Genomic DNA, 54,644 nt, shown 5'->3' with positions numbered 1-54,644 from the left:
CCGTTAAGCCCTCTAGCGCCGATGGTACTTGGACCGAAGGGTCCTGGGAGAGTAGGACGTTGCCAAGCAACTTTAAAAACCGTCTCGATATGAGACGGTTTTTTTAGAAGTGTTATTATCTATTTCTTCTTCTACGAAGGATTCTAATTAAAATCCTGATTGCTCTCACCAATCTTCTTCTTCTGATAGCCATGAAACATCACCTCCATATTTTATTAAATGCAGATGGGCAAGCTATTGCTTGTGTATAAGACGTGGTTCAAGCATGCATTTTCAAATGCCAAGATAATGATGTTAAATGCAGAAGGAGTTTCAGTTCAAAGAAATGATAGAAGCATGTTTTTATCATATAAAACATGAAAAAGCCGTCTTAAACAGACGGCTTTTTAAATATCTATATTGTTTTTCATTATCTATTTCTTCTTCTACGAATGAGTCTAGCCAAAAGTCTAGCTGCTCTCACCAATCTTCTTCTTCTAATAGCCATGAACGTCACCTCCATGCCTTATTAAATGCAGGTTTTTAAAATATTGCTTGTGTATAAGACATAGTGCAAGCATGTATTTTGAGAGGTAAATATGAAATAATAAAAACAAAATACACCGTTTAATCGTTTATATAATATTTATTAGGGTATATTAAAGCTAAAAAGAAGGTGGTATGGTGATGAATCATTACTGCATCATATGTGATCAATTTAAAGAAGAAGCAGTTTCTGTTTATTTATCTTTTATTTGTTTAGACTGCGAGCAAGCTATTGTAAATACAGAAACCACAGATGAAAAATATGAATTTTTCATTCAACAATTAAGAGCACTTCGATATAAAAAGAATGCCTAAATAAATAATCTTCATTACAACTTCCTGCTGTTTCATTCATACATGCACATGTAATGTATCTTTTCAGTAATTGCTTGTCTTAGTGAATGGCTGTACAATAAGAAATATATTAGAATGAAGCAGGAAATGGTGAATTACTATATGAATCAGCAGCAAAAGATGCAGCAGAAAAAAACGCCGTTATATGATGAATTAAAAAATCATTACACCAAACGTCCCGTAAGTTTTCATGTGCCAGGCCATAAATATGGTCAGGCTTACGAACATGATTTTGCAACATATCTTCCATTACTTCATATAGATGCTACGGAAATAACAGGATTAGATAACTTACAAGATCCGCAAGAGGTCATCATGGAGGCGGAGCAGTTAGCAGCGCAATGTTTTGGGTCTGATCAAACATTCTTTCTTGTTGGCGGGTCCACTGTAGGTATTTTAGGTATGTTGATGGCAGTTTGCGCTCCAAATGACGTGCTTATTGTAGATCGTAATATACATCAGTCTGTTATACATGGTCTTATGCTTGCTAAGGCAAAGGCTGTTTTTTTGCCTGTTACTATAGATGAACAATACGGTTTACCTTGTGGAATAGATCCACATCATTTGAAGCAAGCTCTACAACAATATCCAGAAGCGAAAGGCATTTTAACTACGAATCCAAACTATTATGGCATTTCCTCCTCATTAGAAGAAATCGCGTCTATCGCTCATCATCATCATAAATTATTATTAGTAGATGAGGCTCATGGTGCACACTTTGGCTTTCATCCTAATATTCCATCTTCTGCACTAGAACAAGGTGCAGATATTGTAGTACAATCCACTCATAAGATGTTAACCTCTATGACAATGGGAGCCATGTTGCATACACAAGGTGAACATGCAAACGCACTACCTATTCGGAAAGCATTAAATATGGTGCAAAGTTCAAGCCCCTCATACCCTATATTAGCTTCATTAGACATAGCTAGAAAACAAATAGTAGTGGATGGGAAGCATCTTATAGATAAAAGCTTACAACATATTACTCAGCTTCTTAAGGATATAGATTCATTACCAGCCATTCAATATATAAAACAACAACACAATACTGATAAAAAGCTAGATCCATTTAAACTTATGCTTTATGATGCTACTGGGATTTTAAGTGGAAAAGAACTACAGAAACAATTAGAGCATAGAGGGTGCTTCGTTGAATTAGCAACTTCACGCTACGTGCTTATCGTTTTTAGCATAGCTACCACCCAACAAGACCTAAAACGTCTTAGTGATGCATTAAAAGACATTGTTCATCAATATAAGCTTCGTAGTGAAAAAAGGGAAACAGCAACGTATTCAGTGCATTTTGATCAGGAAATAACAGAAGTGTTGTCTTTTACTTCTCCGCTTCATCAAAATCAACCGATACATCAAAAACATATACTGAAATCGATTGGATACTATGCTAAAAATATGATTGTTCCCTATCCACCTGGTGTGCCATTACTTTATGCAGGACAACAAATAACGGAAAAAATAGCACATCAACTCATGCACATACTACAGGAAGGGAGCAGTGTAATTGGCTTGTCTGGGAATGAAATATTGGATGTATACGAACGTGAATAACAAAGCAGATTTGAGGGTTTAAAATGACAAAAAACACACAAGGTATATTTATCACAATAGAAGGTGGAGAAGGTGCAGGGAAAACAACGATCCTGCAATTACTGGAAAAGGAACTGGCAAACAAAGGCATCCCGTATACATTTACGAGAGAGCCTGGAGGTATACGAATAGCGGAAAAAATAAGAGATATCATTTTAAATAAAGAGCACACGGAAATGGACGGCAAGACGGAAGCTTTACTCTATGCCGCGGCAAGAAGGCAACATCTTGTAGAACGCATTTTACCGGAAATACAGAAAGGGACTCTCATTTTATGTGATCGGTTTATTGATAGTAGTCTTGCTTATCAAGGCATAGCAAGAGGAATTGGATTAGAGGCTATACTAGACATCAATATATTCGCGATTGAAGACTGTTTTCCGCATCTAACATTATATTTAGATATTGAGCCAGAAGAAGGATTGAAAAGAATAGGTAGCAATAAAAATAGAGAAATAAACCGATTAGACATAGAACATATTACATTCCACCATAAAGTAAGAGAAGGTTACTTACAACTATTAGAGCGATACCCTAATAGAATAAAAAAAATAGACGCAAGTAGTACACCAGAGCATGTCATGCAACAATGCCTTCAATATATTATGGAAACAGTAAATGAGTAAAAAACCTCGGAAAAAGTAATTCATTTTTCCTCTTTGCACAATTTTCCTTACTTTGTTGTATAATGGTGTAAACATAACATAAAAACTCATAAATGATGTAATTCAAACACAAGCTCACGATGTTAGCTTCACCATACAGGGAGGGAATGAAATCATGAAAATGGTCATCGCTATCGTCCAAGATAAAGATAGCCAACGCTTATCGAATGCACTTGTCAAACAAAAGTTTCGTGCGACTAAACTAGCTAGTACTGGAGGCTTTTTACGAGCAGGTAACACAACATTTATGATCGGTGTGGAGGATCACTTAATAGATAATGTGTTAGAGGTAATCAAAGCAAATTGCAAAACTAGAGACCAAGTCGTTAACCCTGTTACTCCACTTGGTGAAACGACAGATTCATACATCCCATTTCCCGTAGAAGTGCAAGTTGGAGGCGCAGCTGTTTTTGTTGTTCCTGTCGAAAAGTTTATAAACTTTTGAATATGAAAATAAGGATGATATATGATGAAAATTAATCCTGGCTTTCGTTCTACTAGTAAAGAAATATCACGGACAGATCACCAAGCGTCGGATAGATTGAGAATGAAAAATTTCCCTGACATGATGCAAAAGCAGCAACAGCAATCCTCTCAAGAACAGCTGGCCAAACAAATTGAACAGATACATGTACAAGGAAATCGCTTGATGAAATCGATGACCATTCGTGAATTGCACATATACAAAAATATGTTAAGGCACTTTTTAGAAAATGCAGCAAAAAAAAGTGTGGGTATGAAAGATATTAGAGGCATCGATAGAAGAGGAAGAGGAAAGCGATATAAATTATTAAAGGAAATAGATCAACAGTTAATGCTTTTGTCAGATGAATTACTACAAAAAGAGCAGGGTAGAGTAGAATTATTAGATAAGGTAGGGGAAATAAAAGGACTGCTTATCAATTATTTATATTAGCTTTACCTGCTGTACCAATATATATATTCTGTATACTATGTGAAAAATACATCTATAACATACATAACCTATGGTTTGGAGAGTTACATTATGCCGTTTGACCAATTTATTGGCCAGGGAAACGCTATTACGATGCTTAGACGTAGTTTACAACAGGACATGCTCTCACATGCTTATTTGTTTTCTGGAGTTCCTGGCACTCCAAAGGACGACATGGCCATTGTTTTTGCCCAAGCGATGTTTTGTCTGCTCCATGATGATGATGCTTGTGGAGAATGTATGGAATGCAAAAAAATAGAGCATGGAAACCATGCTAATATAAACATCTTAAAAAGTGATACATCATCTATAAAAATTGATGAAATTCGAGATATAAAGCAGAAACTCGAATTGAAGTTGTCAGAAAGTGAAAAAAAAGTTTTTATTATTACAGATGCAGACAAAATGACGACCCCTGCTGCCAATAGCATGTTGAAATTTTTAGAAGAACCTGCCAGTGGTATCATATTTATTTTAACGACATCCAATATGAAAAGTATTTTGCCTACTATACGCTCTAGAAGCCAATGGGTTCCTTTAGCTGTTATGTCTAACATTACAGTAAGAGATACGCTTGTGAAAGAGGGTTTCTCCGTTGTTTTGGTGAATACCGCACTTAAAATGACAGCAGGAATAGATAGCGCAAGAAATTTACTCCAAACAAATTGGTTTGCAGAATTAAGAACGGTAATGATACAATTGGTGAAGGAATGTTTTAAAAATCCTATTGCTGCATCCATTTATGCACAGCAAAAAATAATCAAATCTACTCTGAGCGAGTATATAGATAGCATGTTTGATTTATTTGCTTTATTTTTCAAAGATTTTATATATTTGGGGGGAGGAAAAGAAACACACATTTTATTTGAAGATGAAAAGCAGTGGATGTTAGAGCACGTTCACAAACATACAATGGAGCGCTGGATGGAGCTTATGCATTTAGCGTTAGAATCAAAAAAGAGACTCCGATATAATGTCAGTCCGCAACTGGCGCTGGAGAAATTTCTATTCAACATGAAGGGGGGATAAAATGTATTCGGTTATCGGAGTGCGCTTTAAAAAAGCTGGAAAAATTTATTATTTTGACCCGTTAGGGCATGATATAGTAAGAGATTGTGAAGTCATTGTGGAAACGGCAAGAGGTATTGAATTCGGTAAAGTCGTTACGGAGCAAAAAGAGGTTGCTGAAGACGATGTTGTATTGCCATTACGTAAGGTCATTAGAGTAGCCAATAAAAATGACCTTAAAACAGTTCAAAGCAATGACAGTGCTGCCAAAGATGCATTTGAAATATGTTTCAAAAAAATAGGTGATCATCAACTGGATATGAAGTTAGTTGATGCTGAATATACATTTGACAGAAATAAAGTCATTTTTTACTTTACCGCTGATGGAAGAGTGGACTTTCGAGAACTAGTAAAAGATTTAGCAAGTATTTTTCGCACAAGAATTGAACTTAGGCAAATTGGTGTGCGGGATGAGGCGAAAATACTCGGAGGGCTTGGTCCATGTGGTCGTCCATTATGTTGTTCGACTTGGTTAGGGGATTTTGAACCCGTTTCTATCAAGATGGCAAAAGACCAGAACTTATCTTTAAATCCTACTAAAATTTCTGGATTATGCGGAAGATTAATGTGTTGTCTGAAATATGAGCATGATAATTATGAAAGCATGAACGGAACAGAAGTACCTTCAGTAGGAAAGAAAGTAGTAACATCAGAAGGGGAAGGAAAAGTAATTTCTATAAATGCGAAAGATAGATTAGCGCAAATTCTTTTATTTGAAAATAATAAAACGGTTAAATTACCTTTTGAAGATGTGGCTGAACAAGAAGATTGATCGTTCACTGAGGTGAAATTGTGGATAATAAACACATGTATGATGAAATCGTAGATGTTGAAAGTAAATTAAAGTCTGCACTAAGTGAGTTTGTTGAGATGAAAGAAAAAATTACTTCGTTAATTGAAGAAAATAAACGAATGAGCTTAGAAAATCAGCGATTACGTAAAATGTTGGCTGAGCATCGTCAAGTTGAAGACAATCAGCAAACAGATGAAACAAATGAAGAAGACCATGAGTCATCTATTGGAGAAGGATATGATAATTTAGCTCGCCTGTATGCAGAGGGTTTTCATATTTGTAATCTTCATTATGGACAGTTAAGAACAGAAGGCGATTGTCTTTTCTGTTTATCATTTTTAAATAAATAAGTGTAAAATAAAACCGTAGACATTGTCTACGGTTTTTACATCATATACAATGATGAACAGTAAATAAATATATTGTGGTGATAAGGTGAAAGAAGTTAACTTAAACAAGCATGAAAGGCTAGATGATCTTCTCTGCAACGATATGCAAATTATTCAAAGTGCAGAAGTTTTCAGTTTCTCTATGGACGCAGTATTGCTTTCTCATTTTTGTTCCGTTCCAACGAAAGGAAATATTATCGATTTATGCACTGGAAATGGTGTCATACCATTATTACTTACAGCAAGAACAAAAGGGAATATTACTGGGGTAGAGATTCAAGAGAGATTGGCCGATATGGCCCATAGAAGTGTGGAGTTAAACCAATTGCAACATCAAATACGAATTGATCAAGGGGACATTCGTCATTATCATGAAACATGTGGATACGGCCAGTTTGATCTCGTTACCGTTAACCCTCCTTATATGCGGGATAGTACAGGCAGGCAAAACATCAACGAGTATGTTGCCATTGCCAGACATGAAATACGCTGCACATTAGAAGACGTCATTGCTGCATCTAGTAAGTGTGTGAAAAGCGGTGGAAAAGTCGCTATGGTTCATCGTCCGTCTCGCATTGCTGAAATCTTAATGATCATGCAGCAGTATCGATTAGCACCGAAAAGAATTCGCTTTGTTCATCCTCATGTGCATAAAGAAGCCAATATGGTGCTTGTAGAAGCGATAAGCGATGGTAAACCAGACGTGCGCTTACTACCTCCTCTTATTGTATATGAAGCAGATCATCAGTACAGCGAAGAAATAAAACGTATTTACAATGAAAATAACATGAAAGTAGAGAGTTGTAATGAACATGAACAACAATAATGATCAGCAACATGTAAGGGAAGATAAAAAAGGGGTACTGTATATGGTACCTACGCCTATTGGGAATTTAGAAGATATGACCTATCGTGCTGTTCGTATTTTGAGTGAAGTGCAATACATCGCTGCTGAAGATACGAGGCATAGCATAAAGCTACTTAACCACTTTAACATTCAGACCCCGCTTGTTAGCTACCATGAACATAATAAATATAAAAAAGGCGAGGTAATCATTCAGCATATATTAGATGGACATACCGTAGCATTAGTGAGTGATGCCGGTATGCCAGGAATATCAGATCCGGGACTGGAGCTCGTGCAAAAGGCGATTGAACAAAACATTCAAATAATCCCTCTCCCAGGAGCCAATGCTGCACTAACAGGATTAATTGCTTCAGGATTATCTACTACCTCCTTTACGTTTATTGGCTTTTTGCCTAGGGATAAAAAAAGCAGAGAAGGTATACTTGAAACTTACCAATATGAATCTGCAACCATCATGTTATATGAATCTCCATATCGAGTACAACAAACGTTGTCGCTTTTGCTTACGATGTGGGGAAATAGAAACGTCGTCATTGCAAGAGAACTCACCAAAAAATACGAAGAATTCATAAGAGGAAGCCTTTCTACCTGTATAGAGCAATTAGAAGGTAAAGAAGTGAAAGGGGAGTGCTGTATTTTTGTAGAAGGTGCATCAGAAGCAGAGAAAGAACAAGGACAATGGTGGGCAGCATTAACCATTCCACAGCACGTCATACATTATATAGATCAAGGACATACAAAAAAAGAAGCAATCAAACAAGTTGCTGTAGATCGTGATACACCTAAAAGAGAAATTTATGCCATTGTGATGAACATGACGATATAATATAGTGCTAACTTAGGATGAAAAGTTTAAAAGTTATCAAGTGAACAAAAAAAGAACCCTCAAACCCAATGGGTTGAGGGATTAAAGGAGATATGAAAAGGTTAGAATTAACGAAATATAAAAATACCTTTTTATTATAACCTATTCTTTCTCATTTGTCATTGATTTATAAAGATCCATTAGTTCAGGAATACAATTTTTGCTGATCATTTTGCCTTTAAAGTAAATAAGATCGTCTGCATTCCCAGTAAAGATACATGCAGGCTCATATTTCTTTAACATGATGCGCTCACCATCAACATAAATTTCTAGCGCATCTTTTTCACCAATACCAAGTGTTCTGCGTAGTTCAATCGGAATAACGACGCGCCCTAGCTCGTCTACTTTTCTTACAATACCTGTGGATTTCATGAAAAAAACCTCCATTGGAATAATGTTGTATTTTATCGTCACAATTCGACATATTCTTTATTTATATATCATACCAACCATTCCCATAATAGTCAATCAATTTTCACGTACGTAAATTTTCCAATGGTTGCATATGATTTGACCGAGACATTGCACGTTTTGATTTCCATGTAAAATGATGAGAGATGACCAAGTATTTCATAGTTACTTAATAAAAACCTAACGTTGTCACCATTTCATAGTATAATTTGTCGAATAAGAAAGAAATATTGCAAATTTGAGGGAGTGAAGAGAATGTTAAAAGAAGAAAAAGTGTTTAAGGATGCTGTTCACCAATATATTTACGTGAAACACCCACTGATATGGGATCTTATTAACACAAAAGAGATGCAGCGGCTACGTCGTATTCGTCAGTTAGGCACGTCTTTCTATACGTTTCATGGTGCAGAACATAGTCGGTTCTCTCACTCTTTAGGTGTCTATGAGGTCACCCGAAAAATTATATCTTCTTTCCAACGAAACGGATACGTAGCATGGTCTGAAGAAGAGATTTTACTTGCACTAAGTGCAGCGTTATTACATGACATTGGTCATGGTCCATTCTCCCACTCCTTTGAAACCGTGTTTCACTTTCATCATGAAGACTGGACATGTCGTATGCTATGTGAAGATACGGAAGTTTCCAAAGCACTTCGAACATATCAAAGTGACTTGCCAGAAAAAATAAAGCAAGTCGTACAAAAAACATATGAAAATGGCAGTATTGTTAGCTTGATTTCCAGTCAATTAGATGCCGATAGAATGGACTATCTTTTGCGAGATGCCCATTTTACAGGTGTGAACTATGGTACTTTTGATTTTGATCGTATTGTTCGTATGCTGAGGCCTTATGATGGAAAAATTGTAGTAAAAGAAAATGGTGTGCATGCGATAGAAGCATATTTGATGGCTAGATATCAGATGTACTGGCAAGTATATTTTCATCCTGTCACGCGGAGTTCTGAGATTATCTTGAGAAAAATATTTCAGCGGGTGAAAGACCTGTACTTGATGGATTACACTTTTCATATTTTTATTGATCCACTTCCTAAGTTAATGGAAGGTAACATGGATATTCATGACTATTTTATATTAGATGAATCTTTCATTCAGATGCTATTGATGCAATGGATTAATGAAAAAGACCCGATTCTTTCTGACTTATGTTCACGCTTTTTACATCGTCACCTATTTAAATACAAGATTGTACATGAAAAAGAGGGTATATTAGAATATGCACAAGAAACATTGAGCAAGAGAGGGTTTGATCCGAAGTACTATTTAGAAATGGAATACCCTTTGGATATGCCTTATGATATATATCAGTCGGAAAAAGACCACAAAAAACAGCCTATTCTTATCATGACAAAAGAAGATAAGCTGATAGAAATCTCCAAAAGATCTGAGGTCATTAAATCCATTAGTGGAGAAAAACGAGGCGTGCATCATTTATATTTTCCAGAAGAAATGGTACAACATCTCACTATACCTAAATAATCATAGGATAAAAAATTGAAATAGAGGAGCTTACTTATGTTGATTGATACACATGCCCATTTAAATGCGGAACAATTTGACGAAGATCGTGATGAAGTTATTCAACGAGCACGGCAAGCGGGAGTAGAAAAAATAATTAATGTTGGTTTTAACCGAGAGACAATTGAACAAACGATGCAGCTAACAAACGACTACGATTTTATTTATGCTGCTGTCGGTTGGCATCCCGTTGATGCCATAGACATGAAACATGAAGATTTACTGTGGATAGAGCAATTATGTAAGCATGAAAAAGTAGTAGCCATTGGTGAGATGGGATTGGACTATCACTGGGATACTTCCCCAAAAGAAGTACAGGAAGATGTGTTCAGACAGCAGGTGAGATTGGCTAGAAAGTGTAATATGCCCATTATTATTCATGATCGAGAAGCACATATGGATATCGTCCGTATTTTGAAGGAAGAAAAGGCACATGAAGTCGGCGGAGTGATGCACTGCTTTTCGGGAAGTTGGGAAATGGCAAAAGAATGCTTAAATATGAATTTTTATATTTCTTTCGGTGGACCTGTCACGTTTAAAAATGCAAAAAAACCAAAAGAAGTGTTGCGACAAGTGCCACTTGAACGACTATTAGTAGAAACAGATAGTCCTTATTTGACACCGCATCCATTTAGAGGAAAAAGAAATGAAAGTGCCTATGTTACCTACGTAGCAGAAGCAGCAGCGGAAATAAAACAGATAAAATTACAGGAAATGTTAAAAATAACTACAAATAATGCCAATACATTATTTTCACTTCCGAAATAGAGAGAAAGCATAAGGAAAATGGAGAATCGTTGTGAAAAATTATCATTATCATAACATCTACCTCTTGTCAAGCTAATATTACTAGTTAAAATATAAAAAATCGAATTTTTTCCTCCTTTACAGTTTCGTAAAAAGTACGTAAACTCATCATAGACAAAACTGTTCCACATTTTACTACTTTCATACACATCAAGAGTCGACATCAAAGCCTGATACAAAGAGTTTATCTTTGACAGGCTTTTTAGCTATGTATGTTTCAAGGAATAGTCTTCCCTTGGCTGTTTTTTGGCTGCATAAATATGTTGGCTAACTTGAATTATAATGTTTTAGCTTTTGCGTGAGGAGGAAATAATATGAATCTAAATATATTAGATGTAACTAAAATGGGTAAGAAAATGTATTGGGTTGCAGCAAGTATGCTAATGCTTGCTATACTATTCGTTGCCACCTATACTTATTTATCCAAATCGATAACGATTATTATCGATGATGAAATGAGAACAGCACATACTTTTAAATTTAAAGTATCTAGCTTACTAGAAGATGAGCAGATCGTAATAGATGAACACGATCGTATTTCTCATGAGGGGAATGATTGGTTGCAAGACGGGGATATTATTGTCATAAACAAGCCATTTCCCGTTAGCATCACCGTCACAGGGAAAACAGAAACGAGATACACCACAACGATGACAGTGGAAGAAATGCTCTTATATCAAGGTATTGAACTAGGACCATTAGACAAAGTAGAACCGAGTAGATTAAATGTGGTAAAAGAAAACGACCAAATTACCATTACACAAGTAGACCGAGAGTTTGAACAAACGCAAGTTAGTATACCGTATGAAACGGTAGAAAAAAATGATGAAACACTACTTGAAGGACAGCAAAGAGTTGAACAAGCGGGTAAAGCAGGTCAAATGGAAGTCACAGTAGAAAAAGTGTATGAAGACGGAGAGTTGGTAGTAGAGAAAGAAATTAAACAGGATGTCATTGAACCTATGGTTAGCGAAATTGTTGTCATAGGAACGTTAAAACCGAGCATATTGTTATCCGCATCTTCCCCTGATATTATGGAAATCGATAAAGATGGGATCAAGTTTGGCGTGAAAAAGGTGCTTGAAAATGTTACACTAACCGCATACGATGCTGGTGCGGCTTCCACAGGTAAATCAGAAGGTGATGCTGGATACGGAATCACGTATACGGGAGCGACGGTGCAGGCGGGTCATACTATAGCTGTAGACCCTAACGTCATACCTCTCGGATGGTGGGTTTATATTGAAGGATATGGCTTCCGTAAAGCAGAGGATATTGGGAGCGCGATTAAAGGCAATAAAATTGACCTTTACATGGATTCGTATGATCAAGCGAAACAATTTGGTAAGCAAACAGGATTTATAGTATATGTGATCGGTGAAAATAAGCCGCTCTAATATAAATACAAACTAAAAGTAAAAGACAGGGGATTAGATTGAACATATGATCCAAGAAGTGATAGTCGTTGAAGGAAAAGATGATACAACAGCGATTAAAAGAGCAGTAGACGCAGATACGATTGAAACTGGAGGATCAGCAATCAATAAACAAATCATCGCCTCTATTCGCTTAGCACAAAAGCGAAGGGGCGTTATTATTTTCACAGATCCTGATTTTGCAGGAGAAAAAATAAGAAAAACGATTGCATCCCAAGTTTCAGGCTGTAAGCATGCATTTATAACCCAAGACGAAGCGAAGCGTAAAAAAAATATCGGAGTTGAAAATGCTAGTCCAGCAACGATAAAAAAAGCATTGGAAGAAGTGAAAAGTGAGAGTACAGCGTGGAATCCGCAGGTTACTATGCAAGATCTAATAGTATCCCAATTGGTTTCTCATCCCCATGCCGCCAGTCGAAGGTTAGAAATGGGCAATTTACTTCGTATCGGATGCTGTAATGGCAAGCAATTTTTAAAGCGGTTATCTGTATTTCAGATTACAAAGGAAGAATTTGAGCGCGCTTTACAACAGCTCGATGGACAGAGGGGCGAATCATCATGAGTAATAGTAATGACAATGCTAATATTATTGCAATTCCATCGAATACGAAAGAAGTGTTGAAACAATACGGTTTTACGTTTAAAAAAAGTTTAGGACAAAACTTTTTAATTGATACGAATGTACTTTCAAATATTGTGGATGCAGCTTCTATTGGTGAAGAAGACGGTGTGGTGGAAGTAGGTCCTGGAATTGGTTCATTAACACAATTTTTAGGTCAACAAGCCAGAAAAGTAGTAGCACTCGAGATAGATCAGCGATTGATTCCTATTTTGGAAAAAACAACATCATCAGAAAAGAATAATATACAAGTACTGCATCAGGATGTGTTGAGTGCAGATCTACAGCAGCTTTACCACCATCACTTTGAAGATGTGGAAAACGTTCATGTGATAGCCAACCTTCCATATTATGTTACAACACCAATTATCTTTAAATTTCTAGAAGATGCTTTTCCATTTCATCATATGGTCATCATGATTCAAAAAGAAGTGGCGATGAGAATATGTTCTGCTCCAGGTAGTAAGCAATATGGAAGTTTAAGTATTGCTGTGCAATATTATTGCGAAACAGATATCGTAACGGACGTGCCAAAAACGGTATTTATTCCTCAGCCTAATGTGGACTCTACCGTGATTCGATTGCAAAGAAGGAAACGTCCAAAAGTGGAAGTGAAAGACGAACAGCACTTTTTCAATGTCGTAAAAAGCGCTTTTGCTAGTCGAAGAAAAACCATTCTAAATAACCTAAGTCGTGTATATTTTACAGGCGACAAGCCCAAGCTCCTAGCTGTACTGGAACGATGTAAAATCGAACCTTCTCGAAGAGGAGAGACGCTCAGTATTGAGGAGTTTGCTTTATTAAGCAACGAAATACAAGCATAGTCCGACAACAATAACAAAATATCTTTTACAGTCATCCCTCCTTTTTTTCACCATAATGGGCTAACAGCCATATGATGATGGAAGGAGGGATGTATCGTGAAGCGAGGGGATTATGTCACTAGAAAATCGTACGGCGGAGATATTTTGTTTACCATCGTTGAAATATATGGGGATATGGCATTCATTAGAGGTACAGAATTTCGCTTGTTAGCAGATGCACCGATCAACGACTTGCAATTATGGGACCATTCTATGCGGAAAGAAAAAGACGTTGTCACCGACGAGCAAGTAAAGCAAATAGAAGTAAATATATTGGAAAGCAGAGGGCAATATCATAAAAAATTAAATGAGCAATATAGAGAAGTAACCAATAGTGAATTACAAAATACGTACTTTGATGTTCCTGGTAAAGTATTGCATTTAGACGGAGACGAAAAATATTTAAATAAAAGCTTGGAGCTATATCACAAATTAAAAGTTCCTGTAAAAGGCTATTTCATTCAAGAGCGTAACATGGCCAGCGCACTTGAAGAACTACTTCCTAAAATACATCCTGATATTGTCGTCATTACAGGACATGATGGCATGATTAAAGGGAAAAAAAATAAAATGGAGCTCAGTAACTATAAAAATTCAACGAGCTTTGTAAGAGCGACGCAAGTAGCCCGTTCCTTCGAAAGAAATCGTGATGTATTGACGATCATTGCTGGTGCATGCCAATCTCACTTTGAGGCATTATTGAAAGCGGGAGCAAATTTTGCTAGTTCACCCGGAAGAATTTTAATTCATGCACTTGATCCTGTTCAAATTGCGTGTAAAACTTCTTATACATCGATACAAGAAAGTGTAAACATGGTCGATGTCATCAGTTATACGATAAGTGGTCTAAAAGGGATAGGCGGAATAGAAACAAGAGGAAATTATAGGATAGGACTTCCCAATTTAAATGACACTTCACAATAAAAGCGCATATTCATCGAATAAATTGATCAAATTCCATTGACAAATCATTTAATAGATTGATATAATATTTTGTTTGATTTGACAAACCCCCTTTTTTTTTGGTATAACTATATACAGAAAGAGGTGGTGCTTTACAATGTCAAAAAATTCATTGGTTGACATTAAACGTATTTTAGAACCTCATGTCGGAGCAAAAGTGCTATTGAAAGCGAATGGTGGTCGCAGAAAGACTATTGAGCGCACGGGAGTACTGGAAGAAACTTACCCATCCGTATTTATCGTTAAATTGGATGAGGAACAGAATGCTTTTAAACGAGTATCCTATAGCTATGCGGATATTTTAACAGAAGCTGTGGAATTAACCGTATGTAGAGAAGAAGGACAAGTTCGAATTTCTTACATTCAACAATAGATATATACATTCATGTGAAGTATGGAAATGAGTCGATGATTGTGTAATCGGCTCTTTCTAATATCTACGTCCTTTTTTTACTTTATTTGTTTTGTTATAGTATAAAGTAAAACGTCATGACAGAGTTGGTAAGGGGAAACGTAGAAGGATGAAAGTATTTGAAAAAGCAGCAGCTAAAATAAATTTAACTTTAGATGTATTACATAAACGAGAAGACGGTTACCATGAAGTGGAGATGGTAATGACCAGTATAGATTTAGCTGATCGATTAGTGATTAGCGAATATGAAAAAGATGAAATCATATTATCCAGTTCTTCTGGATCTATTCCTCTCGATGCACGAAATTTAGTGTATCAAGCCGCAGCGTTAATAAAAGAGGAGTATAATATTTCTTCTGGTGTAAAGATCGATATACAGAAAAACATTCCTGTTGCAGCAGGTTTGGCTGGAGGAAGCAGTGATGCAGCGGCTACACTGAGAGGTCTGAATAGATTATGGAATTTGCAGCTATCCACAGATGAGATAGAAAAGCTTGGAGAGCGGCTGGGTTCAGATGTTCCCTTTTGCGTCACTGGTACTACAGCAGTAGCTAGAGGAAGGGGAGAGCTCCTACAGCATGTTCACCATATTCCACAATGTTGGGTTGTACTTGCAAAGCCAATCATTAATGCATCTACAGCTGAAATATATCAGCAGCTAAATGTAAATGCTATCTCCCAGAGACCTTCAGCGGAAAAAATGGTAGAAGCGATACAGCAGCAAGATTATGGTCAAATTTGTGCTGGGCTAGGAAATGTACTAGAACAAGTGACGATTTCACTATATCCAGAAGTAAATAAAATCAAACAATCGATGGAGAAGCTAGGAGCAGATGGTGTGTTAATGTCCGGTAGCGGACCAACGGTATTTGCACTCGTATCCAATGAGCGAAAAGCGCGTAGAGTGTATAACGGTTTGAGGGGATTTTGTAAAAAAGTATACGTAGTACGAAGTTTATAATAAGCAATTTGAATTGTTCACGAAGCTAATCACGAGCAATTTGAAAAGCTAAAGTGGAAAATGCATTAGTTTTTGTTTATCTCCTTGAAAAAAAGCGGATAATAATGTTATATTCTCATTATAATATTCGTGATTGGATTGAAGGAGGGGATGAAATGAAAAAATTAAAACGTAGTTATCGACTTGTGGATATGACACAATTTTTGTTGGCTAGTCCCCACACATTAATCCCGTTGACCACATTTTCCGAACGATATCAATCTGCTAAATCTTCTATTAGTGAAGATCTTGCCATCATAAAAGAAGTTTTATCCATGGAAGGGTTAGGGGATCTACAAACATTGGCTGGTGCTACTGGAGGCGTCATCTACATACCTCAACGCTCAAAACAAGAGTCTAAGGTAATCGTAGATGAAATTTGTTTAGAATTAAGTCAGCCAGAACGAATTTTACCTGGTGGGTATTTATACATGTCGGACATTTTAGGAAACCCGCATGTGTTAAGAGAATTAGGCAAAACATTTGCAACCGCTTTTTCTCATTTGTCTAACATAGACTACATTCTTACGGTGGAAACAAAGGGTATTCCACTCGCTTATGCTACATCATCTTACTTAAATGTTCCCGTTATCGTCGCTCGTAGAGATCACAACGTTACGGAAGGATCAGCAGTGAGTATTAATTACGTAGCTGGTTCTAGTAAACGCATTCAAACGATGTCTCTTGCGAGAAGAGCGTTGCAAGAACAATCGAAAGTCATCATTATCGATGATTTTATGAAAGCCGGTGGAACGGTTCGTGGAATGATCGATTTAATGAATGAATTTAAAGCACAAGTAGTAGGAGTAGGGGTATTTGTAGAAGCTAGAGAAGAAGATGGCAAATATCCATTAGTAGAAGAATATACTTCATTAGCAAGACTAGTAGAAGTGAATACGCAAGAAAGAAGAGTGAAAGTATACTCAGGTAACTATTTTGAAGAAGGTGAGGAATAACAAATGAAAATTGTTTCAACTTCCAATGCACCGGCTGCAATTGGACCATATTCTCAAGCTGTTCTAGTAGGAGAGATGTTGTTTACTTCCGGACAAATACCACTAACACCAGAGGGTGAGATGGTTACAGGTGGGATAGAGGAACAAACGCATCAAGTGTTTAAAAATTTACAAGCTGTATTAGAAGAAGCAGGATGCACATTGTCTAATGTCATTAAAGCTACTGTTTTCATACAAAATATGGATCAGTTTGTTCAAATTAATGAAATTTATGGTCATTACTTTGGTGACCATAAGCCAGCTAGATCTACAGTAGAAGTTGCAAAACTACCTAAAAATGCACTAATTGAGATAGAATGTATCGCTAAAAAGTAAATAAAATTCAGGTTTCACCCCTTTTTTTCATATAAACATAGATTTTTTTAATAAAATTAAAAAAATTCAAAAAAAATAGAAGGAATTTGGTTTAAAATGTGGAATTATAAACCAATGCAACGTATTGAAAAAAAGGTGGTGAACTAGACTTGCAAATTACAGATGTTAGACTCCGCCGAGTTAATTCTGAAGGCCGCATGAAGGCAATTGCTTCTATTACAATTGATAATGAGTTTGTAGTTCATGATATTCGAGTTATCGATGGTAATAATGGCATGTTTGTCGCGATGCCAAGCAAAAGAACCCCTGATGGTGAGTTCAGAGATATCGCTCATCCTATCACTTCAGAGACTCGAGAAAAGATTCAGAGTGCGGTACTTGAAGAATATGAAAATGCTGCCTCTACAGAAGAAGATGTTATTGAGGAAGGCGCATAATCTAGAAATTTGTAAGAGAGTCCTAGGACTCTCTTTTTCATTTGCTCAAACTTCATAATTAAGATATATTCATAAAAGGAATTAAATCATCTTACTGAGATTACGATGGTACATTCTTTATATGATCATGTATATTTAGGACGAAGAAATAATGATATATAAGTTTACGCCTCAGAAGCCAGGCGTAAAGGTTGATATAGAAATTTCTTCATCTTATGGATAGAGGTAATAAGTTGCCTGAACAAATTCATTCAACTTATTTAATAAATATTTTACCTAGGAGGTTATTTTTAAAATGGAAATTATGGCGATTATTCTTGCTGCTGGTAAAGGCACAAGAATGAAATCCACTACACATAAAGTATTGCATCCTGTATGCGGTAAACCGATGATTGGTCATATCTTGGATCAATTAGAAGAAGTTAATGTCCAACGTTTAGTTACTGTTGTCGGGCACGAGGCGGATAAAGTCAAGGAATACGTAGGAGAACGATCTGAGTTTGTTGTACAGGAGCAACTGCTTGGAACGGGGCATGCGGTAAAACAAGTGGAACCACTGCTTGGTCAACAAACAGGACTAACCATTGTCGTCAATAGCGATATGCCTTTGTTAACGGCTGCGTCCATACAGAGCATGCTTCATCATCATGTGTGTTGTCATGCAGCTGCAACAGTGTTGACAGCTATCGTAGATGATCCTACAGGGTATGGTAGAATCGTTCGAGACCATAATGGGAATGTAGAAAAAATTGTAGAGCAAAAAGATTGTACCCCTTCCGAAACAGAAATAAAAGAAATCAATACTGGTATTTTTTGCTTTGATAATGAAAAATTATTTGCTGCATTGAAAGAGTTGAAAAATAATAACAAGCAAAACGAATATTATTTAACCGATGTGATGGAAATCATGCGCAACAGAGGCGAATCTATTCAAGCGTTTACTTTGCAGAACAAAAACGAAGCACAAGGAGTAAATGATCGCGTTCAATTAGCTGAAGTAGAGCGTTTAATGCGAAAAGGCATTATAACGAAGCATATGGTTAACGGTGTTACCATCATTGATCCTTCGTCCGTTTATATTGATCAGGATGTAGTCATAGGACAAGACACACTCTTATATCCTAATACATATCTATATGGTGCATCTGTTATAGGAGAAGGGTGTACGATTGGCCCAAACACAGAGATCAAAGACAGTGTTATCGGCAAGCATGTTGAAATCAAGCAATCTACAATAGCAGGGGCTAACATTGGTAATGATACTGTCGTGGGACCATTTGCTTATATTAGACCAGGAACAGAACTTGCAAGTAAAGCACAAGTAGGACGTTTTGTTGAAGTGAAAAACACTTACATTGGAGAAGGAAGTAAGTTGCCACATCTTAGTTATGTAGGAGATGCACAAATCGGAAAAGGCGTTAACATCGGTTGTGGTGTCATTACTGCTAATTACGATGGTGTCAACAAACATCGTACTACAATTGAGGATGAGGCTTTCATAGGAAGTAATTCTAATCTCATCGCACCAATACATATTGGAAAAGGGGCATATGTTGTCGCTGGTTCTACTTGTACAAAAGACGTTAAAGAAGAAGAGATGGCAATTGCTAGAGCAAGACAAACAAACAAAGAAGGCTATGCTAAAAAATATAAAAAACGTGCATCCGTAAAAAAGGAAAAATGATTTAAACTCACTACTTTTGGAAAAAGTATAACTATACGATGTTCAAAAGTAGGAGGACGAAAAATGACAAATTTCTTGCATTCTGAATTCAGAGAAGGGAAACAGAAATCTGAAATTACGGAAATGCGGAGGGCTGGTAGATGCCCCGCAGTCGTTTATGGAAAGTCTTATGAAAGTAAGAATATTATGATTGATACGAAACAATTTAGACAAATGATGAAGAGCAATAACGGTATGTTAGAAATGGAAGTAGGAGAAGAGATTGTTCCTGTACTCGTGCAAGATATACAGAGTGATCCTATTGCAGGCAATATTCTTCATGTAGACTTCCATCAAGTGGAAGGCAATCAAGATGTCAAAGTAGAAGTGCCACTAGATTACATTGGTGTTTCACCAGGGACGACACAAGAAGGCGGCGTACTACAAATACAAAAGCATGCGGTGACCACCAAATGTAAACCACATGACATTCCTTCTGAAATTGCTGTGAATATTAGTGATCTACACCTAGGGGATATGCTGAAAGTGAGAGATATTCAATTGCCAAGCGAGAAATCAATACAAATTGATTCTGATCCCAATGAAGTGTTGGTAAAAGTACTGAAACAGCACAAGTTAGAAGAGCAGGAAGTTGAAGCCATGAAAAACAGTGAAGATGCAGCGGAAGCGTAGAAGATCAATAAGTGTGTCATTGTTATAAAATCAGTGACACATGTATTTTAAGTCCGATATAATAGATGAAAAGTAAACAATAACATTACGGTCATCAACGTTCTTATGGAGAATGAAGCAAGGGTTACAGCTACTGTAACCCTTATCATACTATTCTGTAGTATTTGTTACCATCCATGAAGTTTGGTTCATCATCCTCATACAATGGATATGATGTTGAGGTTGTACCTTTAGTATCCTGGTCTAGAGATGAAAGTAAAGCATTCTCTATTATAATTGTTATTATTGACAGTAATAAAGTTATTGTTAAAATTATCAATAAAGCCAATATCTTCGTGTTCGTCTTTACTATAGATTTGTATAGGTATCTCACTTTCTAAATGATCATTGAAATGTGTGTCATCAAATATGGCTTGTCCGTTATAATACAAATCCATCACCGCCCAAATCAATTTTTTTAGTTTGTTATTAATAAGACAATTTAAGCTGTCATTTCGTTGCATTTTTTTTGGAGGATTTTTTTAATATGAAATTAATTGTAGGATTAGGTAATCCGGGTAAGAAGTACGACAAATCAAAACATAATACTGGTTTTGCTGTAATGGATCATGTTGCAAACAACTGGGGCATAAAACTAAGCAAGAGCAAATTTCATGCGGAACTAGGCATGGGTGAATGGAATGGAGTGAAAGTAGCCATCATGAAGCCGATGCTATATTATAATTGCTCCGGTGAAAGTGTTCGCGCTTTCATGGATTTTTATAAGCTGGAGCCCCATGATATGATCGTAGTATACGATGATTTAGACACTGACATCGGAAAAATTAGAATGAGATTCAAAGGAAGTGCCGGTGGAAATAATGGAATGAAGTCCATCATTCAACATCTCGGTACAGATCATATCAAAAGAATTAGAGTAGGCATATCCAGGCCGGCACATAAAGAACAAGTCACAGATTATGTATTATCTCCATTTGCTAAAACTGATAGATTAGTGTTTGAAGACACAATGGATAAAGTGAATCAAGCTTTGGAGAGTTTTCTCATAGAGCCATTTGAAACTGTCATGGGCAAATTTAATGGCTGATGTAGGTGACTAATCATATTATTGCATGGGCATACTTAACTATGTGAGTACGAATATAACAACAGTAGAAGAAAGAGATGAGAGGAGGGCTCATGATGCAAAATTTGCTTCAGCCATTTTTAAATGATTCTGATTTTAATTCCATCGTTGCTGGTGTGAAATCAGGAATGAAAGAACAGATGGTATCTGGGTTAGCCGGTTCATCTAAACAAGTTATGATTACAGCGCTGTATCAACAAATCGAAAAACCCCTGTTAATCGTTACACATAACTTATTTTCAGCTCAAAAAATAATAGAAGATTTGCATGAATTTTTTCCGAAAGAGCAATGTTTGCTTTTTCCTGCCAACGAAATTTCTATGGTAGAAACAGCTATCTCTAGCCCTGAAACAGAAGGCCAACGTATCGAAGTGCTCTCCAAATTGTCGGAAGGCTTTAGAGGCATTATCGTCACTCCTTATGCAGGAATTCGAAGAATTTTACCTACATTCGAAGCATTTTCATCCACTCAATTTCTTATTCAACAAGGTCAATCTATAGAAATCGAAAGCTTCATTTCCAGTTTAATCAAACTAGGATATGAGCGAGTTGAGAGAGTCGAAACAAGGGGAGAAATGAGTGTTAGAGGTGGAATTGTTGACTTTTATCCTATGCAATCCGCACCTTACCGAGTAGAATGGTTCGGAGATGATATTGATTCTATTCGCTCATTTGATATAGAAAGTCAGCGTTCTAATCATACCTTAGAGCAGCTGCTTATTATGCCATGCAAAGAAACATTTGCAGATGGTGACCGATATGCTGCTGCTGTAGACTCGTTGTCTACTTTGTTAGAACAACAATATGACAAGATGGCAAGCTCTCATGAAAAAGAACAGTTAAAACAACATATTTTACATGATATGGAACAGCTGAAACATAAACAGCACTTTGACGGAATCTATAAATATATTTCTTTGTTATATCCTGAAATGCATACGATACTTAATTATGTCTCATCCGACACGATACTATTAATGGATGAGCCTGTTCGATTATTAGAAACGGCAAAGCAAATGGAAAAAGACGATCAAGAATCAATAAGTATGATGTTAGAGAGCGGGAAAATACTTCCACAGCTAAAAATGACGAAACACTATAGTGATTTAATGGCAGAGTCTCATCTGCAGCAAATATACTTAACCTTATTTTTAAGACAGTTGCCACAGGTGCAACCACAAAATATCGTTAATTTTATGTGCAGAACGATGCAGGAATTTCATGGTCAAATGAATGTACTGAAGTCGGAGATGGAGCGTTGGCACAAATTAAACTATACTGTCACCATTCTAGCAAGTGGTAAAGAGAGAACAGAGCGGTTGCTTCGCATACTTGAAGATTATCACATTGAGCAGCCTAACATTATTAACGGGAATCTTCATGCTGGTTTCGAATTTACTGGTGCTAATGTCGTGGTCATTACAGAGGGAGAAATATTTTCACAAAAGCAAAAGAAAAGAAAAACACAGCAGACACAAAAGATTGAAAATGCGAAGCGAATCAAAAGTTATCTGGAATTAAAAGAAGGGGACTTTGTCGTTCATGTTAATCATGGTATCGGTAAATTCGTTGGCATTGGAACACTAGAAGTTGGCGGTACGCAGAAAGATTACATGCATATTGTGTATGCAGGTAACGATAAACTTTCCGTTCCGATCGATCAAATAGATTTAGTGCAAAAATATGTTGCTTCTGAGGATAAGGAACCGAAGCTGTACAAACTCGGTGGAACAGAATGGACAAAAGTAAAGTCTAAAGCTAGGAAGAAAGTTAAAGATATTGCCGAAGACCTGATACAACTGTATGCGCAAAGGCAGGAATCTGAAGGATATACGTTCTCCGCAGATACAGAATATCAAAAAGAATTTGAAGCGATGTTTCCATATGAAGAAACGCCAGATCAATTACGTTCTATCACGGAAATTAAAAAAGATATGCAACAACCTGTCCCTATGGACCGTCTATTATGTGGTGATGTAGGATATGGTAAAACAGAAGTCGCTATTCGCTGCGCTTTTAAATCTGCCATTGAGGGCAAGCAAGTTGCTGTTTTAGTTCCTACGACTATCCTTGCACAACAGCATTACGAGACTTTTAGAGAACGATTTTCTGGGTATCCTTTTAAAATTGAAGTGCTAAGTCGATTCCGTTCGAGGAAAGAGCAGAATGCGACATTAAAAGGGGTTAAAGACGGAACAGTCGATATCGTCATCGGTACACACCGATTGTTGTCTAAAGACGTTGTTTTTAATCAACTTGGATTGTTAATTGTGGATGAAGAACAGCGCTTTGGCGTTTCACATAAAGAGAAACTGAAAAAATTAAAAGCTAATGTAGATGTTCTTACGCTAACGGCAACGCCTATTCCGAGAACATTACACATGTCGATGCTTGGAGTTAGAGACTTATCTGTTATTGAGACACCACCTGAAAATCGCTTTCCTGTACAGACCTATGTTGTCGAACATAGTCAAGGCTTGGTAAGGGAAGTTATCGAGCGTGAAATGGCTCGTGGCGGGCAAGTCTACTATTTGTATAATCGGATACAGGGAATATACAATATTGCTGATCAAATCACATCGCTTATTCCTGACGCGAAAGTAGCAGTAGGCCATGGACAGATGAAAGAACAGGAATTGGAAAAGACCATTTTAGACTTTTTAGATGGTGAATACGATGTATTAGTAAGTACAAGTATCATCGAAACAGGTGTGGATATTCCTAATGTCAATACGCTCATTGTGCATGACGCGGATAAAATGGGCTTATCCCAACTGTACCAGTTACGCGGTCGGGTAGGTAGATCCAATCGAATCGCATACGCTTATTTCACCTATCAAAGGGATAAAGTGTTAACGGAAGTTGCAGAAAAACGACTACACGCGATTAAAGAGTTTACAGAGCTTGGATCAGGCTTTAAAATTGCCATGAGGGATTTGGCCATTCGTGGAGCAGGAAATTTATTAGGAGCTGAGCAGCATGGATTCATTGCATCTGTAGGTTTTGACTTGTATTCACAAATGCTCTCTGAAGAAATTGAGAAGAGAAAAATGTTAATGAAAGGGAATAACGAACAACAAGTAGAAACCATTTCAACACAAATTGATATGGATCTAGATGCTTACATTCCTAGTGAATACATTGCAGACAGTATGCACAAAATCGAAATTTATAAAAAAATCGCTTCTATTGAACAAGTGGAAGAAGCTACAGACATTATGGATGAGTTGATTGATCGTTTCGGTGAACCGCCATCTGCTGTTGTTAACTTAGTAGAAGTTGCGAAACTGAGAGCATTTGGACAGTTGTACGGAATAGAATCCATTATAGACAAAAACAATGAAATAGTGTTAACATTACACCCTACTCAAAATGAAAAAATACATGCACAAAAATTGTTAATGTTATGTAGTACGTTCGAAGGAAAAATGAAAGTCATTCCTGGCTCTGAAATTAAAATTGCAATTTCCAGCAAATCGTTATCTTCGGATGATAAGTTAACTGTGCTCATGAAATTTTTCCATCAATATGATGATATCTTGGTGAAAGAAGAGTCTACATTACAACATGCTGTAAAATAAAACGTTCAAAATGTGGCATTTCATAATGACATGATGTATAACATTTTGGGAGTAGATGAATACTATGGACATGTTAATGGTTAGACATATTTAGGTTCAAAAGTCGCTAACAATAATGTCATGACACAATACATTACACATAAGAAAGTGAGGCAGCATTGACATATGAAAGCAACAGGTATCGTACGTCGCATTGATGACTTAGGACGAGTTGTAATACCAAAAGAAATTCGTCGCACGTTACGAATTCGTGAAGGAGACCCGCTGGAAATATTCGTGGATCGTGATGGAGAAGTTATATTGAAAAAATACTCACCGATTGGTGAGCTTGGTGATTTTGCAAAGGATTATGCAGATGCACTATTTGAGAATACGAATCATTCCGTACTCATTTCTGATCGTGATCATATTATTGCAGTCAGTGGGGATGGTAAAAAAGAATATATGGATAAACAAATCGGAAGTGCTGTAGAAAGCAGTATGGAGCAGCGACGGACCATGTTGGAAAATAATCCTGGTATGCAAGACATTTGCAAAGATTACCCGGAAAACTACATGTCAGTCGTGATTGCACCGATTATATCTGGTGGAGATCCTATTGGATCTGTCATCTTCCTAAGCAAAGCTAGCGGTGTGAAAATGAGTGAAACCGAAACCAAGGTAGCAGAGACCGCAGCCGCATTTTTAGGAAAACATATGGAACAGTAATGTAAAACATAAACTACCACAATGATCGTTCTCATATGGTTATTGTGGAGTTTTTTTGTTTAATGGTAATAAGTTGCGTGATCAAGTTCATTCAACTTATATAGTAGAAATGTAGGGGATGGTTAAGGATGAGATTAACGATTGTTGGGCTCGGTTCGGGTAATCCGGAGCAAATTACGTTGGAAGCATGGCACATGTTAACACAGACAGAGCATGTTTATCTTCGCACAGGCACACATCCTATCGCGAAAAAATTAAAAGAACAAGGTATAACATATCACACTTTTGATGATATATATGAAAAACACGATTCATTTTCAAATGTATATCAAAATATACATGACGTCATCATTTCCGAAATACAGCAAAAAAATAAAGAAATTGTGTATGCTGTCCCTGGACACCCAATGATTGCCGAAGAAACTGTAAAACGTTTAAAACTCACCTGTGAACAAGAACACATATCGTTGCGTATTTTAGGGGGAGAGAGTTTTTTAGATCAGCTTTTTATCGCTTTTAATTTCGATCCGATCGAAGGATTTCAATTGCTAGATGCCACCGCAATAGAAGGGGTACATATCGATGCAAAGCAGCATCTTATTATTTGCCAAATATACAATCAGTTCACTGCATCCGATGTGAAATTAACCTTAATGGAGCAATTTCCAGAAGATTACGAAGTTACCGTTGGCCATGCTTTAGGTATCGAAGGAGAAGAATCGCTAGTAAACATTCCTTTATATGCATTAGACCGTATTGATGGATACGGTAATACATCTGTCGTATGGGTACCTCGTAGTGAAGATACAAGCCTAGCTAATCGAAGTTTCGAACAACTACACCGTATAGTGAATATTTTAAGAAGCCCTGAGGGATGTCCATGGGACCGCAAACAAACCCATCAATCTATTAGAAAAAACTTAATAGAAGAAACATTTGAAGTTATTGAAGCGATTGATGAGGACGATGTGGACGGCATGCAGGAAGAATTGGGGGACTTATTACTACAAGTTATGATGCACGCTCAAATGGAAGAAGAGGAAGGCGTGTTTAACGTCTGGGATGTCATAGAAGGAATTAACGAAAAGTTAATACGACGTCATCCCCACGTGTTTGGTCATGATGAAGCGTTAGATGCAGAAGAAGCGTTGCAAAATTGGGAGCAAGTGAAGAAGACAGAGAAAGAGATGAAGGGGAAAGATATAGCGACGTCTATTCTTGATAGTGTACCTAGTGGTATGCCAGCCTACTTCAAAGCGATGGCGTATCAGAAAAAAGCTGCTAAGGTTGGTTTTGATTGGAGTCATATCGATGATGTCATTGCCAAACTACAAGAAGAAATAGTAGAGTTAAAAGAGGCTATTCTGCAACAAAATAAAGAGGAACAACGTTTAGAATTTGGAGATGTGCTATTTTCAGTATTAAATATAGCAAGATGCTTAGACATTGATCCAGATGAAGCATTGTCAGCCATTAACCAGAAATTTTATTACCGATTCCATTATATAGAAGACAAACTAAAAATGAATCATAAAACGTTTCAAGACACTTCTTTAGAAGAAATGGAAACATGGTGGCAAGAAGCCAAGGATCAAACAAAAAAATAAAAAAATTTGTGAATTAGAAGGATTTTAGTACAACAAAGAAGAATATATGTTTTGGTAATGTTTCATACTGATTACTAAACTTAGACACGACGTTTAAAATTAGGAGGAAAAATAATGAATAAAACAGATTTAATCAATAGTATTGCAGGGAAAAGTGGTTTAACTAAAAAAGACGTGGAAGCGGTCCTGAATAATTTTATGGGTGAAGTTACAGATGCTCTATCTAAAGGGGATAAAGTACAATTGATCGGTTTCGGTACATTTGAAACTCGTAAGCGTAACAGCCGTTTAGGTCGCAACCCGCAAACAGGGAAAGAAATTGAAATTCCTGAAACGACTGTACCTGCATTCAAAGCTGGAAATAAATTAAAAGAAGCGGTAAAGTAATGAGATTAGACAAGTTCTTAAAAGTTTCAAGACTTGTGAAAAGACGTACCGTAGCAAAAGAGTTTGCTGATGCTGGGCGTGTGTTGTTGAATGGTGTAGAGTCAAAGGCAAGTAGCAGCGTGAAAGTAGGCGATCAACTATCCATTCAATACGGTCAGAAGACACTCATTATTGAAGTTAATCATCTGGCAGAGTCCATTCATAAGGCAGCAGCTGCGGATATGTATAGCATAATAGAAGAAAAAGCACATACCGATCATTCATTATTTTAATAGAGGATTTAGGTTCATTTCGTAATGAACTGAAAATCCTCTTTTTTTTACACAAAATATGGTTCTAAAAATCGACCGTACTCCATAACAATGAAGTAAAAGGGAGGGGTACGGGCATATGGAACAGGGAACAAAAAAGCAAGAAATCAAACTATTAAACAGAAAATTAATGGAAATATCTGGTGTGCTAAATGTAGAAAGCTTTGATAGTGAAGAGTTTTTGCTTGAAACAGAATGCGGGTTTCTATCTATACATGGACAAAATCTACACATTAAAAATTTGAACTTGGAACATGGACTGGTGGCGATTGAAGGCCTGATCACGCGAATGGGTTACTTAGATAACAATGCACAAAAAAGTAAAGGGATATGGAGTAAACTGTTCAAGTGACATTAGCGAATCAATTTGTAACGCTATTCTCTATGTTTCTTTGCGGACATGCCCTTGGCTTCGCCTTTGACGGTTATCGTGTGTTGTATCATCATTTGCATCTTCATCGTCGCTATATTCCATTGTTCGATTTGCTGTACTGTTTTTTGAGTATGGTATTTGTGTTTTGGGTGCTGTATAGTAGTGCAAGCGGAGAAGTCAGAGTGATATTTTTCTTATTTATTGCAGCTAGTGGAGTGCTATATTTTCAGTTGTGGAGCAAGTTCACCATACAATTTTTTACTTTATTAATTAAAATAATAACTTTTGTTTGTTATTGGTTTGCCTTTATTATCACTAGACCTTTTATTTGGATGTATAAAATTTTTACAGTTTTTTTTGCTCTTGTAACGGCTATGACTATTTTCTTATATAAGATTGTGTTACAATTATTATATCCTTTGTGGTCTTTAATACGTTATATATTTTTAATATGTTATAGATGGCTCAGTCGAACCTATATTAGTCATTGGATAAACAAGTTGGTTACTAGGCTGAAGAAGCTATGGACATGGGTAAAGCGTCTGTTTTAGGAGGAAACGTAGTGAATTCACAACGCTCAAATGTTGCAAGTGAAAAAAAATATGATGGAGCTAAGAGGAGACTACGCCTTTTATTCGTTGCTCTGCTTTTATTTATGAGCTGGGCAGGTTTTACACTGTGGGATCAGTATAACGGCATTAAAGAAAAAAAAGCACAACTATCTGCATTGCAGTCTGAATTGTCAACTGCATTGGAAGAAAATCAATATTATTTAGCGGAAAAAGAAAAACTTCAAGATGATGAATATATGGAGCAAATTTTACACCGAGATTATCATATGATTTATCCTGGTCAACAATTACTCCCAAACTAATCAATCCATTCATAACAAAACAATTAAAAAATATATAAACATTGTAGTAAATGAATTACGTACATGATTATGATATACGCCATTCATTTCATTATATTTGCCTACCATTGAAGACCAATGGGGGACAAAAGAAAGTATTCTTAAGGAGGAGCAATTTAATTTATGTCAATCGAAGTGGGCAGCAAACTTGATGGGAAAGTAACAGGTATTACAAAATTTGGAGCTTTTGTAGAGCTACCAGGCGGAGAAACTGGACTTGTTCATATCTCTGAAATTGCTGATAGTTATGTAAAAGATATTAATGAACATTTGAAAGTGAATGATAAAGTAGTAGTCAAAGTCATTCAAGTGGATAATGGCAAAATTGGTTTGTCTATCCGCAAAGCAGTAGATAAACCCAAAATGGAAAATACTTCTCCTAGACCTCAACGATCTGAGAGACCACCACGCGACAGAGATAGATCATTTTCTCGCAATAATAACAGACGCGGTGGAGGAGACAAATTCCAAACGTTTGAAGATAAGATGTCAAGATTTCTTAAAGACAGTGAAGAAAGAATCTCATCTCTGAAAAAGCATACCGAATCGAAACGTGGTGGAAAAGGAGCAAAGAGATTTTAATAGATAGATAAGCTTGCATTTGTAAATACGAATATAACAATGAATATGACAAATAGCCATCCTAGGAAGGATGGTTTTTATATTGTCCACATTTTATTTTTTTGTCGAAGTTATGGTTTATACTTGCTTCATATTCATAATTCGATGAAAAGGCAGGTTGGTTATACAAGATGTGTATAAACCTGGTACAATCAACACTTTAGCTGCATAACTATCTGTTTTCAGTCATTTGCATGCAATATTTGCTAAATAAATTAGCATGAAAAGCAGATCTTCACCCCTTGTATAACTAAAAAACACAAGGAGAGCAAGAGAAGTGGGCTTGTCGGAAAGTTTTTTTTTCGTTCCAAGTAATTATGACAAACTTATTAATAGCTGCGCCATATAATAGAAACACCAAATAACTAGGTGGTGTTGCTGCAATGAATAAAAAACAGTCAGTTCATTTTTCAATGAGAACGGAATGGAAAGAAACATCTGTACAATATATCAGTTTACTTCGCAATAAACTTTTACACTTTAAACCGATACAGTTTTTTTTGGCCAAAAAGTCTAGTTTGTTTCTTTTATTTATTGCTTTTTTGTTAGGACGAGCCATGATATTAGAACAACTTGCCCCCTTCTCCATCGCTTTTTTTGCTGTTATTTATTTTACAAAGAGGGATATCATACTTCCCGTTTTCCTTTCCCTTTGTTTAGGCACCTTTTTTAGTTATCATGAGCAGACATTTCTGACGATTAGCAGCATCCTTCTGTTTTGGATTGCACAAACGGTGCTGCACAAAAAAGGAAAGTCAAACCTGACTCATGCCCCTATTGTTGTCTTCTTTAGTATGTTAGTTGTTAAATTGATTGCGGTGACACTTTTGAATGTTGGTGGGCTGTATGCTTATTTTTTATGTGTTGTCGAAGCAGGACTGAGCTTAATCCTAACCTTAATTTTCATGCAAGCCTTGCCTGTATTAATGATGGCAAAGAAAAATTATCAGTTAAAGCATGAGGAGATTATTTGTTTAATTATTTTACTTGCATCTGTCATGACAGGAACTGTAGGTTGGCTTATACAAGGTTATTCCATAGATAATATTCTTTCTAGATATCTAATATTGTTGTTCGCCTTTGTAGGTGGTGCACCATTAGGAGCATCCGTTGGTGTCGTCACTGGTTTGATTTTAAGTCTTGCCAATGTGGAAGCGATTACGCAAATGAGTTTACTGGCTTTCTCTGGTATGTTAGCAGGACTTTTACGGGAGGGAAATAGATTAGCTGTTGCGCTCGGTATGATTTTGGGTACTTCTATTTTTTCATTTTATTTAGGTGGACAAGCAGCTATTTTATATTCCACGATGGAATCCATTGCCGCTGTAGCGTTGTTTCTGCTTACGCCGAAAAGTGTGATAGATAAAATAGCAAAATATATACCAGGAACGAGTGAACATTCAAAATCGCATTATGATTATGCTAAAAAGGTGCGGGAAATGACATCGCAGCGTATTAAACAGTTCTCTAGCATTTTTTCTAAATTATCAGAAAGTTTTAACTATGAAAAATGGGATAATGCCAAGGAGCAACATATGCACGGTAAAAAGGAGGGGTTTATTGAATATATTAAACCAAAGACATGCAATACATGTTGGAAAAATAAGCAATGTTGGGGGGAAGAATGTGATCAAACCATAGGAATGATGAAAGAAATGGTAGAAACGATAGAGGGTCATCATCAATTTAATAAATCGAAATGGAAGTCTGCATGTGTGAAACCAGAGCAGGTCATGGACGTGATGAGTAAAGAATACTTGATTTATTCTAACAATATAAAGTGGAAAAAGCAGTTAGTAGACAATAAACAACTGGTTGCTGATCAGCTGGAAGGTGTTTCGCAAGTCATGCATGATTTGGCAACTGAAATAGAGCGGGAAGGACAAGCGATGTTCATGCAGGAGGAGCAGATCAAGCTTGCTTTTCAAGAGTTGGGATTGCCGATTGAGTATATTGATATTATTAGTTTGGACGAAGGAGCTGTTGAAATCGAAATCGTTCATCAATATAAGACAGGGTATGATGAATGCAGAAAAATTATTGCCCCTATGTTATCGGAAATACTATCTGAAAATATCGTCGTTAAACGAGAGGATAATGTATTAAACCAGCAGGGTTACCAGACCGTTTTATTTGGATCAGCGAAAAAGTATGAAGTGGAGACCGGAATAGCTTCTGCGGCCAAAAACGGTGATTTGTTGTCAGGAGATAGCTTTACAACCATTCAATTACATAATGGCAAGTTTGCAGTAGCATTGAGTGACGGTATGGGTAACGGTGAGCGAGCAAGTGAAGAGAGTAAGTCTGCTTTAGCCATTTTACAGCAATTGCTGCAGTCCGGCATGGATGAAAAATTAGCAATTAAGTCAGTCAATTCTATTTTATTACTGCGATCCACGGATGAAATGTTTGCTACGATAGATGTTGCTATCATTGATCAATACAGTGCGCAAACGACTTTTTTGAAAATTGGTTCTTCGCCAAGCTTTATCAAGCGCGGAGATGAGGTGATCTTAATTGAAGCCAATAATTTACCTATTGGCATCCTGCAAGATATCGACATTGATGTAGTAGGGCATACATTGCAACCGGGAGATATTCTCATTATGATGACAGATGGGATGTACGATGCTCCAGGTCATGCGATTAATAAAGAATTATGGATGAAACGAGTTATTTCAGAAATTGATGTGGAAGAACCACAAATATTTGCGGACTGCTTAATTGAGAAAGTCATAAGGGCCCAGCAAGGAACGATTAAAGATGATATGACGCTTGTGGTAGCTAAGATGGAAGATTTCAAACCGGAATGGGCTACTTTTCGTTGGCCTGGTATGTCACGAATCGAACGTCCCAAAACCGTAAGTTAGTATGTAGTGGTGTGAATGCACAAGTTATCATACTCTTACTATAGTAGTTCATTTGTTTTCTGATGGAGCAAATGAACTATTTATTATGTTAATATAAGTGTAAGAACGCATGATATGGAAGGCCTCATTTTTTAACAGGAGTTGCTATTGCCAAATGAAACAAACCATTTATGATGAATTGAAAAGCGTTTTTGGGTACGATACGTTTAAACCAGGACAGGAAGACATTGTGAGTGAACTTCTACATCACAACGATACACTTGCTATTATGCCTACTGGTGCGGGAAAATCACTATGCTATCAATTACCCGCAATGATGATGGATGGCGTGACTATCGTCATCTCACCTCTTATTTCTTTAATGAAAGATCAGGTAGATACATTAAATAACATGGGTATCCCGACGACGTATATTAATAGTTCACTTACTTCAAGACAAATGGACAAAAGACTGAGTGAACTATCGATGATGAAATATAAAATGGTGTACATCGCACCAGAGCGGTTAGAGTCGGAAATGTTCGTTAATAGACTGATGCAACTGGATATCCCTCTGATAGCAGTGGATGAGGCGCATTGTATATCGCAATGGGGCCATGATTTTAGACCAAGTTATACGAAAATATACGATGTCATACAACAATTACCTCAGACTCCTGTAGTAGCGGCTTTCACGGCTACAGCAACACAAAAAGTAGAACAAGATATTATGAAACTTCTGCATCTAAAATCACCAAAAATCATTAAAACAGGGTATGAACGATCTAACTTATCCTTCTCTGTTATGAAAGGTGCGGTAAAAAAAGACTTTGTTGAACAATATTTAAGAGAGAGACAGCGTGAAGTTGGCATTATCTACGCTTCAACAAGAAAAGAAGTAGATCAACTCACTACATTCTTACAGCAAAAAGGGTTTAAGGCTGGCAAATATCATGCAGGAATGACGGAAAAAGAGAGAGCACACAGTCAGGAACAGTTTTTGTTTGACCACTATCAAGTGATTGTAGCTACCAATGCGTTCGGTATGGGAATTGATAAGTCGAACGTTAGATTTGTTATTCATCTCAATATACCGAAAGATATTGAATCTTATTATCAAGAGGCGGGCAGGGCCGGCAGAGATGGACAACCTGGTGAATGCATTTTGTTATACGCTCCTCAGGATATTATGATGCAGAAATTTTTAATAGAGCAGTCGGAGAAAGAGGAGAATAGAGTTCATATCGAACATAGTAATTTGCAAAAAATGATTGATTATGCGCATACATCAGAATGTTTACAGCGCTATATTGTACACTACTTTGGAGACCACGCTTACGATCATTGCGGTATGTGTTCTAACTGTAAAGATGATCGAGATGTGGTAGATATCACCGTTGAGGCGATGAAAATCATTTCATGTGTAAAGCGTATGGGTGAACGTTTTGGAGCGACCATGACGGCAAAAGTATTAAAAGGTTCGCAAGATAGTAAAATAAAACAATTTCATTTTCAGCATCTCACTACGTATGGCATTATGAGCACACATAAAGAAAAAGAAATTTTGCAAATGATTCAATTACTTATCGCGGATGGTTATTTAACCTTAACGGAAAGTCGATATCCTACGTTGCAGTTGAACACAAAATCACTGCAAGTATTGAAAGGGGAAGACAAAGTCACGCAACGTATCAACCGCGTGGTTAAAAAAGAAACAACGTACGATGAATATTTGTTTGATGCATTGCGATTGTTACGAAAAGAGTTTGCTGAAAAAGAAAACCTACCACCATATACTATTTTTCACGATGCAACATTGGTCGAAATGTGCTCACAAAAACCAAGTACGAAAGTGGAGTTTTTATCCATCAAAGGAGCGGGTATAGCGAAATACAATAAGTATGGAGAATCATTTATGCAGTGTATCTCACAGTACATGGCAGACAAACAATAACGATAACATACAAACATCCTTTTTCTTTTCTATGTAATCTTGTATATTTCTCTCTTCACTTAGTATGGAGCAACTAGTAAGTTGGCAATAATAAAAATGAGAGATTATAAGAATGATGATGGGAGGAAATACAGTGATAAAACAAATCTTACTTATCACAGACGGATGTTCTAATGTAGGTATTGATCCAGTCGTAGCTGCGGCTCAGGCAAAAGAAGAACAGATTATTGTCAATGTTGTTGGCGTGCTGGATCAAGGTGACATAGGAGAAATGGGTGCCCAGGAAATCAAACAAATTGCACATGCTGGTGGGGGAATGAGCAGCATAGTGTCCACTCATCAATTGGCACAGACAGTACAAATGATGACGAGGAAGACGGTGATGGGAACCATTCAACACGTCGTACATAAAGAGTTGAAAAAGTCATTTGGAACAGAACACTTGCAACAACTACCTATCGATAAACGTGCTAAAGCAGTAGAGGTCATGGAAAATATGACGGAAAGTATTCCGATACAAGTGGCGCTACTTATTGATAGTAGTGCTAGTATGAAATCAAAACTACCGTCAGTAAAAGAAGCAATAGCAGATCTTTGTATTAGCTTACAGTCCAGAATGGGTGAAGGGAAGTTGTGTGTTTTCCATTACCCAGGGTTGAACAGAGTGGATGATGTCAAGTTATCGCTAGATTGGACAGACCAAGTGCAGCATGTATATCCATTGTTTAATAAATTAAGTATGCGCGGTACAACACCTACGGGTCCTGCAATTTTGCACGTCATAGATTATATGATCTCCAGTAATCATATCACCGCTCCTGCTCTAAAGGGAGGACAGATTCAGATAGAAGATAGCATATCATAGTAGGTCATGATACTTTGCTACAAACCTACCATGCTAAGTGTGATATGTAGCTAATAACATTCTCTATTCATTTAATAAAGAAGGTATGTGAAGTGAACACACAAAGTAACCAAAAAATGGACATCACCATTGGTGCGACTGTTCAAGGACAATGGAATAAAAATAAATACGTGTTGATGGAAAAACTCGGTGAAGGTGCTAACGGACAAGTTTACTTAGTAAAGTCAAAGCAACGCAAACTAGCGATGAAGATTGCTTATGACCCTGTGGATTTACAATCCGAGGTCAACACATTAGCGGCACTGCAAAAACATCAAGATCCATCTTATATTTTTGATGTGGACGATTTCTCTTTTCAGCATAAGCTGTACTCCTTCTATGTCATGCCATATTTCAAAGGTATCAGTATAACGGAATACGTAAATCAAAATGGATCATCTTGGCTGTACGTGATTGGTGCGCATATATTAAAGCAATTAGTGAGCATACACAACAAAGGATATGTGTTCGGAGATTTGAAAATGTCGAATGTTATCGTGGATCAACACGGTAAATGTCAAGTCATTGATTATGGGGGAGCAACGGAAAAGGGAAAAGCAGTGAAACAGTTTACAGATATATACGACCGTGCTTACTGGGGAGAAGGGAGCAGGGTCGCTGACGAACATTTTGATGTTTTTGCAATGTCTATGCTCATGATCCAAACGATGAACCCAAACGGATTAGAAAAAGCTGCTAAAATGCTGCCTCAACATCGAAATATAGACATGCTTCGCAAAATAGTTTTACAAGCACAGTCCTATGATCACTTAAAGCCTTGGGTTATAAAAGGGATAACACAATCTTTTACCTCTTCTTTAGAAGCAAAACAGTATTGGCATCAGCTGATGAAGCGTACATCCAGCAAAGCGCCTATCTCATCCTTGCATGGATGGTGGTTGTATCCTGCCTTCATTAGTGCTATATTAATGTTTTTAACATCTGTTTACTACTTGTTATGGTAGCATTTCAGACTTGCTTTTAAAATAGGAGGGCATATGAACGTAGTACAAACGGTAAAGCAAACGATACAACAACATCATATGCTGGATCAAGGCGATTGTGTTGTGGTGGCCGTTTCTGGTGGTCCTGATTCTGTAGCACTTCTCCATCTATTGTTGAACATATCAAAGCATACGCATTGGCGCATTGTTGTAGCTCATGTGAATCATCAGTTTAGAGGAGAAGAGGCAGATAAAGAAGCAGCATTCGTAAAGCATTTAGCACAAGATTGGGGATTGGTATCTGAAATCGCTGCAATTGATGTGCCTGCATATATAGAAAAGACCAAAAAAAATACACAAGAAGCAGCTAGAGAATGCAGATATCAATTTTTAGTTGAAACTGCAATAAAGCACGGTGCAACTGCTATCGCACTGGCCCATCATGCTGACGATCAAGCGGAAACCGTCCTGATGAGATTCATCAGAGGAAGCGGGACGCAAGGGATGTCAGGAATGCCTTTTATACGTCCTCATCAAGATAAAGTACACATTATTAGGCCACTGTTGAACCTATCCAAACAGACACTTATGGCCTATCTACATGACCATACCCTTTCGTATTGTCAAGACAGCAGTAATTTATCATCCAAATATTTGCGAAATAAAATTAGAAATGAACTCATGCCTATCCTAGAAACATATAATCCGCAAATGAGTACGACGATGAATCGACTTGCTAATGTAGTTGCCGCAGATGAAGACTATATGATGCAGGAAGCCAAGAGAACAATGAAGGATATGGTATCACTTCAGGAGGATGTCATTGTTTTCGCAAGAAATAGCTTTAAAGCTCATCATATTGCTTTACAAAGAAGGATGATTAAATTAATATTAAATTGTCTTGATCACAGCAATGTAGAACATGATTTCATTAAAATGGAGCAAATGCGAAACATGATTGTGCAAGACTCTCCATCGAATGCAATCTACCAATGGAGCAAGCAACACCGGTTGGTAAGGGAATACGATAACATACGTATGGGGAACATACATACACATGCCGTTTCAGGTAGTACATTTACCATTGAGAAAATGGAACATATAGAAATCTCATGGATAAATAGGGATATACAGTTTAATATTTTACATAAGTGGGATCAAATACAGTTGCCGCAAAGTAAAGCTATTTTTGATCTTGATGCGTTAAAATTTCCACTCATTTTAAGATCTAGGCAACGTGGGGATCGCATGCAAGTGTTTGGTATAAAAGGATCGAAGAAGGTGAAAGATATGCTCATCGACCACAAGATCCCCCCAACTGCAAGAGAAGCGGTTCCCATATTAACAGATTCCACAGGATTAATCTTGTGGGTTGTTGGTGTCAAGCGATCATCACATGCTATCGTTACGAAGGACACCCAGCAATTTTTACATATCAACACAGGAATGGACATACAATACACTTAGGGGGTTTACACGTTGGAAATTCATCCAGACATTGAAAAAGTTTTATTTACAGAAGAGGAAATACAGCAAAAAATAGCACAATTAGGTGTTCAGCTATCTGAGGAATACAAAGATCGCAGTCCTCTAGTGATTTGCGTTTTAAAAGGTGCATTCATTTTTATGGGAGATTTAGTAAAGAGAATGAACGTACCGCTTGAGGTTGATTTTATGGCTGTATCTAGCTATGGAAACTTGACGCAAACGTCTGGCGAAGTAAAAATCATTAAAGATTTGGATATATCTGTTGAAGGCAGAGATATTTTAATTGTGGAAGACATTATTGATAGTGGATTGACATTAACGTATTTAGTGGACTTATTAAAGCGCAGAAGTGCTAATTCTGTTAAAATCGTTACGTTGTTTGATAAACCAGATCGCAGAAGAGTAAGTTTACAGCCGGATTACAAAGGTTTTGTTGTGCCGGACTATTTTGTTGTAGGTTACGGGCTAGATTACGGAGAAAAGTACAGAAATCTACCTTTTATAGGTATATTAAAAGAAGAAATATACACAGATTAAGTCATATGGAAGCAAGTTGAGATCAAGATGCGTGCTATGGTACAATATTAAAAGTTGTCATGTCTAACAACATTTGTTCTTACATGACAAGTTATAAATCCGTTATGCATTCGAGAGGAGGTAGGGAATGAATCGTTTTTTCCAGAGATCTGGATTTTATATCATCGTCATTCTCATTATTTTTGGAATAATTTATTATATTAGTGGTCAGGAAGAACAAATTAACGAACTTTCGTATGATCAATTTGCAGAGCAACTTGCGAACGATAATGTTGGAACGCTCAACATGAAGTTTGATAATTATTCCATTGCAATACAAGGTGAATTAAAAGAACTTATCGAAGGTTCAGAAATTAAAACCTTTATATCAAGAGCTCCATATCCATCAACAGATAGTTTCAATGAATTGCTAGAAAATAGTACTGCAGTACAAACCGTTGAACCGATGGATACGGATGGGTTCTGGGTTACGCTATTAACTTCTTTATTGCCGTTTGTTATTTTCTTCATTTTATTCATTATCCTTTTCCAACAGTCACAAGGTGGCGGCGGAAGAGTGATGAACTTTGGTAAAAGTAAAGCTAGACTTTATAGTGAAGAGAAGAAAAAAGTAACGTTTAAAGACGTTGCTGGTGCAGACGAAGAAAAGCAAGAGCTAGTGGAAGTCGTTGAATTCCTTAAAGATCCTCGTAAATTTGCTTCATTAGGAGCAAGAGTTCCTAAAGGGGTACTACTTAATGGACCTCCAGGAACAGGTAAAACCTTATTAGCTCGTGCGGTAGCTGGAGAAGCAGGCGTACCATTCTTTAGCATAAGTGGTTCCGACTTCGTTGAAATGTTTGTCGGTGTTGGTGCTTCTCGTGTACGTGATCTATTTGAAAATGCGAAGAAGAACTCGCCATGTATTATCTTTATTGATGAGATCGATGCCGTAGGTAGACAGCGTGGGGCTGGCTTAGGCGGCGGACATGATGAGCGAGAGCAAACGTTAAATCAGTTGCTTGTAGAAATGGATGGTTTTGGAGAAAACGAAAACATCATCATCATTGCAGCAACAAATAGACAAGACATTTTAGATCCGGCGTTGTTAAGACCTGGCCGATTTGACCGTCAAATTACGGTAGATCGTCCTGATGTCAAAGGAAGAGAAGCTGTCCTGAAAGTACATGCGAAAAATAAACCGCTTAGAGACGACGTGACAATGGAATCTCTTGCTAGATATACAACGGGCTTCACAGGTGCAGATCTAGAGAACTTATTAAATGAAGCTGCCTTGATTGCAGCTAGAAGAGATAAGAAGCAAATTGATATGGATGATTTAGATGAAGCTTTTGATCGTATCGTCGTAGGTACGCAAAAGAAAAATAGAATCATTAGTCCTCGTGAGAAGAAGACGGTTGCTTTGCATGAGGCAGGACATACGATTATTGGATATCATTTACAGCACGCTGATATTGTGCATAAAGTTACCATTGTGCCACGCGGTAAAGCTGGCGGTTATGCGATGATGATGCCAAAAGAGGGAGAAGATCGCCTCTTACAAACAAAAAATGAATTACTCGATCGCGTTACAGGCTTACTAGGAGGTCGTGTAGCCGAGGAATTATTCATTGGTGAAGTAGGAACAGGTGCCTATGATGATTTCCGAAAAGCAACGGCGATTGTACGTTCGATGGTCATGCAGTTTGGAATGAGTGAAAAACTTGGACCAATACAGTTTGGTAATCCGAATGAACAAGTATTCTTAGGTCGCGATGTAGGTCAAGATCCTAACTACAGTGATGCTATCGCTTATGAAATCGATAAAGAGCTACAGAAATTAATGAATAGCTGTTATGATCGTGCGAAACAAATACTACAAGATAATGCGGATCAAGTTCATCTTATTGCCAACAAATTGATTGAACTAGAAACATTAGACAAAGACAAGATCTATGAATTGCTTCAAAGTGGTGAAGTGACGGAACCAATTGATGTATACAAAGACGAGCCAAAAGATGAATCAAATCAAAATGATGTAAAAGTAAATATCCAATCACAAAAAGAAGAAGAAACTAACGACGATAAAACAGAATAGTATTTGTGATGAAATAACACATTTAGGTGCAATCTAAGATTGGGTTGCACCCCTTTTTTATGAATGAAAGTTTTTTCTCCTTTACCATTGTTCATGCATTGACAGCAGTCGTCGCGTACTGTACATTAAATTTAAAATATATTCATTTTACATGAAGTGATAGATAGTCATTATGTATGATGCAACTTGTTTGACATTATGCATGGTGGTAAAGTTGGTTGAACAAGTCCATCAACTTATCTAACATTCATGAATATCATATACCTCAGCCGTAAGGAGGATTTATATGCAAACGACAGCATTAGAAAGAAAGCAAGAACGTAATGAGCAGTTGAAAGAAAGGCTATTACAATTAAAAGAAGAAAGAAATGCCATCATATTAGCTCATTATTATCAGCGTGATGAAATACAAGAAGTGGCAGATTTTAGAGGAGACTCCTTCTTGTTAGCGCAAAAAGCAGCACAAACAGATGCAGATACGATTGTTTTCTGTGGTGTTCATTTTATGGGAGAGAGCGCGAAAATATTAGCGCCGGATAAAACCGTCATTATTCCAGACGAGCGTGCTGGTTGTCCAATGGCAGACATGGTCAATGTGGATGGATTACGAGAATTGAAGAAACAACATCCCAATGCTGCTGTTGTTACTTATATTAACTCTTCCGCCGACGTGAAAGCAGAAACAGACATTTGCTGTACATCTGCTAATGCGGTAAAAGTCATTCAGTCTGTGGATGCAGACGAAATTATCTGGGTTCCAGATAAAAATCTGGGTGACTATGTGTCAAAATTCACAGATAAGAAAATGATTATCTGGGAAGGGTACTGCAATACGCACGACATGTTAACGGTGAAAGATGTGGAGCAAATGAAAATCAAACATCCACAAGCGCAATTTGTCGTTCATCCTGAGTGCAGACCTGAAGTATTGGAACTAGCTGACTTTGTAGGTAGTACGACAGCGATAATAAAATATTGCAGAGAGTCAGACCACCAAGAATTTATCGTTGGCACAGAAGATGGTACAGGTTATCAGCTTCGTAATGACAGTCCTGAAAAAACGTTCCATTTTGCAACAAAATATTTAGTTTGCCCGAATATGAAAGTCAACAATCTCAAAAAGCTGGTGAAATGTTTAGAGACGATGGGACCTGAAATTTACGTCCCTAAACCAGTTGCGGATAAAGCAAGGCTCTCTTTAGAAAGAATGTTGCAAGTGACAGCATAAGCATCAACATAGATGGGCATAAAATATAAAAGCTAACATAAGAGGGCTGGGTGAAATGGTATATTCATTGACCTCAGCTTTCTTTTTTTGTATAAAATGTTTAGAGGTGAACAGTGTGATTCCACGTTACATAACCAATTTTTCAACGACAAATTTGCCTGTGCTAAACACCGACGTACTCGTTATTGGTGGCGGAATAGCAGGTTTATTTACTGCCATAAAAATCAGTGAACACAGTAAAGTTCTACTCATTACGAAAAAGACAATTATGGATAGCAATACACAGTATGCACAAGGTGGTATTGCTGCTGTGTTCTCTGATGACGATTCTCCTTCGTTACATCGACAGGACACATTAATCGCAGGAGCTGGATTGTGTGAAAATGAGGCGGTAACCATTCTTACTAACGAAGGTCCAGATGCAGTGAAAGAACTCATTGCGCTTGGAACTGAATTTGATGTAGAAGATGGCGCTTTTGCATTAACAAAAGAAGGAGCTCACAGTAAGCGGAGAATACTACATGCAAATGGAGACGCAACGGGTTCAGAAATTGTACGAGCACTGTATAAGCAAGCAAAAAACAATGAAAATATTACGATTTACGATGAGCATTTTGTTATTGATTTACTGACAGAGAACGGCATATGTGCTGGGGCACTCATTGAAAACCATGAAGGAAAAAGGGAAGCCGTTCGTAGCAAAGCAGTAGTGCTATGCGCAGGGGGAGCTGGTCAATTATATCGCTACACAACCAACCCTGAGATTGCTACTGGTGATGGAATTGCTATGGCGTATCGTGCTGGTACCAACATACAAGATATTGAATTCATACAATTTCATCCTACCGCATTATGTTACCCTGGTGCACCTAGATTTTTAATTACGGAAGCAGTGCGAGGAGAAGGTGCGGTCCTTCGCAACAATAAAGGGGAAAGGTTTATGAGTACTTACCATCCCCAGATGGAGCTAGCCCCAAGAGACGTTGTTGCAAGAGCCATTATCGATGAAATGACCAGCAACAAATCGACTTACGTATACTTAGACATTACACACGAATCGGAATCCTTTATCAAAAAGAGATTCCCAACGATATATCGATATTGTCTGCAATTCGGATTGGATATTACGACGGATTGGATTCCAGTTGCGCCCGCTGCCCATTATATGATGGGAGGCGTAAAGACGGACTTACACGGAGAAAGCAGCATCAAAAATTTATTTGCCTGTGGTGAAGTATCTTCTACGGGCGTGCATGGTGCAAATCGTTTAGCCAGTAACTCATTGTCTGAAGCTATTGTGTTTGGCAGTCGCATTGCGGATAAAATTTCCGAGATAAAACAACGTGAAAGTAGTGACATCGCACATGAAGAACAATGGACAGAACACATCCACTATCCCATTATCGAAAAAAGATTGAAGTTGCAAAAACTCATGCTGCGTTATGTCGGTCTGAAAAGATCCCGCAAAGGATTGGAAAAAGGATTGGCTGAACTTAAAAAGCAACTACCAATGTTCCAAATTAATTTACAGAAAAGAGAAGAGTATGAGTTTGCTAACTTACTAACATGTGCACTACTCGTTGGTCAAGCTGCAATAAAGCGGGAAGAAAGTAGAGGGGGACACTACAGAGAAGATTTCCCTGAAACCGATGACTTGTTGTGGAAACAACATATTATACTGCAGCGTGAACAGGGTAAACAGCAAACGGAAAATGGAGGGGATGTCTTTGTTTAATTTACACAGCGACACACTAACATCACATATTAAATCTTGGCTGCAAGAAGATATAGGAACCGGAGATGTATCGGCACTAGTCACCATTCCTGAAACGCATCAATCCAAAGGCATTATTCATGCGAAACAAGATGGAGTGATAGCGGGTTTACCACTCATCGCTATGATATTCAACATCATTGATCCGCAAATGCAAATTCAGTTACTCATTCCAGAAGGGGAACACGTATCTAAAGGGACAACCATTGCAGAAATAAACGGCAACACAAGAAATATATTAAGCGGAGAACGACTCGTGCTCAATTTATTGCAGCGGTTGTCTGGCATCGCATCTAAAACAAAGCAATTTGCTACCATCATCGAAGATTTAGATAGTAACATTGCAGATACAAGAAAAACAACGCCGGGGCTCCGTGTATTAGAGAAATATGCAGTACGCATTGGTGGAGGCGTTAATCATCGAGTAGGCTTATATGATGCTGTCATGATTAAAGACAATCATATTAAAGCCGCAGGAGGCATTACCGCAGCAGTATCCAATGCTAGAAAGTCTATCCCGCATACGATGAAAATTGAAGTCGAAGTGGAGAGCTTACAAGAAGTGACAGAGGCATTGAGTGCTGGTGCAGATATTATTATGTTAGACAATATGCATGCTGAACACATGGTACAAGCCGTGCATCAAATAAGGGAAGTCAATCATAACATCACGATAGAAGCATCGGGAGGCATCAATCTCCAAAGCATTCGTTCTGTAGCAGAAACGGGAGTAGATATCATTTCGATTGGTGGACTAACGAATGGTGTGCAGACGATCGATATCAGTTTAGATCTGTATCAGAAGAAGGGGGAAGAGGTATGATTTTTGTCATCGATGTTGGAAATACAAACATCGTACTTGGAGTATATAAAGGCGAAGAACTCATTTATCATTGGAGATTAAGCACGAATAGGAAAGCTACTGTCGATGAATATGGCATCAGTTTTCGACAGTTGATTGATTATGCCAAAATAAAAATTAGTCAAATCGAAGGCATCATTATCTCCTCCGTCGTACCACCGTTGAATCCGATTTTAGAAGGTGTCAGCAATAAATATTTTCAACGTACACCGATGATGATTGGTCCTGGCATCAAAACAGGGTTAAATATACGATATGAGAACCCTCGTGAAGTGGGTGCGGATCGCATCGTAAATGCAGTAGCTGCTATACATATGCACCATGAACAAAAACCTCTTATTGTGGTCGACTTCGGAACGGCGACAACATTTGATTACATCAATGAAAAAAATGAGTACGTCGGTGGTGCCATCGCTCCTGGTATTGGTATTTCAACAGAGGCTTTATATCAAAAGGCTGCAAAATTACCGCGTATAGAACTGGTGAAACCTAGTAGCGTTATTGGCAAAAACCCTGTTACATCGATGCAAGCAGGAATTATATTTGGTTATGCATCACAAGTGGATGGTATCGTAAATCGAATAAAGGAAGAATATAAGTTAGACACGACAGTCGTGGCTACAGGCGGGCTAAGTGAACTTATCGCTTCCGAAGCAAAGTCTATACAAATTGTGAACCCGTTGCTCACATTACAAGGCTTACGGTTAATATATGAGCGTAATAAATCTGCTTAACTAATGGTGACAAGACGATAACATTCTGATCATGAAGGAGAAAAAGAAATGGAAAATTACATCGTAAGAGGTACAGCATTCGACGGAAAAGTACGTGTATTTGCTGCCGAATCGACTTCATTTGTAGAAGAGATTCGTGAGAGACAACAAACATTACCTACGGCAACCGCTGCAGTAGGTAGAGCGTCAACGATCGGTGCAATGATGGGAACGATGCTTAAAGGAGAGCAGCATCTGACCATTCAAATAAAAGGAAATGGCCCTATTGGCCAAATTGTTGTAGATGCGAATGCAAAGGGACAAGCTAAAGCATTTTTGCATAATCCACAAGTGGACTTACCTTTAAATGAGATCGGTAAATTGGATGTTCGTGGTGCTGTTGGTACACAGGGAAACTTATACGTAACCAAAGATTTAGGGATGAAAGAGCCGTATCGAGGTGCAAGTCCTATTGTTTCAGGTGAAATTGGTCAAGACTTTACGTATTACTTTGCAAAATCGGAGCAGATTCCTTCTGCTGTTGCAGCAGGTGTATTAGTGGATAGAGATCAATCTGTAAAAGCTGCGGGAGGTTTCATTATTCAAATTCTTCCTGGCATGAAGGATGAAGATATTGCTGCAATTGAAACAGAAATCAATCAGTTGCAGACCGTGACCGCTTATTTAGATGATGGAATGAAAATAGAGGAGCTCGTGAAAAAGGTGCTTCCATCTTTTAACATTATGGATCAAATTCCTCTTTCCTTCCACTGTGGTTGCAGTAAAGAACGAATGGAGAAAGCACTAATTAGCCTCGGGGAAAAGGAAATTAACGGATTAATAGAACAAGGACATGCAGAAGTAGTGTGTCATTTTTGTAATGATAACTATACCTTTTCCAAAGATGAGCTAAGTGAATTGTTAAAACAAGCAACGTCATAATGAAAGTGCACCTTGTTGGTAAGCTGTAAGCTTTAGCAAGGTGCACCTTTTCATGTACATATTTAAGAACAAGAAATGATGAAATACAAGTCTACGTCTCATGAACAAATGCATTTAAATTATCTAAATGATTCATTATATACCACGGTAAAATAAAAAAACAAAAACACTTTTATAAAAAAAGTTCAGTAAGACGTGTATGAACACCGTTGACATAATAAAGGGACACTGTTAAAATTATATTAAACCTACCTTTTAACTCGGAATAATACCAGAGGTGAAAAGGGTACACAGATTGTAATGTTGGAATTACATTAGTATAGATTGTACTGTGATGAGTATGAATTTAAAGTTATGAATATGGAAGTAATGAATTTAATTATATATACGGAAACAAAAACAAAATGAAACATGTAAGAACGCAAATGAAGTACACAAATGGAGAAACAACTTGAATGACTACTATTTCAACCAAGATAGATTAAGGAGGAGAAGAAAAATGTCAAAATTAGTGCAAAATATTACAGAAGTAATTGGTGGTACACCATTAGTAAAACTCAACAGAGTGGTGCCGGAAGATGCAGCAGAAGTATATGTAAAGCTCGAATTCCAAAATCCAGGGGCAAGTGTTAAAGATAGAATTGCTATCAGCATGATTGAAGATGCGGAGCAAACTGGAGCATTAAAACCAGGTGACACCATTATCGAACCGACGAGTGGAAATACAGGGATTGGTCTTGCAATGGTAGCTGCTGCAAAAGGATATAAAGCCATACTCGTTATGCCAGAAACGATGAGTTTAGAGCGAAGAAATTTATTGCGTGCTTATGGTGCAGAATTGGTATTAACGCCAGGAGCAGAAGGCATGAAAGGCGCAATCAAGAAAGCAGAGGACATACATGCAGATCATCCCGATTATTTTATGCCTCAACAATTCAACAATAAAGCGAATGTGAAAGTACACCGTGAAACAACAGGGCCTGAAATTGTAAAAGCGATACAAGATCATGATGGTAACTTAGATGCATTTGTTGCAGGTATTGGAACAGGGGGTACTATTTCTGGTACAGGGGAAATTTTGAAGGAACATTTCCCTGGAATTCAAATTGTAGCTGTGGAGCCAGCAGCATCACCTATTCTTTCTGGAGGTAAGCCTGGACCTCATAAAATTCAGGGGATAGGAGCTGGATTCGTACCAAGCATTCTAAACACACAAGTTTATGATGAAATTATTACGATAGAAAATGAGCATGCATTTGAAATGGCACGTAAGATAGCGAAAGAGGAAGGTATACTATGCGGTATCTCTTCAGGTGCTAACGTTCATGCAGCGATACAAGTTGCTAAAAAGTTAGGTAAAGGGAAAAGAGTCATCGCAGTGATACCAAGTAACGGTGAGAGATATTTAAGTACACCGTTGTTCCAATTTGAATAAATTGGTTTGTTATTATTAAAATATAAAATATAATCATGTATTATCTCATAAGGATCTGAATATCTGGCATAAGTCGGATATTCAGTTTTTTTACGTTTTTCTTTTGATTTTTATTTTTTCGTGTTATTGTATATGAAAATAAATCGAATGGTATTCATATAACCGAAAGGGTTGGTACAACATGATACTTGTTATAGATAACTATGATTCGTTTACTTACAACCTCGTTCAATATATTGGTGAAATAGGTGAACAAATCAACGTAGTTCGCAATGATGAAGTCACACTGAAGCAAATAGAAGAAATGAATCCAGATAAAATCATTATTTCTCCCGGCCCTAAAACTCCTGATGAAGCGGGAATTAGTCTAGATGTGATAGATCATTTTAAGAAGAACAAGCCTATACTAGGTGTATGTCTTGGCCATCAAGCTATTGCACAAGCTTTCGGAGCAAATGTGGTTAGAGCAGAACAAATCGTACATGGAAAAATGGCAGAAGTGCTTCATGACGGTAAAACGATCTTTTCTAACTTAGAAAACCCACTCAAGGCGACTCGCTATCATTCGTTAATTGTGGAAAAAGAAACGTTACCTGAAACGTTGGAAATCAGTGCACAAACAGAAGCTGGGGAGATTATGGCTATTCGCCATCGTGACTATCCACTTGAAGGTGTTCAATTTCACCCAGAGTCCATTTTAACGGAGCAAGGAAAGCAACTATTGAAAAATTTTATCCAATAAGTTGATGAACTTGTTCACTCAACTTATTACCGCTAAACATAAAATGAAGAAATTACATATTACAACCTTTACGCCTGGCAACTGAGGCGTAAACTGTATGTTATTATTTCTTCATTTTATATAGTAAACTTTAAAAAGGAATGGACCGTAAACAGATGAAGGATACGAACAACAAATTATATGCTATGCTCCACGCTCGTCATACAACACTTGTCATGGGTATTCTTAATGTAACACCAGATTCATTTTCCGATGGAGGGACGTATCATACAGTAGAACAAGCATATCAACGTGCCTTAACCATGGTAGAGCAAGGTGCCGATATTATTGATATTGGTGGTGAATCCACTCGTCCTGGCGCAAAACGTATTTCAGCGGAAGAAGAATTACAACGTGTCATTCCGGTAGTTGAAAAAATTGCTTCTCATATTCATGTTCCTATCTCCATTGATACGTATAAATCATCCGTTGCAAAAGCAGCGTTAGATGCCGGCGCAACCATAGTAAACGATATTTGGGGATGTCAATATGATGAGCAAATGGCTCAGCTTGCTGCTCATAAAGGATGTCCTATCATACTCATGCACAATAGAAAAACAGCGGAATATGAAGATGTTGTCACCGATGTCATACATGACTTACAAGAAAGTATCTCCTTAGCTATGAAAGCAGGAGTGAAAGAAGAACAGATCATACTGGATCCAGGGATCGGGTTTGCCAAAACACTAGAGCATAACTTAACGATCATGAACCATCTCCATCAGCTAACTGCTTTAGGCTATCCCGTATTGCTTGGAACTTCCCGTAAATCTATGATTCAAAAAACGCTTTCCTTACCTGCTCATGATGTAGTAGAAGGATCGTTGGCTACCGCAGTGATGGGTATAACACAAGGTTGTAAAATCATACGTGTTCATGATGTGAAGCAAACAGTAAGAGCGGCACGTATGACAGAAGCCATAATAAAGAGTAAATAAGGTTGTTTACCTTCATATAATCTGCATAGACATGTAACGTATCAAAGTGAAAGAGGCAGAATAAACTACGGCATTAAACATGTTTCCAATACATTATATAAGTAAGGTGTGAGAAACGCTGTGCTTGATAAAATAAAATTAAAACAAATGCAATTTTTTGGCTATCATGGTGTATTTCCTGAGGAAAACAAACTAGGACAACGCTTCTACGTACAAGTTGAATTAGGGTTAGATTTGAAATTGGCTTGCCAGCACGACAAATTGAAGTATACTGTTAATTATGGAGAAGCGTATGAAATCATTGAGCATATCATGACGAAGAAAACATTCAACCTTTTAGAAGCTTTAGCACAACATATATGTGAAGAATTGTTTACCACGTATGAACAGCTCAAAGAAATTAAAATAGAAATTACAAAGCCTGATCCACCTTTTGCTGCTTCATTTGAAGGTGTCTCAGTAGAAATATGTCGGAAGCGGGTCGAAAATTAACCTATGAAACATATTGTTTATATCGGTGCTGGGTCCAATATAGGAGACCGTAAACACCATCTTGTAAGTGCAATGAAAAGGTTGCATGAACACCCTAGCATTATAATGAATAAGGGTTCATCATTATATGAGTCTGCACCTGTTGGGTACACGGATCAGCCGGCATTTCTCAACATGGTCGCTGAAATCAAAACGAACCTGACACCAGAACAATTACTGCAAGAAGTAGCTGCAATTGAACATCTTCTTGGCAGAGTAAGAGATATTAAATGGGGCCCAAGGACATTGGACTTGGATATTTTACTGTTTGATCACGTTCAAATGCACAGTGACACATTGACGATCCCGCATCCTAGAATGAGGGAAAGATCGTTTGTCATGATACCTTTAAAAGAAATTTTACCTGTTCCATCCCCTCATCTCGAATGGGTTGGAGAAACTTTGGGAAAACTGAACAAAATGGAAGATGTAACGTTATACGAAAAAATGAACTGGATGCACGAATTCAGTCTTTTATAACATGATATATGAAGAAAATGGGGAGGATGTAAATGTTAAAAATAGGTAATATTGAAATGAAAAATCAAGTTGTGCTTGCGCCGATGGCTGGAGTTTGTAATCCTGCTTTTCGTCTGATTGCGAAAGAATTTGGATGTGGACTAGTTTGTGCGGAAATGGTAAGTGATAAAGCCATCCTCCATGGAAACAAACGAACATTAGATATGCTATTTGTAGATGAGCGAGAAAAGCCGCTTAGCTTACAAATTTTTGGGGGAGACAAAGCTTCACTCGTAGAAGCAGCAAAAGTTGTCGATGAAAAAACGAATGCCGATATTATAGATATCAACATGGGATGTCCAGCTCCCAAAATTACAAAAGTAGACGCAGGGGCAAAGTGGTTGCTTGATCCAAGCAAAATAGAGGAAATGGTATCCGCCGTCGTTAAAGAAGTTAAAAAACCAGTTACTGTGAAGATGCGTATCGGTTGGGATGAAGATCATATTTACGCGATTGAAAATGCCAAAGCCGTTGAACGTGGTGGTGGTCAGGCTGTTAGCATACATGGCCGTACAAGAAAGCAAATGTATACCGGTAAAGCAGATTGGGATATTATTAAAGAAGTGAAAAGCACCGTTAATATTCCTGTAATAGGAAATGGGGATGTATTTGCTCCAGAAGATGCAAAGCGTTTGTTAGATCATACAGGTTGTGATGGGGTCATGATAGGACGTGCGGCATTAGGAAACCCTTGGATACTATTTAGAACGGTACAATATTTAACGAATGGACAATTACTTGGAGAACCAACTGCCCAAGAAAAAATCGACATCTGCATGTTGCATATGGATAGACTCGTTGACCTAAAGGGTGAGTCTGTTGCAGTGAGAGAAATGAGAAAGCATGTAGCATGGTATCTGAAAGGATTGCGTGGTTCTGCAAGAATAAAAGACAGTGTCATGAGTCAAACGACGAGAGACGGAATGAAAAATGTATTAGAGGATTTCGTTGCCGGTTTTGAAAAAGATGTGGCTGTAGCAAGCAGTTAACATCCAGTTTCATCAGATTAAATGGCTATGATTGACATTTTTTCATGCATGAAATATAATCAACCAGTAATAATGTTGTCATGATGCAGAGCATCTTTTATATATTAATATTACGTTAACTAATATCTCTTCAATCATATCGAGGAAGAGTAAAAAAATTATGACAGGAGTTTTGTTATATGTCTGAAAAAGAAGTAATCCTTACACAAGATGGATTAAAAAAACTTGAGGAGGAATTAGATCACCTGAAGTCTGTCAAACGCAGAGAAGTTGCAGAAAGAATAAAGATAGCAATTGGCTATGGTGATATTAGCGAAAACTCCGAATATGAAGATGCTAAAAATGAGCAAGCTTTCATTGAAGGTAAAATTATTACAATAGAAAAAATGTTAAGTAATGCAAGCATTATTAATGATGATGAAGTGGATACAGACACGGTAAGTGTGGGTTCCATTGTAACACTACATGATATTGAATCTGGTGACGAAGTGCGATATTCCATCGTTGGAAGTGCGGAGTCGGATCCATTAGAAAATAAAATTTCGAATGAAAGTCCAGTAGGTAAAGCCATTATTGGTAAAAAGAAAGACGCACTTGTAGATGTCAACGCCCCAGCAGGTGTAATTCAGTATAAAATTATTGATATTAACAGATAATAAACCTAAAGGAATTTGTACTTTCAGCCATGATTTTTATATTTAGAACTTTACTTGAATCGAGATTTATTTAATCATCGTAAAAAAGCTTCCTTTGGAAGCTTTTTTAGTTTAAGATACATAGTAATGATAAGAATGATAGTCACTTAAGGAGTGTGTAAATTGTCCGAACAACATTTAGAATTAAATGAGATGTTGCTCATTCGCAGAAACAAATTAGATCAGTTGAAAGCATTGGGCGTAGACCCTTTTGGTCAGAAGTTTGAAAAAACACATGAAGCTTCTGAAATACATGAAGCGTATGGCGAAAAGGAAAAACAAGAATTAGAAGAAATGAAAGCATCTGTTGTATTAGCTGGACGTATGATGCAAAAGCGTTCTATGGGTAAAGCTACCTTTGCACATATTCAAGATATGACAGGGAAAATTCAAATCTATGTTCGCAAAGATACCATTGGGGAAACATTATTTGAAGCATTCGATATGTTGGACATTGGGGATATTGTTGGAGTATCGGGTCATGTTTTTAAAACAAAAACGGGTGAGACCTCTGTAAAAGTGACAGAGCTCACGATCCTTACCAAATCATTATATCCTTTACCTGAGAAATATCATGGATTGAAAGATGTGGAATTGCGTTATAGACAACGATACGTCGATTTAATTATGAATCCAGACGTTAAACATAGTTTTGTGCTTCGCTCTAAAATTATTCAATCTATGCGTAGATATTTGGATAATCAAGGGTTTTTGGAAGTGGAAACGCCAACACTTCATGCGATAGCAGGAGGCGCTACTGCAAGACCATTTATTACACATCACAATGCCTTAGATATGGAATTATACATGCGTATCGCTATAGAGCTACATTTAAAGCGCTTGATTGTCGGTGGTATGGAGAAAGTGTATGAGATAGGCAGAGTGTATCGAAATGAAGGTATCTCTACAAGACACAATCCTGAATTTACGATGATCGAATTATATGAAGCATATGCAGATTATGAGTCTATCATGGAACTTACAGAAAATCTTGTGCGTCATATTGCACAGGAAGTATTAGGGACAACTGAAATTCAATATCAGGACAAGCTAGTAGACTTAGGTTCTCCTTGGAAACGAATTTCGATGGTGGATGCGATTAAAGAAACAGTTGGTGTAGATTTTAGTGTTCATATGACGGATGAAGAAGCTCACGCACTTGCGAAAGAACATCATATTGAAGTGAAAGATAATATGACATATGGACACATTGTAAATGAGTTTTTTGAGCAACGAGTGGAGGAAACATTAATTCAACCAACATTTATTACCGGACATCCTGTAGCTATCTCGCCTTTAGCGAAGAAAAATGCAGATGATCCAAGGTTTACAGATCGATTTGAACTATTTGTTGTTGCTCGTGAACATGCAAATGCATTTACAGAGTTGAATGATCCTATTGACCAAAGACAAAGGTTCGAATCTCAATTAGAAGAAAGAGAACAAGGTAACGATGAAGCTCATATGATGGATGAGGATTTCATTCGTGCTTTAGAAATCGGTATGCCGCCAACAGGTGGGCTAGGTATTGGTATTGATCGCTTAGTCATGTTGTTGACAGATGCTCCTTCTATACGTGATGTGCTATTATTCCCTCTTATGAAAGAAAGAGCATCGGAATAAATCGGAAGAGGGTGCTTTACAGTGGGAGAGCACGTAAAATTTCTGGTGGGTGATTTAGTATACTTACGCCCACCAGAACAAAGTGATGTAGATTTGTTTTATAACGGTTTGTACCGTTCTGAAGAGACAAGAATATTAACAGGAAGTCAGAAAATTTTCTTTAAATCAGAAATTCATAAATACTTTGATACCAAAGCTGGAGATGACAGCAGTATTTTTTTGCTTATTGTCAATAAAGAGAACGATGAAGTTATTGGGGATATTGGTATCAATGGTATCGATCGTATCAACAGAAATGGTTGGATACGTATAGCGATTAATGATGAGGCTGATTTTGGTAAAGGTTATGGCACAGAGGCAATGCAGTTACTTTTAGATTATGCCTTTGGTGTCGTTCAATTGCATCGTATAGAATTACATGTATACACGTTCAATGAACGTGCAATTAAATCTTATGAAAAGTTAGGCTTCAAGCGTGAAGGTGTACTTAGAGAAGTTTTGTTTTATAATCATGAGTATCATGATGCTATTAGCATGAGTATACTTGAGCAAGAGTATAGAGCTTTACATGGTATAGTTAATGGAGACTGATTTTTTTTAGTTCAAGTTCAATCGCTTAAGACTTAAAAGATGGAAAGACATGATGCACTATGTTCTCTTTGTAAATAGGACCATGGATATCAATAAGCATGGTAGTACAGAGTTAATAGGTGATGTTTACTTTAACTCATACCTAAAAAGTCCATCATTCGCTCTGATAATATAATAGATTGAAAGCAGTTAAAGCTGAATCATAAAACCAATGATTCAGCTTTTTTATAAGACATGAAACTTTTTTGAAATTAACTGTTGCATCATTCATCATTTGTATGGTATATTAGATCTCGCCGCTTCACCAGAGCCTTTTACGAAAGACTCACGAAGCGGGAGAGAACATCATCGCAAATCTACTTCATATCGATATAGAGTGAAA

General features: G+C 37.3%; 56 protein-coding genes. 54 read left to right on the top strand and 2 right to left on the bottom strand.

Translation table 11 applies throughout. The annotated features are described in order from the left end of the window. Positions 1-666 precede the first annotated feature (666 nt). From D1Z92_RS15660 to rsmI, 10 genes are all read left to right on the top strand, one after another. Positions 667-840 carry a sigma factor G inhibitor Gin gene (locus D1Z92_RS15660; RefSeq protein ID WP_240666776.1) on the top strand — a complete coding sequence of 58 codons (174 nt, stop codon included), beginning with the start codon at positions 667-669 and terminating at the stop codon, positions 838-840. Positions 841-981: 141 nt separating this feature from the next. Next, positions 982-2,448: an aminotransferase class I/II-fold pyridoxal phosphate-dependent enzyme gene (locus D1Z92_RS15655; protein WP_164931656.1), complete on the top strand. Its 1,467-nt coding sequence runs from the start codon at positions 982-984 to the stop codon at positions 2,446-2,448. A 23-nt stretch (positions 2,449-2,471) separates the two neighbouring features. After that, a complete protein-coding gene (gene tmk, locus D1Z92_RS15650; protein WP_128896615.1) occupies positions 2,472-3,113 on the top strand; it encodes a dTMP kinase in 642 nt (213 codons plus the stop codon). 154 nt (positions 3,114-3,267) lie between these two features. Next, complete coding sequence (gene darA / locus D1Z92_RS15645) at positions 3,268-3,597, top strand: cyclic di-AMP receptor DarA (RefSeq protein WP_128896614.1); 330 nt, start codon at positions 3,268-3,270, stop codon at positions 3,595-3,597. A gap of 21 nt (positions 3,598-3,618) precedes the next feature. Beyond that, entirely contained in the window at positions 3,619-4,068 is a 450-nt protein-coding gene (locus tag D1Z92_RS15640) for a YaaR family protein (RefSeq protein ID WP_306438823.1), read from the top strand. 90 nt (positions 4,069-4,158) lie between these two features. Then, positions 4,159-5,136, top strand: coding sequence for a DNA polymerase III delta subunit-related protein (locus tag D1Z92_RS15635; protein WP_128896613.1), 978 nt, complete (start codon positions 4,159-4,161; stop codon positions 5,134-5,136). A gap of 1 nt (position 5,137) precedes the next feature. Further along, complete coding sequence (locus tag D1Z92_RS15630) at positions 5,138-5,947, top strand: PSP1 domain-containing protein (RefSeq protein ID WP_128896612.1); 810 nt, start codon at positions 5,138-5,140, stop codon at positions 5,945-5,947. A 20-nt stretch (positions 5,948-5,967) separates the two neighbouring features. Further along, a complete protein-coding gene (yabA, locus tag D1Z92_RS15625; RefSeq protein WP_128896611.1) occupies positions 5,968-6,318 on the top strand; it encodes a DNA replication initiation control protein YabA in 351 nt (116 codons plus the stop codon). A gap of 85 nt (positions 6,319-6,403) precedes the next feature. Next, on the top strand, positions 6,404-7,183 hold the full coding sequence (locus D1Z92_RS15620; RefSeq protein ID WP_370741310.1) for a tRNA1(Val) (adenine(37)-N6)-methyltransferase: 780 nt from the start codon (positions 6,404-6,406) through the stop codon (positions 7,181-7,183). Continuing rightward, positions 7,170-8,051, top strand: a complete 882-nt coding sequence (gene rsmI, locus D1Z92_RS15615; RefSeq protein ID WP_128896610.1) for a 16S rRNA (cytidine(1402)-2'-O)-methyltransferase — start codon at positions 7,170-7,172, stop codon at positions 8,049-8,051. Before D1Z92_RS15620 ends, rsmI begins: the two co-directional genes overlap by 14 nt. A 141-nt stretch (positions 8,052-8,192) precedes the next feature. On the opposite strand, the gene D1Z92_RS15610 is transcribed toward rsmI, so the two are convergent. Then, positions 8,193-8,462, bottom strand: coding sequence for an AbrB/MazE/SpoVT family DNA-binding domain-containing protein (locus tag D1Z92_RS15610; RefSeq protein ID WP_128896609.1), 270 nt, complete (start codon positions 8,460-8,462; stop codon positions 8,193-8,195). A 285-nt stretch (positions 8,463-8,747) separates the two neighbouring features. Between D1Z92_RS15610 and D1Z92_RS15605 the strand changes: the two genes are divergently transcribed. The 13 genes from D1Z92_RS15605 to D1Z92_RS15545 all read left to right on the top strand — a co-directional run bounded on the left by D1Z92_RS15605 (position 8,748) and on the right by D1Z92_RS15545 (position 20,261). Then, entirely contained in the window at positions 8,748-9,998 is a 1,251-nt protein-coding gene (locus tag D1Z92_RS15605; RefSeq protein ID WP_128896608.1) for an HD domain-containing protein, read from the top strand. 36 nt (positions 9,999-10,034) lie between these two features. Continuing rightward, positions 10,035-10,805, top strand: coding sequence for a TatD family hydrolase (locus D1Z92_RS15600; protein WP_128896607.1), 771 nt, complete (start codon positions 10,035-10,037; stop codon positions 10,803-10,805). A gap of 353 nt (positions 10,806-11,158) precedes the next feature. After that, complete coding sequence (locus tag D1Z92_RS15595; RefSeq protein ID WP_128896606.1) at positions 11,159-12,241, top strand: resuscitation-promoting factor; 1,083 nt, start codon at positions 11,159-11,161, stop codon at positions 12,239-12,241. 46 nt (positions 12,242-12,287) lie between these two features. Further along, on the top strand, positions 12,288-12,842 hold the full coding sequence (rnmV, locus tag D1Z92_RS15590; RefSeq protein WP_128896605.1) for a ribonuclease M5: 555 nt from the start codon (positions 12,288-12,290) through the stop codon (positions 12,840-12,842). Continuing rightward, a complete protein-coding gene (gene rsmA, locus D1Z92_RS15585) occupies positions 12,839-13,723 on the top strand; it encodes a 16S rRNA (adenine(1518)-N(6)/adenine(1519)-N(6))-dimethyltransferase RsmA (RefSeq protein ID WP_128896604.1) in 885 nt (294 codons plus the stop codon). The genes rnmV and rsmA overlap by 4 nt, the downstream gene beginning before the upstream one ends. A gap of 96 nt (positions 13,724-13,819) precedes the next feature. Beyond that, complete coding sequence (yabG, locus tag D1Z92_RS15580; RefSeq protein ID WP_128896603.1) at positions 13,820-14,686, top strand: sporulation peptidase YabG; 867 nt, start codon at positions 13,820-13,822, stop codon at positions 14,684-14,686. Between the two features lie 136 nt (positions 14,687-14,822). Next, positions 14,823-15,098 (top strand): biofilm formation stimulator Veg, encoded by a 276-nt coding sequence (gene veg / locus D1Z92_RS15575; RefSeq protein ID WP_128896602.1) that lies wholly within the window; start codon positions 14,823-14,825, stop codon positions 15,096-15,098. 148 nt (positions 15,099-15,246) lie between these two features. Beyond that, positions 15,247-16,098, top strand: coding sequence for a 4-(cytidine 5'-diphospho)-2-C-methyl-D-erythritol kinase (gene ispE, locus D1Z92_RS15570; protein WP_128896601.1), 852 nt, complete (start codon positions 15,247-15,249; stop codon positions 16,096-16,098). A 155-nt stretch (positions 16,099-16,253) separates the two neighbouring features. Continuing rightward, positions 16,254-17,093: a pur operon repressor gene (gene purR / locus D1Z92_RS15565; RefSeq protein ID WP_128896600.1), complete on the top strand. Its 840-nt coding sequence runs from the start codon at positions 16,254-16,256 to the stop codon at positions 17,091-17,093. 3 nt (positions 17,094-17,096) lie between these two features. Next, a complete protein-coding gene (locus D1Z92_RS15560) occupies positions 17,097-17,468 on the top strand; it encodes a RidA family protein (RefSeq protein WP_128896599.1) in 372 nt (123 codons plus the stop codon). Between the two features lie 149 nt (positions 17,469-17,617). After that, on the top strand, positions 17,618-17,905 hold the full coding sequence (spoVG, locus tag D1Z92_RS15555; RefSeq protein ID WP_128896598.1) for a septation regulator SpoVG: 288 nt from the start codon (positions 17,618-17,620) through the stop codon (positions 17,903-17,905). A 295-nt stretch (positions 17,906-18,200) separates the two neighbouring features. Then, entirely contained in the window at positions 18,201-19,589 is a 1,389-nt protein-coding gene (gene glmU / locus D1Z92_RS15550) for a bifunctional UDP-N-acetylglucosamine diphosphorylase/glucosamine-1-phosphate N-acetyltransferase GlmU (RefSeq protein WP_128896597.1), read from the top strand. Between the two features lie 63 nt (positions 19,590-19,652). After that, the gene (locus tag D1Z92_RS15545) at positions 19,653-20,261 is read left to right on the top strand and encodes a 50S ribosomal protein L25 (protein WP_128896596.1); all 609 of its coding nucleotides are present in this window, start codon (positions 19,653-19,655) and stop codon (positions 20,259-20,261) included. A gap of 230 nt (positions 20,262-20,491) precedes the next feature. On the opposite strand, the gene D1Z92_RS15540 is transcribed toward D1Z92_RS15545, so the two are convergent. After that, positions 20,492-20,698 (bottom strand): hypothetical protein, encoded by a 207-nt coding sequence (locus D1Z92_RS15540; protein ID WP_240666775.1) that lies wholly within the window; start codon positions 20,696-20,698, stop codon positions 20,492-20,494. An 89-nt stretch (positions 20,699-20,787) separates the two neighbouring features. Between D1Z92_RS15540 and pth the strand changes: the two genes are divergently transcribed. The 31 genes from pth (at position 20,788) to D1Z92_RS15385 (ending at position 54,262) form a co-directional block, all read left to right on the top strand. Beyond that, entirely contained in the window at positions 20,788-21,348 is a 561-nt protein-coding gene (pth, locus tag D1Z92_RS15535) for an aminoacyl-tRNA hydrolase (protein ID WP_128896594.1), read from the top strand. Between the two features lie 92 nt (positions 21,349-21,440). Further along, positions 21,441-24,968, top strand: a complete 3,528-nt coding sequence (gene mfd / locus D1Z92_RS15530) for a transcription-repair coupling factor (protein ID WP_128896593.1) — start codon at positions 21,441-21,443, stop codon at positions 24,966-24,968. A gap of 165 nt (positions 24,969-25,133) precedes the next feature. Continuing rightward, on the top strand, positions 25,134-25,676 hold the full coding sequence (spoVT, locus tag D1Z92_RS15525) for a stage V sporulation protein T (protein WP_128896592.1): 543 nt from the start codon (positions 25,134-25,136) through the stop codon (positions 25,674-25,676). Positions 25,677-25,804: 128 nt separating this feature from the next. Next, the gene (gene yabN, locus D1Z92_RS15520; RefSeq protein ID WP_128896591.1) at positions 25,805-27,283 is read left to right on the top strand and encodes a bifunctional methyltransferase/pyrophosphohydrolase YabN; all 1,479 of its coding nucleotides are present in this window, start codon (positions 25,805-25,807) and stop codon (positions 27,281-27,283) included. A gap of 114 nt (positions 27,284-27,397) precedes the next feature. Further along, positions 27,398-27,670, top strand: a complete 273-nt coding sequence (locus tag D1Z92_RS15515) for an HU family DNA-binding protein (protein ID WP_128896590.1) — start codon at positions 27,398-27,400, stop codon at positions 27,668-27,670. Continuing rightward, positions 27,670-27,942 (top strand): RNA-binding S4 domain-containing protein, encoded by a 273-nt coding sequence (locus D1Z92_RS15510; protein WP_128896589.1) that lies wholly within the window; start codon positions 27,670-27,672, stop codon positions 27,940-27,942. The genes D1Z92_RS15515 and D1Z92_RS15510 overlap by 1 nt, the downstream gene beginning before the upstream one ends. Before the next feature lie 118 nt (positions 27,943-28,060). Continuing rightward, the gene (gene yabP, locus D1Z92_RS15505; protein ID WP_128896588.1) at positions 28,061-28,333 is read left to right on the top strand and encodes a sporulation protein YabP; all 273 of its coding nucleotides are present in this window, start codon (positions 28,061-28,063) and stop codon (positions 28,331-28,333) included. Then, the gene (yabQ, locus tag D1Z92_RS15500) at positions 28,330-28,905 is read left to right on the top strand and encodes a spore cortex biosynthesis protein YabQ (RefSeq protein WP_128896587.1); all 576 of its coding nucleotides are present in this window, start codon (positions 28,330-28,332) and stop codon (positions 28,903-28,905) included. The genes yabP and yabQ overlap by 4 nt, the downstream gene beginning before the upstream one ends. An 11-nt stretch (positions 28,906-28,916) precedes the next feature. Next, complete coding sequence (locus D1Z92_RS15495) at positions 28,917-29,228, top strand: FtsB family cell division protein (protein WP_164931655.1); 312 nt, start codon at positions 28,917-28,919, stop codon at positions 29,226-29,228. Positions 29,229-29,390: 162 nt separating this feature from the next. Further along, on the top strand, positions 29,391-29,849 hold the full coding sequence (locus D1Z92_RS15490) for a S1 domain-containing RNA-binding protein (protein WP_128896585.1): 459 nt from the start codon (positions 29,391-29,393) through the stop codon (positions 29,847-29,849). Positions 29,850-30,271: 422 nt separating this feature from the next. Beyond that, complete coding sequence (gene spoIIE, locus D1Z92_RS15485) at positions 30,272-32,758, top strand: stage II sporulation protein E (RefSeq protein WP_206099771.1); 2,487 nt, start codon at positions 30,272-30,274, stop codon at positions 32,756-32,758. 154 nt (positions 32,759-32,912) lie between these two features. Continuing rightward, entirely contained in the window at positions 32,913-34,691 is a 1,779-nt protein-coding gene (recQ, locus tag D1Z92_RS15480) for a DNA helicase RecQ (RefSeq protein ID WP_128896584.1), read from the top strand. 133 nt (positions 34,692-34,824) lie between these two features. Further along, entirely contained in the window at positions 34,825-35,556 is a 732-nt protein-coding gene (locus tag D1Z92_RS15475) for a vWA domain-containing protein (RefSeq protein WP_240666774.1), read from the top strand. A 92-nt stretch (positions 35,557-35,648) separates the two neighbouring features. Next, on the top strand, positions 35,649-36,560 hold the full coding sequence (locus D1Z92_RS15470; RefSeq protein WP_128896583.1) for a protein kinase domain-containing protein: 912 nt from the start codon (positions 35,649-35,651) through the stop codon (positions 36,558-36,560). Positions 36,561-36,593: 33 nt separating this feature from the next. Next, positions 36,594-38,006: a tRNA lysidine(34) synthetase TilS gene (gene tilS / locus D1Z92_RS15465; RefSeq protein ID WP_128896582.1), complete on the top strand. Its 1,413-nt coding sequence runs from the start codon at positions 36,594-36,596 to the stop codon at positions 38,004-38,006. 18 nt (positions 38,007-38,024) lie between these two features. Continuing rightward, entirely contained in the window at positions 38,025-38,564 is a 540-nt protein-coding gene (gene hpt, locus D1Z92_RS15460; RefSeq protein ID WP_128896619.1) for a hypoxanthine phosphoribosyltransferase, read from the top strand. A 127-nt stretch (positions 38,565-38,691) separates the two neighbouring features. Continuing rightward, a complete protein-coding gene (gene ftsH / locus D1Z92_RS15455; RefSeq protein ID WP_128896581.1) occupies positions 38,692-40,641 on the top strand; it encodes an ATP-dependent zinc metalloprotease FtsH in 1,950 nt (649 codons plus the stop codon). Positions 40,642-40,927: 286 nt separating this feature from the next. Next, positions 40,928-41,869 (top strand): quinolinate synthase NadA, encoded by a 942-nt coding sequence (nadA, locus tag D1Z92_RS15450; RefSeq protein ID WP_128896580.1) that lies wholly within the window; start codon positions 40,928-40,930, stop codon positions 41,867-41,869. Between the two features lie 115 nt (positions 41,870-41,984). Further along, positions 41,985-43,604 (top strand): L-aspartate oxidase, encoded by a 1,620-nt coding sequence (gene nadB / locus D1Z92_RS15445; RefSeq protein ID WP_128896579.1) that lies wholly within the window; start codon positions 41,985-41,987, stop codon positions 43,602-43,604. Then, positions 43,591-44,466 (top strand): carboxylating nicotinate-nucleotide diphosphorylase, encoded by an 876-nt coding sequence (nadC, locus tag D1Z92_RS15440; RefSeq protein ID WP_128896578.1) that lies wholly within the window; start codon positions 43,591-43,593, stop codon positions 44,464-44,466. Before nadB ends, nadC begins: the two co-directional genes overlap by 14 nt. Next, positions 44,463-45,239 (top strand): type III pantothenate kinase, encoded by a 777-nt coding sequence (locus D1Z92_RS15435; RefSeq protein ID WP_128896577.1) that lies wholly within the window; start codon positions 44,463-44,465, stop codon positions 45,237-45,239. The genes nadC and D1Z92_RS15435 overlap by 4 nt, the downstream gene beginning before the upstream one ends. A 48-nt stretch (positions 45,240-45,287) precedes the next feature. Continuing rightward, complete coding sequence (gene hslO / locus D1Z92_RS15430; RefSeq protein ID WP_128896576.1) at positions 45,288-46,160, top strand: Hsp33 family molecular chaperone HslO; 873 nt, start codon at positions 45,288-45,290, stop codon at positions 46,158-46,160. A 499-nt stretch (positions 46,161-46,659) separates the two neighbouring features. Further along, positions 46,660-47,595: a cysteine synthase A gene (gene cysK / locus D1Z92_RS15425; protein ID WP_128896575.1), complete on the top strand. Its 936-nt coding sequence runs from the start codon at positions 46,660-46,662 to the stop codon at positions 47,593-47,595. Positions 47,596-47,776: 181 nt separating this feature from the next. Next, a complete protein-coding gene (locus D1Z92_RS15420; protein WP_128896574.1) occupies positions 47,777-48,337 on the top strand; it encodes an anthranilate synthase component II in 561 nt (186 codons plus the stop codon). Between the two features lie 155 nt (positions 48,338-48,492). Then, positions 48,493-49,314 (top strand): dihydropteroate synthase, encoded by an 822-nt coding sequence (gene folP / locus D1Z92_RS15415; RefSeq protein WP_240666773.1) that lies wholly within the window; start codon positions 48,493-48,495, stop codon positions 49,312-49,314. Positions 49,315-49,434: 120 nt separating this feature from the next. Next, positions 49,435-49,806: a dihydroneopterin aldolase gene (folB, locus tag D1Z92_RS15410; protein WP_128896572.1), complete on the top strand. Its 372-nt coding sequence runs from the start codon at positions 49,435-49,437 to the stop codon at positions 49,804-49,806. A gap of 3 nt (positions 49,807-49,809) precedes the next feature. After that, a complete protein-coding gene (folK, locus tag D1Z92_RS15405; RefSeq protein WP_128896571.1) occupies positions 49,810-50,325 on the top strand; it encodes a 2-amino-4-hydroxy-6-hydroxymethyldihydropteridine diphosphokinase in 516 nt (171 codons plus the stop codon). A gap of 32 nt (positions 50,326-50,357) precedes the next feature. Beyond that, on the top strand, positions 50,358-51,353 hold the full coding sequence (gene dusB / locus D1Z92_RS15400) for a tRNA dihydrouridine synthase DusB (protein ID WP_128896570.1): 996 nt from the start codon (positions 50,358-50,360) through the stop codon (positions 51,351-51,353). A 179-nt stretch (positions 51,354-51,532) separates the two neighbouring features. Next, positions 51,533-52,009, top strand: a complete 477-nt coding sequence (gene greA / locus D1Z92_RS15395; protein ID WP_128896569.1) for a transcription elongation factor GreA — start codon at positions 51,533-51,535, stop codon at positions 52,007-52,009. A 192-nt stretch (positions 52,010-52,201) separates the two neighbouring features. Then, positions 52,202-53,671, top strand: coding sequence for a lysine--tRNA ligase (lysS, locus tag D1Z92_RS15390; RefSeq protein ID WP_128896618.1), 1,470 nt, complete (start codon positions 52,202-52,204; stop codon positions 53,669-53,671). 21 nt (positions 53,672-53,692) lie between these two features. Then, complete coding sequence (locus tag D1Z92_RS15385) at positions 53,693-54,262, top strand: GNAT family N-acetyltransferase (RefSeq protein WP_240666772.1); 570 nt, start codon at positions 53,693-53,695, stop codon at positions 54,260-54,262. Positions 54,263-54,644 lie beyond the last annotated feature (382 nt).

This window comes from Longirhabdus pacifica (assembly GCF_004115085.1).
GTDB classification, from domain to species: Bacteria; Bacillota; Bacilli; order Paenibacillales; family DSM-105158; genus Longirhabdus; species Longirhabdus pacifica.
Note: the sequence above shows the minus strand (reverse complement) of the source record. Positions and strands in the feature narration are given on the sequence as shown.

Bases quoted from the DNA above. Each gene is read 5' to 3' on its own strand.
- greA (WP_128896569.1), top strand. From the start codon at position 51,533: ATGTCTGAAAAAGAAGTAATCCTTACACAAGATGGATTAAAAAAACTT.
- D1Z92_RS15660 (WP_240666776.1), top strand. From the start codon at position 667: ATGAATCATTACTGCATCATATGTGATCAATTTAAAGAAGAAGCAGTT.
- dusB (WP_128896570.1), top strand. From the start codon at position 50,358: ATGTTAAAAATAGGTAATATTGAAATGAAAAATCAAGTTGTGCTTGCG.
- rsmI (WP_128896610.1), top strand. From the start codon at position 7,170: ATGAACAACAATAATGATCAGCAACATGTAAGGGAAGATAAAAAAGGG.
- mfd (WP_128896593.1), top strand. From the start codon at position 21,441: ATGATGCAAAATTTGCTTCAGCCATTTTTAAATGATTCTGATTTTAAT.
- pth (WP_128896594.1), top strand. From the start codon at position 20,788: ATGAAATTAATTGTAGGATTAGGTAATCCGGGTAAGAAGTACGACAAA.
- D1Z92_RS15595 (WP_128896606.1), top strand. From the start codon at position 11,159: ATGAATCTAAATATATTAGATGTAACTAAAATGGGTAAGAAAATGTAT.
- D1Z92_RS15490 (WP_128896585.1), top strand. From the start codon at position 29,391: ATGTCAATCGAAGTGGGCAGCAAACTTGATGGGAAAGTAACAGGTATT.
- spoVT (WP_128896592.1), top strand. From the start codon at position 25,134: ATGAAAGCAACAGGTATCGTACGTCGCATTGATGACTTAGGACGAGTT.
- D1Z92_RS15510 (WP_128896589.1), top strand. From the start codon at position 27,670: ATGAGATTAGACAAGTTCTTAAAAGTTTCAAGACTTGTGAAAAGACGT.
- D1Z92_RS15635 (WP_128896613.1), top strand. From the start codon at position 4,159: ATGCCGTTTGACCAATTTATTGGCCAGGGAAACGCTATTACGATGCTT.
- nadA (WP_128896580.1), top strand. From the start codon at position 40,928: ATGCAAACGACAGCATTAGAAAGAAAGCAAGAACGTAATGAGCAGTTG.
- lysS (WP_128896618.1), top strand. From the start codon at position 52,202: ATGTTGCTCATTCGCAGAAACAAATTAGATCAGTTGAAAGCATTGGGC.
- folP (WP_240666773.1), top strand. From the start codon at position 48,493: ATGAAGGATACGAACAACAAATTATATGCTATGCTCCACGCTCGTCAT.
- D1Z92_RS15610 (WP_128896609.1), bottom strand. From the start codon at position 8,462: ATGAAATCCACAGGTATTGTAAGAAAAGTAGACGAGCTAGGGCGCGTC.
- nadC (WP_128896578.1), top strand. From the start codon at position 43,591: ATGTCTTTGTTTAATTTACACAGCGACACACTAACATCACATATTAAA.
- D1Z92_RS15600 (WP_128896607.1), top strand. From the start codon at position 10,035: ATGTTGATTGATACACATGCCCATTTAAATGCGGAACAATTTGACGAA.
- ispE (WP_128896601.1), top strand. From the start codon at position 15,247: ATGAAAGTATTTGAAAAAGCAGCAGCTAAAATAAATTTAACTTTAGAT.
- tilS (WP_128896582.1), top strand. From the start codon at position 36,594: ATGAACGTAGTACAAACGGTAAAGCAAACGATACAACAACATCATATG.
- D1Z92_RS15560 (WP_128896599.1), top strand. From the start codon at position 17,097: ATGAAAATTGTTTCAACTTCCAATGCACCGGCTGCAATTGGACCATAT.
- glmU (WP_128896597.1), top strand. From the start codon at position 18,201: ATGGAAATTATGGCGATTATTCTTGCTGCTGGTAAAGGCACAAGAATG.
- D1Z92_RS15655 (WP_164931656.1), top strand. From the start codon at position 982: ATGAATCAGCAGCAAAAGATGCAGCAGAAAAAAACGCCGTTATATGAT.
- D1Z92_RS15545 (WP_128896596.1), top strand. From the start codon at position 19,653: ATGACAAATTTCTTGCATTCTGAATTCAGAGAAGGGAAACAGAAATCT.
- spoIIE (WP_206099771.1), top strand. From the start codon at position 30,272: ATGAATAAAAAACAGTCAGTTCATTTTTCAATGAGAACGGAATGGAAA.
- purR (WP_128896600.1), top strand. From the start codon at position 16,254: ATGAAAAAATTAAAACGTAGTTATCGACTTGTGGATATGACACAATTT.
- rsmA (WP_128896604.1), top strand. From the start codon at position 12,839: ATGAGTAATAGTAATGACAATGCTAATATTATTGCAATTCCATCGAAT.
- tmk (WP_128896615.1), top strand. From the start codon at position 2,472: ATGACAAAAAACACACAAGGTATATTTATCACAATAGAAGGTGGAGAA.
- yabN (WP_128896591.1), top strand. From the start codon at position 25,805: ATGAGATTAACGATTGTTGGGCTCGGTTCGGGTAATCCGGAGCAAATT.
- D1Z92_RS15640 (WP_306438823.1), top strand. From the start codon at position 3,619: ATGATGAAAATTAATCCTGGCTTTCGTTCTACTAGTAAAGAAATATCA.
- D1Z92_RS15630 (WP_128896612.1), top strand. From the start codon at position 5,138: ATGTATTCGGTTATCGGAGTGCGCTTTAAAAAAGCTGGAAAAATTTAT.
- hslO (WP_128896576.1), top strand. From the start codon at position 45,288: ATGGAAAATTACATCGTAAGAGGTACAGCATTCGACGGAAAAGTACGT.
- rnmV (WP_128896605.1), top strand. From the start codon at position 12,288: ATGATCCAAGAAGTGATAGTCGTTGAAGGAAAAGATGATACAACAGCG.
- D1Z92_RS15540 (WP_240666775.1), bottom strand. From the start codon at position 20,698: ATGGATTTGTATTATAACGGACAAGCCATATTTGATGACACACATTTC.
- recQ (WP_128896584.1), top strand. From the start codon at position 32,913: ATGAAACAAACCATTTATGATGAATTGAAAAGCGTTTTTGGGTACGAT.
- folK (WP_128896571.1), top strand. From the start codon at position 49,810: ATGAAACATATTGTTTATATCGGTGCTGGGTCCAATATAGGAGACCGT.
- cysK (WP_128896575.1), top strand. From the start codon at position 46,660: ATGTCAAAATTAGTGCAAAATATTACAGAAGTAATTGGTGGTACACCA.
- ftsH (WP_128896581.1), top strand. From the start codon at position 38,692: ATGAATCGTTTTTTCCAGAGATCTGGATTTTATATCATCGTCATTCTC.
- darA (WP_128896614.1), top strand. From the start codon at position 3,268: ATGAAAATGGTCATCGCTATCGTCCAAGATAAAGATAGCCAACGCTTA.
- D1Z92_RS15435 (WP_128896577.1), top strand. From the start codon at position 44,463: ATGATTTTTGTCATCGATGTTGGAAATACAAACATCGTACTTGGAGTA.
- yabP (WP_128896588.1), top strand. From the start codon at position 28,061: ATGGAACAGGGAACAAAAAAGCAAGAAATCAAACTATTAAACAGAAAA.
- D1Z92_RS15420 (WP_128896574.1), top strand. From the start codon at position 47,777: ATGATACTTGTTATAGATAACTATGATTCGTTTACTTACAACCTCGTT.
- D1Z92_RS15515 (WP_128896590.1), top strand. From the start codon at position 27,398: ATGAATAAAACAGATTTAATCAATAGTATTGCAGGGAAAAGTGGTTTA.
- veg (WP_128896602.1), top strand. From the start codon at position 14,823: ATGTCAAAAAATTCATTGGTTGACATTAAACGTATTTTAGAACCTCAT.